The 57,671-nt window shown below is 32.6% G+C and carries 62 protein-coding genes and 6 pseudogenes (2 of these 68 cut by a window edge); 9 read left to right on the top strand and 59 right to left on the bottom strand.

Going from position 1 to position 57,671, the window contains the following annotated elements; genetic code table 11:
• The 17 genes and pseudogenes from ACZZZT_RS06560 to ACZZZT_RS06480 form a co-directional block, all read right to left on the bottom strand.
• Positions 1–71: the start of a hypothetical protein gene (locus tag ACZZZT_RS06560; protein ID WP_463459812.1), read on the bottom strand. Its footprint begins 352 nt before the window's first position; 71 of the gene's 423 nt are visible here — the first part of the coding sequence; it begins with the start codon at positions 69–71; the stop codon falls past the left edge of the window.
• A 243-nt stretch (positions 72–314) separates the two neighbouring features.
• The gene (locus ACZZZT_RS06555; protein WP_463462388.1) at positions 315–1,700 is read right to left on the bottom strand and encodes an AMP-binding protein; all 1,386 of its coding nucleotides are present in this window, start codon (positions 1,698–1,700) and stop codon (positions 315–317) included.
• 145 nt (positions 1,701–1,845) lie between these two features.
• A pseudogene (locus ACZZZT_RS06550) lies at positions 1,846–2,927 on the bottom strand (DegT/DnrJ/EryC1/StrS family aminotransferase).
• Positions 2,928–2,931: 4 nt separating this feature from the next.
• Positions 2,932–4,080: a lipopolysaccharide biosynthesis protein gene (locus ACZZZT_RS06545; protein ID WP_463459811.1), complete on the bottom strand. Its 1,149-nt coding sequence runs from the start codon at positions 4,078–4,080 to the stop codon at positions 2,932–2,934.
• A gap of 11 nt (positions 4,081–4,091) precedes the next feature.
• On the bottom strand, positions 4,092–4,352 hold the full coding sequence (locus ACZZZT_RS06540; protein WP_463459810.1) for an oligosaccharide flippase family protein: 261 nt from the start codon (positions 4,350–4,352) through the stop codon (positions 4,092–4,094).
• A gap of 218 nt (positions 4,353–4,570) precedes the next feature.
• The gene (locus ACZZZT_RS06535; RefSeq protein WP_463459809.1) at positions 4,571–5,635 is read right to left on the bottom strand and encodes a lipopolysaccharide biosynthesis protein; all 1,065 of its coding nucleotides are present in this window, start codon (positions 5,633–5,635) and stop codon (positions 4,571–4,573) included.
• Positions 5,636–5,642: 7 nt separating this feature from the next.
• Positions 5,643–8,173 (bottom strand): annotated as a pseudogene (locus ACZZZT_RS06530) (SLBB domain-containing protein).
• Positions 8,174–8,227: 54 nt separating this feature from the next.
• Positions 8,228–9,274, bottom strand: coding sequence for a dTDP-glucose 4,6-dehydratase (rfbB, locus tag ACZZZT_RS06525; RefSeq protein WP_463459808.1), 1,047 nt, complete (start codon positions 9,272–9,274; stop codon positions 8,228–8,230).
• Between the two features lie 9 nt (positions 9,275–9,283).
• Positions 9,284–10,291 (bottom strand): mannose-1-phosphate guanylyltransferase, encoded by a 1,008-nt coding sequence (locus ACZZZT_RS06520; RefSeq protein WP_463459807.1) that lies wholly within the window; start codon positions 10,289–10,291, stop codon positions 9,284–9,286.
• Between the two features lie 31 nt (positions 10,292–10,322).
• The gene (locus tag ACZZZT_RS06515) at positions 10,323–11,606 is read right to left on the bottom strand and encodes a nucleotide sugar dehydrogenase (RefSeq protein WP_463459806.1); all 1,284 of its coding nucleotides are present in this window, start codon (positions 11,604–11,606) and stop codon (positions 10,323–10,325) included.
• Positions 11,607–11,907: 301 nt separating this feature from the next.
• Positions 11,908–12,372, bottom strand: a complete 465-nt coding sequence (locus ACZZZT_RS06510; protein ID WP_042565893.1) for a UpxY family transcription antiterminator — start codon at positions 12,370–12,372, stop codon at positions 11,908–11,910.
• Positions 12,373–12,449: 77 nt separating this feature from the next.
• A pseudogene (locus tag ACZZZT_RS06505) lies at positions 12,450–13,839 on the bottom strand (UDP-glucose 6-dehydrogenase).
• Between the two features lie 26 nt (positions 13,840–13,865).
• Entirely contained in the window at positions 13,866–14,849 is a 984-nt protein-coding gene (locus ACZZZT_RS06500) for an SDR family oxidoreductase (RefSeq protein WP_463459805.1), read from the bottom strand.
• Positions 14,850–14,858: 9 nt separating this feature from the next.
• Entirely contained in the window at positions 14,859–17,300 is a 2,442-nt protein-coding gene (locus ACZZZT_RS06495) for an exopolysaccharide transport family protein (RefSeq protein WP_463459804.1), read from the bottom strand.
• Positions 17,301–17,314: 14 nt separating this feature from the next.
• Complete coding sequence (locus ACZZZT_RS06490) at positions 17,315–18,109, bottom strand: polysaccharide biosynthesis/export family protein (RefSeq protein ID WP_073395805.1); 795 nt, start codon at positions 18,107–18,109, stop codon at positions 17,315–17,317.
• 71 nt (positions 18,110–18,180) lie between these two features.
• Entirely contained in the window at positions 18,181–18,801 is a 621-nt protein-coding gene (recR, locus tag ACZZZT_RS06485; protein WP_463459803.1) for a recombination mediator RecR, read from the bottom strand.
• Between the two features lie 176 nt (positions 18,802–18,977).
• Positions 18,978–19,343, bottom strand: a complete 366-nt coding sequence (locus ACZZZT_RS06480) for a CoA-binding protein (RefSeq protein ID WP_073395799.1) — start codon at positions 19,341–19,343, stop codon at positions 18,978–18,980.
• Positions 19,344–19,496: 153 nt separating this feature from the next.
• Here ACZZZT_RS06480 and ACZZZT_RS06475 point away from each other — a divergent pair, with 153 nt between their 5' ends.
• Positions 19,497–20,126, top strand: a complete 630-nt coding sequence (locus ACZZZT_RS06475; RefSeq protein WP_042565886.1) for a MarC family NAAT transporter — start codon at positions 19,497–19,499, stop codon at positions 20,124–20,126.
• An 81-nt stretch (positions 20,127–20,207) separates the two neighbouring features.
• On the opposite strand, the gene ctlX is transcribed toward ACZZZT_RS06475, so the two are convergent.
• The 37 genes and pseudogenes from ctlX to rpsL all read right to left on the bottom strand — a co-directional run bounded on the left by ctlX (position 20,208) and on the right by rpsL (position 43,795).
• Positions 20,208–21,143, bottom strand: coding sequence for a citrulline utilization hydrolase CtlX (gene ctlX, locus ACZZZT_RS06470; RefSeq protein WP_042565885.1), 936 nt, complete (start codon positions 21,141–21,143; stop codon positions 20,208–20,210).
• Positions 21,144–21,218: 75 nt separating this feature from the next.
• A complete protein-coding gene (locus tag ACZZZT_RS06465) occupies positions 21,219–22,133 on the bottom strand; it encodes a dimethylarginine dimethylaminohydrolase family protein (protein WP_463459802.1) in 915 nt (304 codons plus the stop codon).
• Positions 22,134–22,197: 64 nt separating this feature from the next.
• Positions 22,198–23,475: a citrate synthase gene (locus tag ACZZZT_RS06460; protein WP_042565883.1), complete on the bottom strand. Its 1,278-nt coding sequence runs from the start codon at positions 23,473–23,475 to the stop codon at positions 22,198–22,200.
• A gap of 154 nt (positions 23,476–23,629) precedes the next feature.
• Positions 23,630–24,922, bottom strand: coding sequence for a phosphopyruvate hydratase (eno, locus tag ACZZZT_RS06455; RefSeq protein WP_042565882.1), 1,293 nt, complete (start codon positions 24,920–24,922; stop codon positions 23,630–23,632).
• Between the two features lie 103 nt (positions 24,923–25,025).
• Positions 25,026–26,143: pseudogene (carA, locus tag ACZZZT_RS06450) on the bottom strand (glutamine-hydrolyzing carbamoyl-phosphate synthase small subunit).
• 244 nt (positions 26,144–26,387) lie between these two features.
• Entirely contained in the window at positions 26,388–26,879 is a 492-nt protein-coding gene (rplQ, locus tag ACZZZT_RS06445) for a 50S ribosomal protein L17 (RefSeq protein WP_042565880.1), read from the bottom strand.
• Positions 26,880–26,915: 36 nt separating this feature from the next.
• A complete protein-coding gene (locus tag ACZZZT_RS06440; RefSeq protein ID WP_026109818.1) occupies positions 26,916–27,908 on the bottom strand; it encodes a DNA-directed RNA polymerase subunit alpha in 993 nt (330 codons plus the stop codon).
• Between the two features lie 21 nt (positions 27,909–27,929).
• Positions 27,930–28,534: pseudogene (gene rpsD, locus ACZZZT_RS06435) on the bottom strand (30S ribosomal protein S4).
• Between the two features lie 95 nt (positions 28,535–28,629).
• Positions 28,630–29,013, bottom strand: a complete 384-nt coding sequence (gene rpsK / locus ACZZZT_RS06430; protein WP_007803677.1) for a 30S ribosomal protein S11 — start codon at positions 29,011–29,013, stop codon at positions 28,630–28,632.
• An 8-nt stretch (positions 29,014–29,021) separates the two neighbouring features.
• Entirely contained in the window at positions 29,022–29,396 is a 375-nt protein-coding gene (rpsM, locus tag ACZZZT_RS06425; protein WP_007803675.1) for a 30S ribosomal protein S13, read from the bottom strand.
• A gap of 2 nt (positions 29,397–29,398) precedes the next feature.
• Complete coding sequence (gene ykgO / locus ACZZZT_RS06420) at positions 29,399–29,515, bottom strand: type B 50S ribosomal protein L36 (RefSeq protein ID WP_072945378.1); 117 nt, start codon at positions 29,513–29,515, stop codon at positions 29,399–29,401.
• A 12-nt stretch (positions 29,516–29,527) separates the two neighbouring features.
• The gene (infA, locus tag ACZZZT_RS06415) at positions 29,528–29,743 is read right to left on the bottom strand and encodes a translation initiation factor IF-1 (protein ID WP_007136545.1); all 216 of its coding nucleotides are present in this window, start codon (positions 29,741–29,743) and stop codon (positions 29,528–29,530) included.
• A 7-nt stretch (positions 29,744–29,750) separates the two neighbouring features.
• Positions 29,751–31,097: a preprotein translocase subunit SecY gene (secY, locus tag ACZZZT_RS06410; RefSeq protein WP_042565879.1), complete on the bottom strand. Its 1,347-nt coding sequence runs from the start codon at positions 31,095–31,097 to the stop codon at positions 29,751–29,753.
• 13 nt (positions 31,098–31,110) lie between these two features.
• Positions 31,111–31,563, bottom strand: coding sequence for a 50S ribosomal protein L15 (rplO, locus tag ACZZZT_RS06405; RefSeq protein ID WP_463459801.1), 453 nt, complete (start codon positions 31,561–31,563; stop codon positions 31,111–31,113).
• A gap of 11 nt (positions 31,564–31,574) precedes the next feature.
• Positions 31,575–31,757: a 50S ribosomal protein L30 gene (gene rpmD, locus ACZZZT_RS06400; protein ID WP_017495010.1), complete on the bottom strand. Its 183-nt coding sequence runs from the start codon at positions 31,755–31,757 to the stop codon at positions 31,575–31,577.
• Between the two features lie 12 nt (positions 31,758–31,769).
• Complete coding sequence (gene rpsE, locus ACZZZT_RS06395; RefSeq protein WP_085950926.1) at positions 31,770–32,294, bottom strand: 30S ribosomal protein S5; 525 nt, start codon at positions 32,292–32,294, stop codon at positions 31,770–31,772.
• Between the two features lie 3 nt (positions 32,295–32,297).
• The gene (gene rplR / locus ACZZZT_RS06390; RefSeq protein ID WP_042565878.1) at positions 32,298–32,648 is read right to left on the bottom strand and encodes a 50S ribosomal protein L18; all 351 of its coding nucleotides are present in this window, start codon (positions 32,646–32,648) and stop codon (positions 32,298–32,300) included.
• A gap of 11 nt (positions 32,649–32,659) precedes the next feature.
• Entirely contained in the window at positions 32,660–33,202 is a 543-nt protein-coding gene (rplF, locus tag ACZZZT_RS06385; protein ID WP_042565877.1) for a 50S ribosomal protein L6, read from the bottom strand.
• 18 nt (positions 33,203–33,220) lie between these two features.
• Positions 33,221–33,619, bottom strand: a complete 399-nt coding sequence (gene rpsH, locus ACZZZT_RS06380) for a 30S ribosomal protein S8 (protein ID WP_007803657.1) — start codon at positions 33,617–33,619, stop codon at positions 33,221–33,223.
• Between the two features lie 104 nt (positions 33,620–33,723).
• On the bottom strand, positions 33,724–33,993 hold the full coding sequence (rpsN, locus tag ACZZZT_RS06375) for a 30S ribosomal protein S14 (protein ID WP_007803655.1): 270 nt from the start codon (positions 33,991–33,993) through the stop codon (positions 33,724–33,726).
• Between the two features lie 3 nt (positions 33,994–33,996).
• A complete protein-coding gene (rplE, locus tag ACZZZT_RS06370) occupies positions 33,997–34,548 on the bottom strand; it encodes a 50S ribosomal protein L5 (protein ID WP_007803652.1) in 552 nt (183 codons plus the stop codon).
• Positions 34,549–34,550: 2 nt separating this feature from the next.
• Positions 34,551–34,865 (bottom strand): 50S ribosomal protein L24, encoded by a 315-nt coding sequence (gene rplX, locus ACZZZT_RS06365; protein WP_007803650.1) that lies wholly within the window; start codon positions 34,863–34,865, stop codon positions 34,551–34,553.
• Between the two features lie 11 nt (positions 34,866–34,876).
• Entirely contained in the window at positions 34,877–35,245 is a 369-nt protein-coding gene (rplN, locus tag ACZZZT_RS06360; RefSeq protein ID WP_007803649.1) for a 50S ribosomal protein L14, read from the bottom strand.
• A gap of 2 nt (positions 35,246–35,247) precedes the next feature.
• Complete coding sequence (gene rpsQ, locus ACZZZT_RS06355) at positions 35,248–35,508, bottom strand: 30S ribosomal protein S17 (protein ID WP_007803646.1); 261 nt, start codon at positions 35,506–35,508, stop codon at positions 35,248–35,250.
• Positions 35,509–35,525: 17 nt separating this feature from the next.
• Entirely contained in the window at positions 35,526–35,717 is a 192-nt protein-coding gene (rpmC, locus tag ACZZZT_RS06350; protein ID WP_007803639.1) for a 50S ribosomal protein L29, read from the bottom strand.
• Positions 35,718–35,730: 13 nt separating this feature from the next.
• Positions 35,731–36,156 (bottom strand): 50S ribosomal protein L16, encoded by a 426-nt coding sequence (gene rplP, locus ACZZZT_RS06345; RefSeq protein ID WP_007803637.1) that lies wholly within the window; start codon positions 36,154–36,156, stop codon positions 35,731–35,733.
• Between the two features lie 19 nt (positions 36,157–36,175).
• Positions 36,176–36,937 (bottom strand): 30S ribosomal protein S3, encoded by a 762-nt coding sequence (gene rpsC / locus ACZZZT_RS06340; RefSeq protein WP_007803635.1) that lies wholly within the window; start codon positions 36,935–36,937, stop codon positions 36,176–36,178.
• Between the two features lie 5 nt (positions 36,938–36,942).
• Positions 36,943–37,356: a 50S ribosomal protein L22 gene (rplV, locus tag ACZZZT_RS06335; RefSeq protein ID WP_007803631.1), complete on the bottom strand. Its 414-nt coding sequence runs from the start codon at positions 37,354–37,356 to the stop codon at positions 36,943–36,945.
• A gap of 6 nt (positions 37,357–37,362) precedes the next feature.
• Positions 37,363–37,641, bottom strand: coding sequence for a 30S ribosomal protein S19 (gene rpsS / locus ACZZZT_RS06330; protein ID WP_012022488.1), 279 nt, complete (start codon positions 37,639–37,641; stop codon positions 37,363–37,365).
• A gap of 6 nt (positions 37,642–37,647) precedes the next feature.
• Positions 37,648–38,472, bottom strand: a complete 825-nt coding sequence (gene rplB / locus ACZZZT_RS06325) for a 50S ribosomal protein L2 (RefSeq protein ID WP_007803623.1) — start codon at positions 38,470–38,472, stop codon at positions 37,648–37,650.
• A 9-nt stretch (positions 38,473–38,481) separates the two neighbouring features.
• Positions 38,482–38,772, bottom strand: a complete 291-nt coding sequence (gene rplW / locus ACZZZT_RS06320; protein WP_017495018.1) for a 50S ribosomal protein L23 — start codon at positions 38,770–38,772, stop codon at positions 38,482–38,484.
• A 7-nt stretch (positions 38,773–38,779) separates the two neighbouring features.
• A complete protein-coding gene (gene rplD / locus ACZZZT_RS06315; protein ID WP_041516263.1) occupies positions 38,780–39,409 on the bottom strand; it encodes a 50S ribosomal protein L4 in 630 nt (209 codons plus the stop codon).
• The gene (rplC, locus tag ACZZZT_RS06310) at positions 39,409–40,026 is read right to left on the bottom strand and encodes a 50S ribosomal protein L3 (RefSeq protein ID WP_007803612.1); all 618 of its coding nucleotides are present in this window, start codon (positions 40,024–40,026) and stop codon (positions 39,409–39,411) included. The genes rplD and rplC overlap by 1 nt, the downstream gene beginning before the upstream one ends.
• 402 nt (positions 40,027–40,428) lie before the next feature.
• Complete coding sequence (rpsJ, locus tag ACZZZT_RS06305; RefSeq protein ID WP_007803605.1) at positions 40,429–40,734, bottom strand: 30S ribosomal protein S10; 306 nt, start codon at positions 40,732–40,734, stop codon at positions 40,429–40,431.
• Positions 40,735–40,745: 11 nt separating this feature from the next.
• Positions 40,746–42,902 (bottom strand): elongation factor G, encoded by a 2,157-nt coding sequence (fusA, locus tag ACZZZT_RS06300; protein WP_042565875.1) that lies wholly within the window; start codon positions 42,900–42,902, stop codon positions 40,746–40,748.
• A 10-nt stretch (positions 42,903–42,912) separates the two neighbouring features.
• A complete protein-coding gene (gene rpsG / locus ACZZZT_RS06295; protein ID WP_007803600.1) occupies positions 42,913–43,389 on the bottom strand; it encodes a 30S ribosomal protein S7 in 477 nt (158 codons plus the stop codon).
• Between the two features lie 22 nt (positions 43,390–43,411).
• Entirely contained in the window at positions 43,412–43,795 is a 384-nt protein-coding gene (rpsL, locus tag ACZZZT_RS06290; RefSeq protein WP_007136570.1) for a 30S ribosomal protein S12, read from the bottom strand.
• A 471-nt stretch (positions 43,796–44,266) separates the two neighbouring features.
• Between rpsL and ACZZZT_RS06285 the strand changes: the two genes are divergently transcribed.
• From ACZZZT_RS06285 to ACZZZT_RS06255, 7 genes are all read left to right on the top strand, one after another.
• A complete protein-coding gene (locus ACZZZT_RS06285; RefSeq protein WP_463459800.1) occupies positions 44,267–45,172 on the top strand; it encodes a BamA/TamA family outer membrane protein in 906 nt (301 codons plus the stop codon).
• A complete protein-coding gene (locus tag ACZZZT_RS06280) occupies positions 45,151–45,681 on the top strand; it encodes a ShlB/FhaC/HecB family hemolysin secretion/activation protein (protein WP_463462387.1) in 531 nt (176 codons plus the stop codon). Before ACZZZT_RS06285 ends, ACZZZT_RS06280 begins: the two co-directional genes overlap by 22 nt.
• A gap of 84 nt (positions 45,682–45,765) precedes the next feature.
• Positions 45,766–49,020, top strand: a complete 3,255-nt coding sequence (locus ACZZZT_RS06275) for a SusC/RagA family TonB-linked outer membrane protein (protein WP_463459799.1) — start codon at positions 45,766–45,768, stop codon at positions 49,018–49,020.
• 42 nt (positions 49,021–49,062) lie between these two features.
• A complete protein-coding gene (locus ACZZZT_RS06270) occupies positions 49,063–50,469 on the top strand; it encodes a SusD/RagB family nutrient-binding outer membrane lipoprotein (protein ID WP_463459798.1) in 1,407 nt (468 codons plus the stop codon).
• Between the two features lie 17 nt (positions 50,470–50,486).
• Positions 50,487–51,770 (top strand): hypothetical protein, encoded by a 1,284-nt coding sequence (locus ACZZZT_RS06265; RefSeq protein WP_463459797.1) that lies wholly within the window; start codon positions 50,487–50,489, stop codon positions 51,768–51,770.
• A gap of 84 nt (positions 51,771–51,854) precedes the next feature.
• Complete coding sequence (rlmB, locus tag ACZZZT_RS06260) at positions 51,855–52,589, top strand: 23S rRNA (guanosine(2251)-2'-O)-methyltransferase RlmB (protein WP_042565870.1); 735 nt, start codon at positions 51,855–51,857, stop codon at positions 52,587–52,589.
• A gap of 119 nt (positions 52,590–52,708) precedes the next feature.
• Positions 52,709–53,443, top strand: coding sequence for a DUF2490 domain-containing protein (locus ACZZZT_RS06255; protein WP_463459796.1), 735 nt, complete (start codon positions 52,709–52,711; stop codon positions 53,441–53,443).
• Positions 53,444–53,445: 2 nt separating this feature from the next.
• Here the strand turns inward: ACZZZT_RS06255 and ACZZZT_RS06250 are convergent, their stop codons facing one another.
• Positions 53,446–53,955, bottom strand: coding sequence for a hypothetical protein (locus ACZZZT_RS06250; RefSeq protein WP_463459795.1), 510 nt, complete (start codon positions 53,953–53,955; stop codon positions 53,446–53,448).
• Between the two features lie 69 nt (positions 53,956–54,024).
• Positions 54,025–54,789 (bottom strand): rhomboid family intramembrane serine protease, encoded by a 765-nt coding sequence (locus ACZZZT_RS06245; protein WP_463459794.1) that lies wholly within the window; start codon positions 54,787–54,789, stop codon positions 54,025–54,027.
• Positions 54,790–54,931: 142 nt separating this feature from the next.
• Between ACZZZT_RS06245 and ACZZZT_RS06240 the strand changes: the two genes are divergently transcribed.
• Positions 54,932–56,209: a replication-associated recombination protein A gene (locus tag ACZZZT_RS06240; RefSeq protein ID WP_463459793.1), complete on the top strand. Its 1,278-nt coding sequence runs from the start codon at positions 54,932–54,934 to the stop codon at positions 56,207–56,209.
• A gap of 15 nt (positions 56,210–56,224) precedes the next feature.
• Here the strand turns inward: ACZZZT_RS06240 and ACZZZT_RS06235 are convergent, their stop codons facing one another.
• The 3 genes and pseudogenes from ACZZZT_RS06235 to radC form a co-directional block, all read right to left on the bottom strand.
• The gene (locus ACZZZT_RS06235) at positions 56,225–56,965 is read right to left on the bottom strand and encodes a hypothetical protein (protein ID WP_042565865.1); all 741 of its coding nucleotides are present in this window, start codon (positions 56,963–56,965) and stop codon (positions 56,225–56,227) included.
• Positions 56,966–56,967: 2 nt separating this feature from the next.
• Positions 56,968–57,653, bottom strand: a pseudogene (locus ACZZZT_RS06230) (YjjG family noncanonical pyrimidine nucleotidase).
• A 3-nt stretch (positions 57,654–57,656) separates the two neighbouring features.
• On the bottom strand, positions 57,657–57,671 hold the final stretch of the coding sequence (gene radC / locus ACZZZT_RS06225; RefSeq protein ID WP_302093571.1) for a RadC family protein. It continues 678 nt past the right edge of the window; the window shows 15 of its 693 coding nt (coding positions 679–693); its start codon lies off the right edge, out of view; its stop codon occupies positions 57,657–57,659.

Below are 57,671 nucleotides of genomic sequence, written 5' to 3'. Positions count from 1 at the left end.
TCTAATAATTCAGAAGTTTCTTCTCTTTGAACAATATCTAAGATTAAATTTTCCTCTCCAAATTCTTTCATTAATTTAGGGAGTGATTTCGCTAACTCTTCATTAGAAGATGCAATAAAAAACACTGTATAGAAGTTAGTCTTTTTTTTAAAAAATAAATTACTTCGCCAAGTTCTATTATATAAAATTGACCTTCAGCTATCCAAATTTTATTCTTTTCAGTATTTGGATAAAAATTGGTAACTAGTTTTTTTTATAATTTTTAATTCTAACTACGGCTTGATTAATTTCATTAAAATCAATTACTTTCCTCATTATAAATTAACCTTGTTTTTCAGAAAAAGACGATCTATTTTTCCGTTAGTATTTCTCGGCAATTCTTTCATAAAAATATAAACTGTAGGAATCATATATTTAGGGAGTACTTTAATAAGTTCTTTCCTAAAATCAGCAACAGGAATCTCTTGGTTTGCTTCATAAAAAAGAGTAATTTCTTTTTTATTTACATTGTAAACGATACAGCCATTTTTAGCAATTTTTAGTTTGTTAACAATCACATGCTCTATTTCCCCTAATTCTATTCTATATCCTAAATGTTTAATAAGACTATCTTTTCGGCCTTTAAAAATAATTTCATCTCTATTATTTATAGAGACAATATCCCCTGTTCTATAAATAATTTCCGGATAAGACTTATTAAGAGGGTTTTGAACAAATGCTAATGATGTTTTTTCAGGATTATTATAATAGCCCATTGCGAGTGAAGTTCCCCTCACACACAATTCCCCTTCTTCTCCTTTTACAACTAATACATCCTCATCATTAAGTATAAGAACATCAGTATTCCTACAAGCAAAACCTATTGGTAATGGTTCATTATCTGGAATATCTCTGTCTACAATGAAATAAGTACAATCTAATGTAATTTCAATAGGGCCATATAAATTAGCAAATAAACATTCCTTTAAATTATTTTTCCAATAATTAAACTGTTTTGTTGGAAATACCTCACCAGCAAACCAAACCGTTTTTAAAGAAGGCAAACTAATATTTTCTAATAAAGCCATATTGGCAATATTTACCATGATTGTTGGCACCCAAAAAAGGAATGTTATTCTCTCTCTCTCTAGGATCTCTAAAATTTTAATTGGAAATGCCGCCAAACCATCTGGTATCAATATTATAGTACTGGCTTTAGACATCAACAAACACAATTCATAACTATAAATATCAAAAACTAATGGAGACAAAGATCCTATAATTTCATTATTTGAAAATTTAAAAGTATCTATTGACCATTCTGTAAAATCGACAAAACTTTTATGGTTTAGAACTACACCTTTTGGTGTACCTGTAGAGCCCGAGGTATTTATAATACAATATGGATCCGTATCAATCAATCCAGCTAATCTTTTTATTAATTTATCATCAATAATACTATCAAAATTAATATTATCAATATTAAATATTTGCTGAGACAGCCCTAAGCTTTCCAATTGTTTTACATAAGTAGAATTTGTGATAACAAGTTGTGGCTCTATTAAAGAAATTATATTATTTATCCTTTCCATGGGTGTCTTAACATCTAAATTCATATAGATATTCCCACTGAAAGTAATAGCAATATTAGAAATTACACTCTCTATTGTTTTAGGAAGAAAAACTGCAATTGGTTTATTTACATCATTAACAGTTTTAATTATATATTGTGCTAAAATTTTCGACTTTAAACTTAAGTCTGCGAAAGTTATTTTTTTTCACCTTCAATTACAGCTGTTTTATTACTGTTATTTTCTACAGTTTCAATAAAATATTCTATTACATTCTTAATCATTTTATCCTAATTTAATTATTCTGAACTCTTAAAATTAATCTACAAATCAAATCTACTTCTTCTAATGTTAAATCATAGTACAATGGCAAACATAAAACTCGTTTTGATACATCATCAGTCACAATAAAATCTTTATTTTGAAGATATGGCAAAGCACTAGCTAAAGAGGGGTAAAAATAACGTCTTGTAAAGATTTCACTTCCATCTAAAGTTGATTTAATTTTTAACAACAATTCTTCATTATCAAGGACTACACAATAGTATGCAAAATTTTGTTCTGAATCTTTATGCCATATAGGTCGATAAGCCTTTAGAGTTTGCAACTTTTCATCATAACGCGAAACTAATAATTTTCTACTTTCATGTATTTTTTTAATATAATTTAGATTAACCAAACCCATAGCTGCATGAAATTCTGAATTTTTACCATTTATTCCTAATTCAGAAAAAGTATCGAAACCCGAAATTCCAAAATTACGGATATAGGCAAGTCTTTTAAGTAAGTCAGAGGATTTTGTTATAATTAACCCCCCTCAATTGAGTGATACAATTTGGTGGCATGAAGAGAACATGTCGTAATATCTCCATATTCAAAAATAGACTTATCATTAATTTGCACCCCAAAAGCATGAGCACCATCATAAATTACTTTTAAATTATGCTTTTTTGCAATACGTTCAATAGCAATCACATCACAAGGATTGCCATAAACGTGGGTAGCCAGAATTGCTTCCGTTTTTTCAGTTATTGCATTCTCGATCTTTGAAGAATCAATATTTAATGTTTTCTCATCTATATCGACAAAAACTGGCGTGCACCCTTCCCAAACAATACATGAAGTTGTTGCCACAAATGAGAAAGGAGTTGTAATTATCTCTCCTTTAATATCAAGAGCTTTAATGGCCATTTGTAATGCTACAGTTCCATTAGTAACAAATAGTAAATAATCTACCTTAAGATACTCTTTAAGGTTCATTTCAAGTTCGCTGGCTAGTGGCCCCATATTGGTCAACCACTGCCTCTTCCAAATCCCACTAACAAACTGCTGGTATTCTTCTTCTGGGGGTAAAAATGGTCTAGTAACTGGTATCATATTTTTAAATTATGTTGCGAATATCTTTTATAGTTTGAAATTTAAATATTAATGCTAAAAACACATATGTTATTATTCCTGTCATACTACTTAAAATAAGTCGTGAAATGTTATCATAATCAGTCAAATAATTATTAATTATAAAAACCAATAATCCCATACAACTTGAAATAACAAAGACAGGAAGAATATCTAATAATTGCTGCTTCATTGTATAATCAATAATAGAACCGGCATAGTAAGTATTAATAAAAAGTGCTATTATCGAAGCAATAACAGAGCCAACTAATAATCCGTTAAAGCCGAATAAAATTGAAATAACTATTATAAATATCAACACAATTTTTTTAATTATTTCCAATTTTAAAAATAAATCGCTCCTACCCTTAACCTGAAGGATCATCAAATTATAAAGATGGAGAGGGTATAAAATTCCAGATAGACAAATAATTCGAAATATTGGAACAATAGACAACCATTTTTCAGTAAATAAAAAAGCTACAAGTTCATTCGCTAACAAAGCCATAAGAACAATTATAGGAGTAATAATAAAAAGGACAATAAGCATTATCTTTTTATAAGCCGCTCTTAAAGCAGGAATATCATCTTGAACTTTTGCAAAAAGAGGAAAAACAACTTTATTCAGTGCAGCTGAAACATTCCCTACAGGCAACATCATCAATGAATTTGCTCTTGTATAATAACCAACTGTTACTGGATTATAAAGCCTTCCTATAATAATTTGATAAATATTTGTAAAAATGGTATCTAAAAGACCAGAAATTGTCATTTTATATCCAAAGTGAAAATGAAGTTTAAATCTATCAATATTAAAAATGAGCTGTGGGCGCCAATCTGAAGAAAACCACAAAAATATAGATGTTAATAAATTTGTCAATAGTATTGAATATACTAATGACCAAACACCATAATTATTATATGCAAAAAAAACACCCATTAAACTCCCGATTAACAAAGCTGGAAATGTTATGAATGCTTGTTTTCTGAACTTCATCTCTTTTGTTAATATAGTATTCTGAACAGTACCAAAAGCTAAAAAAACAAAAGAAAGACCATATACTCTTGCAATATCAGTAAGAACTGGTTGTTTGTAAAACTGAGCTATATAAGGTGCTAAAAAAAAACAAAACATATATCAACAAACTAACACCAAGATTGAAAAAAAACAGTTGAATAATCCTTAGAGTCTGTTTTTGATACCCTGATTAATGAAGTAGTCATTCCGCCTTCAAATAACGCCGTCCCTATTCCAATAAATACCGTCAACATTCCTATCAACCCAAATTCAGCCGGCAGAAGAATTCTTGCTAGAATAATCTGAACAAGAAAAGTAGTCAATTGTGTAGAAAATTGCTGTAAAAATGACCAAATAAAGCCTTTTAAAGCTTGTGTTTTTAATGACATATATTGTATATAAAGAATATTTTGTAACCATATTAAAATAAGTTTTCAAATTATTACTTTGTAAAATTTTTATTTTTATTATTTCTTAAACCTTTATTCGTTTTTATATTTCATATGTTAAAGTAAAAAAAATGTTCAAATAGGTCGTTACCAATTTAATCGTCAACTAATACTATCAAATTTCTAATTTTAACAATTGTTACACTATTGAAATTATCTTATGAAATTAACTGAAAAAAACGTTTCACTATCAAAATAAAAATAATTAAAAAACCACTAATTAAACCACCTATTATAATTCCCTTGGCTTTACCAATTTTGTCTTTTTTTAAAGGAAAAATAGGTTTATCAATTATCTGTATTAATGGTGTTTCTTTACGCAAATTAACTTTAGATAATTCAGATTGTTTCACTAGTTCAGTCAAAATTGCCGTATTTGCTTGAACATCTACTTGTTTTCGTGAAGAAGGAGTACGTCTAACATTTAAAGCTGGATTTAAATTAAATGTATTGTCATTTGCCACAGCTACACCTGTAATAGCCCCATTAAGTTCTCGCCTAATTGAATCAACTTGACGTTCTAAAATTGCCATATTAATTCTAGCTTTTTTACTTTTAGTATCTATATAAAAATCTGAAATCTCTTTAGCTAATGCTTCACAAAAGTATTTTGCAAAAAATTCATTTGTAGAATAAACATCAATATCAATAATCGATGCCTTTTTATCTTTTTGGGAAACTAAAAACCCTCCTTCTGTCAAATTTTTACCTATAACTCCTAAAATACTATCATTTTCCCTTGTAAAATTTTTTCTGTCTGTGTTAGGCAAAAACTCAATATTTGCTAATTTAGGTTTATCTTTCCAACTTTCTCTCCACTTATTATCTTGAATATACATTTCTGCAAATGAAATGATTTTGCCATTATTAGTCACTGGAGACAATAAGGTTTTCTCAACCATCAATCTTGATTTAAATAATTCCGTCAAGTTAGAGCTTGTAAACATTCCACCCCCACTTCCTCCTAAATCCAATCCTAACGAGCTAGCAAATCCTAAAGCTCCTCCCATACCCCCTGATTTATCTTCTTCTAAAACAAAAGATAAAGTTGCTGTATAAACTGGTTTTTTCACTATTGCAATACTTAGTCCTAAAACTGCTCCAACAATTCCAGCCAATACAATAACTTTCCACTGTGATAGTAAATAATCATACCATTCTCTTGCCTTTACTAATAATTCTTTTAATGAAATTTCATCATTTTTAATATCTTTATTTCCCATCAAATTATTATTTAAATGCAGTTACAATTAATAATGCTAAGCTTGCAAATGCAGTTCCAATACCGGCCCACTCACCGGCACTCATTTTCTTTGTCTCAGGTTTTTCGGGAACCACAATTTGAGAATCAGGTTCCACTTTTGGATAAGATCTAAAAAACAAAAATGAACCTGTTACAGAGGCCTTTCCATTTGGATATATAATATATGCCTTCTTTTTCCATCCTTTAATATTTACACCCCCAACAGCATTAATATAATATTTAAATCCTTTACCACTTCGATATGGAATTTCTGAAGTTAATAATACGTTACCTGTTACTTTTACTCCCTCATTATAAACTGCTACTTCAATTTCATCACCTGGAAACAAAGTAACGTTTGAATAATGATTTTTATCTTTTACAATTTTTTCCCAATTTACAGGAATTGTAGCGTATTTTAACTCGTCTCTAAGCTTTTTAGATAACTTATCTCTAAGTGTATCTTTTTGTTTAAAATTTAATTCTTTAGATTCTTTAGATTCTTTTAATTGTTTTTCTTCTTCGGTTATTTCTTTTTTATCAAGATTTACACTTTCTAATTGTTTAATTTGCTCGTCCTTAATTGGTCTTTTAATTTTCATGCCATCCAAATTAGCAATTGATGTTAATCCTCCTGCCCTCATTACAACATTGTAAACTGTTTCCCTTTTATTAGCAAGTACATACTTACCTGGATAAGTTACTGCCCCACTAATTTTAACCATTTCGGGCTTTTCATAAACTGCCATTTTTCTGATATTAATAACATCAAAAGGTTTCAAAACAAAATTTTTAATTTGTTCATTATTGTCAGCAGTGATTTCAAGTTCTACTAGTTCGATACGCTTTGGATCACTGTCGTCAATTGCATCAGATTTTACCATTCTTGCAATCTCCACTCTTTTTGAAGCTGAACCTGTTAATCCTCCAACTTGTACAACTAGGTCGTTTAAGGTTAAATTATCAAAATATTCATATTCTCCAGGTTTTTTTACTTCTCCATCTATAGTAATTTTATATTCTTCTCTAAAATCAAGTATTGAATAAACTGTAACAATATCTTCTCTTTTTAGCTCAATGTCAGAATTTAAATCCCCTGACAAAGCTCCACTTAAATCAACATTTACAATTTCTGTAGTTAAATCTGTTTTTAATCTAATAATTCTTGCTCGTTTCGTATAAGCATCTTCTTTCATCCCTTCAGCTCTTGTAATCAGATCTGAAATTCTCATTCCTTCACTATATGAATAATAATCTGGCCTAAAAACTGCTCCTTCTATCTTAATACGATTTTCAAATCGGTTTAAGATTTTTGTAACATTAAAGACATCTCCTGATTTAGGTAAGTAAGAACCAAATTCGCTTTCGTTTATATCATGAACCTTAAACTCTTTGCCTGTTTTTTGCAAGACATTTACAGATGCTGTGTAAGCAAATTCATTAAATCCAGAAGCGAAATTTAGTAAGTCAGAAAATGTTTCTCCTTTTTTATCTCGAAAATTCCCGGTCTTTTTACTTCTCCTTCAATTACTACTCTTTCAGTATAGGCAGGAATTCTAATTACATCATTATCTCTTAAATTTACATTCTCCGATTGATCTCCTTTAACTATAAACTTATAAATATCAACATTTTTATAAACTTTATTATTTCGGATTAATTCTATATTTCTATAACTACCATTTTTACCTGGTCCACCTGCGAGATGCAATGCGTTATAAACAGACGCAAGAGATGAAATAGAATAATTTCCAGGTTGCTTCCCTCCTACAATTGTCACTTTAATGGTTCTAATATCACTTAAACTTATACTAACTTGAGACTGCCCAGATCTAACGGTACTGTACACTCTTGCAATTGCAGCTCTTATTTTTTGTGTAGCAGCTTCAATTGACATTCCTGCTACTGCAATTTGACCAACATTTTGAATTGTAATTTTACCTTCAAAGTTCACAGGAACAGTATCCTCAAATTGCTGAACACCATACACACTAACTTCTAATTTATCACCTGGTCCCAGAACATAATTTACTGGCGTGGCCATTTTTAGATCTGGCTCAAAACTCAAAGTTGGATTATCAAATAATTCAGATCCAAAAATCAAAGCATTTAACGAATCTTTTATTTTTTCGTTTTTAATTTTTTCTTGCTTTCTTCCAAACTCTGAATCTTCGTCCGTATCTTCTAATTTATCCTTGTCTTTTTTATTCTTGTCTTTTTTATCCTTATCTTTCTTATCCTTGTCGCTGGAATTTTTCTTCTCATATTCTTTCACTCGAATTCTTAATTTATCGAATTCTTTTTGGCTCATTCCTTTTGACAAAACCAACGATTCGGCATCATCAATTGTCGCATCATTGCTTTTTAATTGATAAACTATTTTAGCAATTTCATCATCTGACAAATAATCTACTTTTACAGTACTTAAATCTTTAGACTTTATAATGTCCTGAGCATTTGCATTAAAAGACATTAGTAAAATAAAAAATAATGTAAGAACGTATATTAATTTTTTCATATTAAATTATAATTTAACCTTTAGATTGGTTGAAAAGAAAATTGTTTTTTGAATTTATGAATATTGTTTTTTATAATAATCCTTATAAAGACCTGAAGTTACATTCTGTAACCATTCTTCATTATTCAAATACCAATTAATAGTTCTTTCTAATCCTTCTTCAAAAGTTACAGATGGTTTCCATCCTAATTCTTTATTAATTTTAGAAGCATCAATTGCATATCGTAAATCATGACCTGGTCTGTCTTTTACATAAGTAATTAACTCTTGAGAAGTTCCTTCAATTCTTCCTAATTTTTGATCCATAATTTGGCATAATAATTTTACCAAATCAATATTTTTCCATTCATTAAATCCTCCTATATTATATGTTTCATGATTTTTTCCTTCATGAAAAACTAAATCAATTGCAATAGCGTGATCTTCTACGAAAAGCCAATCTCTAGTGTAATTTCCATCGCCATAAACAGGTAATGGTTTGTTATTGATTATATTGTTTATAAAAAGAGGAATCAACTTTTCAGGAAAATGATACGATCCATAATTATTAGAACAATTCGTTAAAACATATGGCAGGCCATAAGTTTCTCCGTAAGCTCTAACAAAATGATCTGAACTTGCTTTTGAAGCTGAATATGGAGAATTAGGGTCATACGAAGTCGTTTCGGTAAATAGACCTTCTGCACCCAGTGATCCATAAACTTCATCGGTACTAATATGATAGAAACGTTTGCCTTCAAAATTATCTTTCCATTGATCTTTAGCAGCGTTTAATAAATTCATAGTTCCAATAACATTTGTTTTTACAAATGCCAATGGATCTTCGATAGATCGATCAACATGGGACTCTGCTGCTAAATGTAGAACTCCATCAAAATTATGTTCTGAAAAAAGTTTATTTATAAAAGATTCATCCACAATATCTCCTTTTACAAAGGTATAGTTTGCATGATTTTCAATATCTTTAATATTCTCAAGATTTCCTGCATAAGTTAAAGCATCTAAATTGAAAATTTGGTATTCAGGATATTTATTTACAAAGCGACGAACCACGTGAGAACCAATAAAACCAGCACCACCTGTTATAAGAATTTTTTTCATTTTCATTAATTAATTTAGCAAATCAGAATTTATTTTCTCTAATTCGCTGTAGATATCTTTAACATCTTGTGAATTTTCTTTTTGCAGAATTAAATTTGCTGTATCAGTGTAAACAAAAATAGTATTTTTTAATCCTAAAAATGTAGTGTGCTTTCCGCTTCCAATAACCATATTTCCATTTTTATCAATATGATGCCCTTTTGAAACTAAATAATCGTAAACTGATTCAAAAGATCCTAAATCTGACCATGAAAATGATGCCGGAACTACTTTTATTTTTTTACTACGCTCCATTACAGCATAGTCGATACTTATTGATGGTATTTCTAAAGATAAATCTAAATCTAAAAAACCATCTTTACTTGCTTCCCAAACAGCTTTTGATTTATCATAAACTTCAGGTTGAAATTGCTTTAACTCTTCTAAAAGAACTCCGGCCTTAAAACAGAACATTCCGCTATTCCATAAAAAATTCCCTTTTGCTATAAACTCCTTTGCAGTAGTTTCGTTAGGTTTCTCTCTAAATGATAAAACTTTATCTCCTTTTGATTCAATATATCCATATCCCGTCTCGGGCTTGGTTGGAATAATTCCAAATGTTACTATATAACCATCTTGTGCTTTTGAAATTGCTTCATCAATCGCTTGATTGTAATTCTCCATTCGATCAATAATATGGTCAGAAGGCGTCACAATTAATATATCATCCGGATTTGATGCAAATGCAGCAAAAGCAATAGCAGCAGCTGTATTTCTTGGAGTAGCTTCAACAATATTCACATAAGCAGTATTGGTTTTATTCATAACTTTACCACTTAAATGATGATTGTCTACATTACCTACAACCATTACCTTACTTGCTAAATGACTATTCCTGTCAACCGTCATCTCAAATAATGATTTATTCTCAAATATCTCAAGATATTGTTTAGGTTGACTCTTACGGGAAAGTGGCCATAATCTACTACCAACCCCACCCGTCAAAATTACATGTATAATTGAATTATTTTTCTCCATTTTTCTTTTAGTATAAAAAAGGATTTCAGTTCTATAATCTATTATCGGCTATAGTACCTAAAACTCCTTTTACGTCATATAATAAACTATTTGATTTTTGTAACTCTGAAAAGTTTAATTCTAAAAACTCAGTATGGGCAACTCCTAAGACAATAGCATCAAATTTATCGGCTGGTAATGAATCTATTGTCGTTAATTTATATTCTTTTTTAACTTCTTGTATATTTGCTAATGGGTCATATATTGTAACAGATATACCATATTCTTTTAATGATTTTACTACGTCTACAATTTTAGTATTTCTAACATCGGGGCAATTTTCCTTAAAAGTAATGCCAAGCATCAAAAGATTTGCTCCATTAACTGAAATCCCTTTTTTAATCATTAATTTAACCACTTGCGATGCCACGTATTCGCCCATACTATCATTCAAACGTCGTCCTGCTAAAATTATTTCAGGATGATATCCAAATTCTTGTGCTCTTTGCGCTAAATAATAAGGATCTACACCAATGCAATGTCCTCCAACCAAACCAGGTTTAAAGGGCAAAAAATTCCATTTAGTTGCTGCCGCAGTTAGCACTTCTTGTGTATCAATATTCATCAAATTAAATATCTTGGCCAATTCATTTACAAAAGCAATGTTAATATCTCTTTGTGAGTTTTCAATAACTTTTGCGGCTTCGGCAACTTTTATACTTGGTGCTAAATGTGTACCTGCTGTAATGACAGATTTGTAAAGAGCATCAACTTTTAAACCAATTTCTTTTGTTGATCCAGACGTTACTTTTAAGATTTTCTCAACAGTATGTTCCTTATCTCCCGGGTTTATTCTTTCTGGTGAATATCCGGCAAAGAAATCAACATTAAATTCTAAACCTGAAACTCTTTCTAAAACTGGTATGCATTGTTCCTCTGTAACTCCTGGATACACAGTAGATTCATAAATTACAATATCCTCTTTTTTTAAGACTTTTCCAACAGATTCACTAGATTTATATAAGGGAGTTAAATCTGGACGATTATTTTTATCAACTGGCGTTGGAACTGTTATTATAAAATAATTACAATCTGCAATATCACTTAAAGTAGTAGTGCAATACAATCCATTTTCATTATTAGGATTAGCAACTAAGACTTTTTGTAAAGTCTCATCATCCACTTCTAAAGTTGTATCAGTACCTGATTTTAAAGTAGCTACTCTTGATTCATTTATATCAAAACCCACAACTGGATATTTAGTAGCAAATAGTCTCGCTAAAGGAAGACCAACATAACCCAAACCTATAATGGCAATTTTTATGTTTTCATCCATTTTTTCTTATCTTTTATCAATTTTGATCATTACAACTCATAGCTTCGCTACTCTGAGTCACAAATATTGGACACAGATACTCTAGAATCATTTTTTGGCAAATATAACACATTCACTCAATTTATTCAATGAGTTTCTTACAGAACTACAAAAGAAACAGAATAAAAAAAATAACGGGTTTTCAAATCTTTACAAATCAGATGTCAACGGTTTTTTTACAAGAAAAAAGAGAGCAAATATCACACAAAAAGTGATTTTTGCTCTCTTATTCTTATTATTTGATGCTGATTGTATCCTAAAATTATTTATATTTTATTTTTAGAACACATCCTAAAGATTCCAAAACTAAAATATAATGCGTATTAGAAACTTCTTTTACTATCGCATCCTGATTACTAAAAGCTCCTGTTTCTAACGTTATACGATCACCAACCTGAATTGAAGTTACTGAAACATCACTTAAATTAGGAGATGATAAACTTTTCTTTATAATATTAATCTCTTCATCTCTTACAATTGCAGGTTTTCCTAACCAAAACAAATATCGAACTACACCCGAAATTTGAAAAACAGAATTTCGCTCACTTTCCAACAACTTAACAAATACATAAGAATTAAAAAGCGGCACTTCAACTTTCTTTTTTCTGTCTGACCATTGCTTTATTTGAGTAATGACAGGACAATAAGATTCAATTCCAATTTCAAGCAGTCTTTCTGCAACCTTTTTCTCCCATTTGGGTTTAGTATAAATAACATACCAATTCATAATTTTTTCTATCTTGAAAATCCAGCCCTATTTGTTATTACTATTTATTTAAATTTCAGATTAACTTTAATCATCAATTAAGAACCTATTCCATTATAAATAAACCCAATTGCTTCCAATTCTTTACCATTTAATATATTTCTTCCATCAAAAACAAAAGCCGGTTTATGCATTGAATCGTAAATTTTCTTCCAATCATAAGCTGCAAATTCATCCCATTCAGTCAGAATTGCAATTGCATGTGATCCATTGCAAGCATTATAGGCATCATCGAACGTTAAAACTGCCGAATTATTTTCTTCAACTGGTCTTGTTTCTAAATAATTTAAATCATTTAGCATTTTATTTCTTGAAACTTTCGGATCATAAACTGAAATTTTCGCTTGTTCATTGATTAAATCGTCTGCTACATATATAGCGGCAGACTCACGTGTATCATTGGTGTCTTTTTTAAATGCCCAACCTAAAAAAGTAATTTTTTTATCTGCAACTGTGTTATATAACGTCTGAACAATTTTATTTGAAAATCTTCTTTTTTGATGATCATTCATAATAATTACTTGTTCCCAATAATCTGCAACCTCATGTAATCCATAAGATTTAGCGATATAAACCAGATTAAGAATATCTTTTTGAAAACATGAACCTCCAAATCCTACTGATGCTTTTAAAAACTTAGGACCGATTCTACTATCCATTCCAATCGCTCTGGCAACCTCGCTTACATCAGCTCCGGTTTTTTCACATAATTCAGACATTGCATTTATTGAAGATATACGCTGTGCTAAAAATGCATTTGCTGTAAGTTTTGACAATTCTGATGACCATACATTTGTAGTCAATATTTTATCTCTACTTACCCAATTAGCATAAACATCAACTAAGGAATTAATCGCAGCTTCACCTTCAGGTGTTGTATCTCCACCTATTAAAATTCTGTCTGGATTTAATAAATCTGAAACAGCTGTTCCTTCTGCTAAAAATTCAGGATTCGATAAAATCTGAAATTGAACTCCATTTCCAGTATTATCCAGAATACTTTTTATCGCTTCGGCAGTTCGAACAGGTAAAGTAGATTTCTCTACAACAATTTTATTTTGCTTAGCAACTTTTGCAATTTGCCTTGCACATAATTCAATATATTTAAGATCTGCAGCCATTCCTTTTCCTTTTCCATAGGTTTTGGTTGGCGTATTTACTGAAATAAAGATAACTTCAGCTTCATCGATTGCTTTTTCAACTTCTGTGGAGAAAAAGATTTCTTCCTCTAGCTTCAGCTACAATTTCTGAAAGTCCAGGTTCGTAAATAGGTATATTTTCTGTATTTGGATCATTCCAATCTTTAATTCTTTGTTCATTCAAATCAACAACAGTCACTTGAATATGAGGGCATTTTTGCGCAATTACTGCCATTGTTGGCCCTCCAACATAACCAGCTCCAATACAACAAATTTTTGTGATTTTCATTTATTTCTTATTATGTTATCCTTGATTTATTTCAAATTATTCCAATACCAATTTACTGCTTCTTTTAAACCATCCTGCAACGAATATTTTGGATTGTAACCTAATATATTTTTTGCTTTATCGATACTTGCTAATGAATGTGGAATATCACCCACTCTGTTGACTCCATAGACAACTTCAACATCTGCTATTTTTGAATCAAATTCAGCTAAATATTTTTTCAAATACCCAACTAAATCATTTAATGTATTTCGATCACCATATGCTGTATTATAAACAGTATTTACAGCTTCGGGATTTTGACTTGTCATAGCTAATTCATTCATCTGAATTACATTATCAATATAAGTAAAATCACGAGAATAATTTCCATCACCATTAATTATCGGGCTTTCATAATGCATGAATTGCATTACAAATTTAGGAATTACTGCAGCATAAGCACCATTTGGATCCTGTTTTCTTCCAAAAACATTAAAATAACGTAATCCAATAGTTTCTAAACCATACGTTTTACTAAAAATCTCTGCATATAATTCGTTTACATATTTCGTAATTGCATATGGAGATAAAGGCTTTCCTATAACATCTTCTACTTTTGGCAATCCTTGAGAATCTCCATAAGTTGAAGAACTTGCCGCATAAATAAAACGTTTAATTTTTGCATCGCGTGAAGCTACCAGCATATTAAGAAATCCTGAAACATTAACATCATTTGTAGTTATAGGATCATTTATAGATCTTGGCACAGAACCTAAAGCTGCCTGATGCAAAACATAATCAACATCTTTTACAGACAAAACACAATCTTCTATATTTCGTATATCCCCTTCAATCAATTTAAAATCAGGATGATTTAAAATATCTTTCAAATTATGACGGTGACCTGTCGAAAAATTATCTAAACAAATTACTTTATGACCTGATTTTAGAAAATACTCACATAAATTTGAACCAATAAAACCCGCTCCACCCGTAATCAAAATTTTATATTGAGTTGATGCTTCCATTTATTGAATTTATTTTTTATTGAATTTATTAGAAAGAGACTTTATAAAACCTGGCTTTACTTCTTCTTCGTGATAACCATTAGAATATACTCCATAACCGTACCCGTAAGCAGTTCCATATTTTGCTTTATTCTCATACCCATTCAAAACAATACTTGTATTATTTAGCTCTCCTCTTTTTACTCTAGTATTCAACAACGTGATCATATCTTTTTTAGTATAATTTTGTCTAACAATATACAATGTTACATCTGCATACTGAACCAATTCTAAAGCATCGGAAACAAGACCAACCGGCGGAGTGTCTAAAATAATATAATCATATTTTTGTTTTAACTCTTCTATCAACTCTTTCATTGCTTCACTTATGATAAGCTCAGACGGATTGGGTGGAATAGGGCCGGAAAGTATAACATCAAGATTAGGAATTTCTGTTGGATTAATAATTTCACTCAACGTTTTTTGTTTAATTAAATAATTTACAACCCCTATCTGATTACTCAAATTAAACTCATCTGCTAATCTGGGCTTTCTCAAATCTAAACCAATAATAACCGTTTTCTTTTCGCTTAAAGCGAAAATAGTAGCAATATTTATAGAGCAAAATGTTTTTCCTTCTCCACTTATAGATGAAGTGATCATTAACGTTTTTGAACCACTTACCTGCTGTTTTTTGTACAAAAATTGCAATGAAGAACGAATAGCTCTAAAAGACTCAGAAAGTGCCGATTTTGGCTTATCAAATACTGCTAAATTAACATTATCCTTATTTACACCAATTACTCCAATAAGTGGAATCTGGGTCAATTTATTAATGTCTTCAGTATTTTGAATTGAATTATTAATGAAGAAAATTCCAAAAACGAATAACAAAGGAACTAAGATACCCAAAAATAAAGCCAATACATAATTTACAGAAGTTTTTGGTCCAATTAAACCACCTCCAATATCTTTGGCCGGATCAATAAAATGTATATCTGATAAATTAGAAGCTTTTACAATTTCTGCTTCATTCCGTTTTTGAAGAAATTCAGTATAAATATTATCATTTAAATCATATTTTCTTTTGATCTTCAATAATTCCTGCTGTTCTTCCGGTAACTTTTTGACTGTACTTTCTGCCTCACCAATTTTGGCATTCACCATAGATAAATCATACAATAGTGAAGATTTTGCTGTAGCGATATTTTCTAATAAAACATCTTTAACAGCGTGCATTTGGTTATCAAAATCTTTAAAAATCTTATCACTTTTTACTGCATAAGCCATCTCTGATCTTTGAGTGGAAAGTGCTATTATTTTTGATACATTAACAACAATATTTGGATCTTCAATTCCAGCAACTGACGGAGCCGGAAGTCTGGAATAATCGACACTGTTATTCAAGTAAGTTTTTAATGAATTATAATATGCTATTTTTCTGGAAATTTCATCTCTCTGTACATCAAAATTCATTATTTGATCTGAAAACTTTGCACCTCCGGCTTCTATCTCATAAACATTCTTATCTTTTCTGAAGGTTTTTAATTCGTTTCCTGTTTGCTTCAATTGCCCTTCCATAGCCACAAGCGTGCTATCTATAAATCGTATTGTATTGTTTGCAAATTGATTTTTTCCGTCAAGCTGAATTTTTATTAACATTCTTACGGTAGCATTTAAGTATTCTACCATTCTGGCTTTGTTTGTACCCTGCATACTTAAAGTCAATATAGAACCTCCTTTATCATCAGAATCTACATTTACGCCTTTATAACGAGACACCGTTCCATTAAAATCATTGAATCTCACAAAGTATTCATTTCCTTTATAAAAACCGGGATTATCATTGATTTGTAATTTCCAATTTAAAAAAGGCAATATAACCTGTTCTCCCACTTTATACCTTTTTACAAATTCTACAGGCTGTACATTTGTATTCGAATAAGTATTGGTCGTGTAGTCTACTACTGAAACTGAAGAATTTTCAAACGGAATTCGAATTTCATATACATTTTCACTTAAAAACTTAATCCCAATTAAAGTATTTGCAAGCTGACCTTTTGATTTATCAATATTTAAATAAAAAGGAACTGCTCCGTATGCATCGGTCAAATTATATTTTCCTTGTTTCAGATAATCAATATAAAATTGCAACTTACTCACAACTAATTCATTATGTGATCTTGATTGTAATATAGTCGAAATCCCATTTACCTGATCAGATATTCCTCCCCAATTAAAAACCAAACTAGTATTTGAAGTAAAAAAAGGATTACTCTCTTCTTTAATAGAAATCATCGTTTGTATTGCGTAAATTTTCTCTTTTCGAATATTCACCTGATATGCAATTGTAAATGCAATTATTAAACTAGCGAGAAACCATTTCCAATAACTGGCTATTTTCAATAAAAACCCTTTAAAATCAAAATTTGAATGATTTTCAAAAATCGAGAAATCTTTTATATCTAACATTTTTTGAATTTAGTTTAATTTTTCAGAATCAAATAAACCGTCGTTGCTAATGACAACAAGGTTATAATTGTACCAATTGATTGTATTCCGGTTTGTCCCGTTCCCCATGTTTTTTGTCTTAGTGGTTTTACATAAATGTAATCATTAGGCTGTAGATAATAATATGGAGATTTCATCACATTTACATCAGTAAGATCAAGGTCGTTCATTTGAACTCCAGTTGGTGTTTGACGAATTACGGTTACAGCTCTTCTATTTCCAACAGTCGTAATATCTCCAGCGTTTGCAATAGCTTCCATAATATTTACATGTTGTTGAAATAGTGTTTTAGTTCCAGTACTTCCTACTTCTCCATTAATTGTATATCGAAAACCCGCTAATTTGACAGTCACAAAAATATTCGCATCACTTTTAAAATATTCTTCAAGTAACTTTTTTTCAATTTTAACTCTTACTTCCTCGATTGTAAATCCAATTACATTTATTTCACCCAAAATTGGCATACGGATATTTCCATGATCATCTACCGTAAAACCATTGAAATATAATGATGATTCTGATTTTGCTGTAGTTCCTGAAGCTGATTCGGTTGAATTAAAAATAGTAACAAGCTTAGGATCAATTGCTTTTATATCGATACTAATAATATCATTAACTTGCAATCTATAAGGTTTAGATTCGACTGCGGCAATTGTATTTTGTTCTGCTGAAGTATTTTTATCTTGTAAATACACCAAATCTTTTATTGGAATACAAGATGTAAAAAGTGTGCTAATTAACAGCAATATATAAAAGCTTTTTCTTGTCATTATTTAAAATTTAGTCGCAAATATAGCTTTTCCTTTAATCTTCAGGAAATCTAACTTTTGTTTGGTTTTATTTAGTTGTTTTTAAAAGTTTTTTCGAATGGCACTCTGTGTAAAATACTTCTGCCAAGTGTAATTTCATCAGCATATTCTAATTCGTCTCCAACAGATATTCCTCTTGCAATTGTCGAAATCACAATTTCAGATTCTGCAATTTGTTTATAGATATAAAAATTAGTTGTATCGCCTTCCATAGTAGAGCTTAGCGCAAAAATAATTTCAATTACTTTTCCGGCTTTCACTTTTTCTACTAAACTTGAAATATTTAATTGTCCAGGCCCAACACCTTCAATTGGAGAAATTTTCCCTCCGAGTACGTGATAAATTCCTTTATATTGTCCTGTATTTTCGATTGCCATCACATCTCTAATATCTTCTACGACACAAATCGTCTGATGGTTTCTGCCTGAATTTGCACAGATTTCGCAAACTGTTGTATCAGAAATATTATGACAGCTTCTACAAAACTTAATATCTTCACGCATATTTAGCAATGCCTGAGATAAAAAACCAGTTTGCTCCTTTGGTTGCTTTAGCAAATGCAAAACCAATCGTAATGCCGTACGCTTACCAATACCTGGTAATTGCGCCATTTCGTTAACTGCTTTTTCTATTAACTTTGATGAAAATTCCATAACGACAAAAGTAATACTTTTAATGGTTTAGTAGACTTGGGGACAACTAAATTCACTGTGTTTTAAAGAGCAAATATACTACTAAAGAGTTTTTTTACTTAAATTATAAATCAAATCCTTTCTTATTATTGAACAGAATAAAAAAGGATTTGAACTAAACTGGACAATCCGGAAAATCAATATTGATTTGTTGCCAATAAAACCAAAGTACAAGCAACTTCTGCCTTAATATCATTCAATTCAAGCAACTGATATAATTCAGGATTTTCAGTTCCTGGATTAAAAACTACTCTTTTTGGCTGAGCTTCGATTATGTAATTGTAATAATCACGCTGACGTGTAGGGTTTAAATATAAAGTTACTGTGTCTATATTTTTAACCGGAATGGCTTTGGTTTGAATTTTTACACCGGCTACTTCACCGGTATTTTGACCAATTGCTAAAACAGTATGTCCTTTTTGAACCAACATATTTATAGCTCTATATGCGTATCGATCTGGTTTTGTAGTAGCTCCCAGAACTAAAGTTTTCTTATTTTTCATCATTTTAAAATATTTTACAAAAGTAGTCAAAAAGAATGAGCTAATTTTAAGTTATTAATTTACTAATTAAAGCAATAAAAAACGAATAACCTTACATCAAATTGTTCTGTAATATTAAAATTTGACTATTTTTACTTCGTTAACCAAAACTCTATGGATTTATTTATTTACTTATTTGCTGCTCTTTTTTCGGTTTTAAACCCAATTGGCACTGTTCCTATTTTTGTTGGACTTACACAGGATGACTCTCAGAAAGAACGCTCGAGAATTTCACTTTGGACAGCGATAAATGTTTTTATAATTTTAATGGTTTCTTATTTTATAGGTCAATATGTTTTAACCTTTTTCGGGATCAGCATTGACGCTCTTAGAATTGCCGGCGGAATCGTAATTGTGAATTCGGGCTTTTCTTTACTTTCAGGGAAATTCAACAAAAAACGAGGCATCAACAAAAAAATTGAAAATGAAGCACACCATCGAAACGATATTGCGCTTACTCCATTAGCAATACCAATGTTAGCTGGCCCTGGATCGATGTCATTATTAATTGCTTTTTATCAGGAACACCATAAAATGAATGAAATCATTATTTCTAGTTTAGCCATTTTTGCGATTGCCGTTGCCATTTTTGCCATACTTAAAAGCGCACATTACTTAGCCCGTATATTAGGAGCTTCAGGAATTGTAGCAATATCAAGAATAGTTGGTTTTATTGTAATTTCTATTGGGATTCAATATATAGTAAGCTCAATCGTAAATATTATCAAAGGAAATTTGATGTAATTCATTCTATATTTATATTAAAAAACAAAAGGGATAAAACTTACGTTCTATCCCTTTTTTATGCTCTAAAATTATTATTTTTTAATTTCTTGGCAAAAACACTTCAGCCATCATGCATCTTGCACTCCCGCCGCCACAAGCTTCAATTGTATCCAAACTTGAACTTAAAATTTCTGCATGATTTTCTAATTGTGCAATTTGTTTTGGAGTTAAACTCTGATGTGCCGATGCGCTCATAACAATATATTTTTTGTCATTTGCTCCTCGAACTTCAAGCATATTTCCGGCAAAATTATTTACCTGAGCTTCAGTAATTAAAATAATTTCTTTTTTATCAGTTTTTAAATTATCCAGCACCATTTTGCGTTCTTTTTTGTCATCAATGCAATCTGCACAAATAACAGCAAAAGTTTCACCCAAACACATCATTACATTAGTGTGATAAATTAATTTACGCTCTCCATCAACAGTCTGAAATGCTTCAAAAATAACCGGAGCATAATCAAAATCTTCACAAAATTCTATAAACAATTCCTCATCAGCTCGAGGAGATAACGCACAATATGCTTTTGCATTAGCTCTATCCAAAAGCAAACTTCCTGTTCCTTCCAGAAAAAAACCATCTTCTTCTGCAGATGTATAATCCATTATATTAGAAATCTCAAAACCTTTTTCTTCAAGAGTATCTAAAATATCTTCACGACGTTCATGACGACGATTTTCGGCAAACATTGGATATAAAGCTACATCTCCATTTTCATGAAATGAAACCCAGTTGTTTGGAAAAATACTATCCGGAGTATCTGTATCTAAAGTATCTTCGATCACCGTCACATCTACTCCAACGGCCCTTAACTTCTCAACGAAAGTATCAAATTCCTGCTGGGCTTTTGCATTTACAGTACTTGGTAAAAGTCCGTCTAACACTTTTTGGTAATAATTATTTACAGCCGTTTGCTCATTCATTCTAAAAGCAACCGGCCGAATCATTACGATTGCATTTGTAGTTTGTTTCATAATCTATATTTTTCGCTTCAGGTTTTAAAGTTTCAAGTTGCTGGAACCGGAAACATAAAACTTAAAACTATTTTTTTAATCTCTAATTAATGGTAACGTTGAACATCTCAACAATCCTTCTTGTTTTGCAATTTCTGCATACGGAATTTCTTCAACTGTAAAACCATTTGCACGAAGCCAATTGTTCAAACGAGTAAAATTCTTCTCTGAAACTACAACATTTTCATCAATTGAAAATACGTTTGAAAACATATTATACATTTCGTTTCTCTCAATGTGAAATAAATTTTCTTTCCCAAAAAGATTTACTAAATATAAATAATCAGCTTCCTCACGAAAACCTCTTTTATAAATGATCCCTTTATTTTTTCCAACTGGCTGAAAGCAACAATCAAGATGCAAAGCATTATCCCGAGCTTCTAACTTCGATTTAACCAAATCAAATTCTTTGACAATTTTATTCGGGAATAATTCCTTGATAAAATTAACACCATGCATATTTGTTCTTGCTGTGATGTAATCCTTATAATCACTGCCTTTATATGTTCCAATAAAAATATGATTATTCCAAAGCATAACATCTCCGCCTTCAATATGTACTTCCTCCGGTGGGCGAACCACTTTAGTTGCATCCATTTGATCAATTACATATTGAATTGCATCTAATTCACGTTCTCGATCTGGCAAAATATTCGATTTCACAAAAGTGTCATCAATAACAAAACCTATATCTCTGGCAAAAATTTGATTATAATTCTCAATCATTTCCGGACGATAAACTTTTACATCATATTTTTGAAAAACAGCATTAAAAGCATCCATTTCAGTAACCATGTCCTTTTCAATTGGATATGTTCCTGCTTTAATATGTTCCAATGATTTAGGATCGTAGGCTTCTTCCAAAGATGGAGTTGGCCCATTATGAACGGCTGAACCCAAAACTACAGCACGCAATCTTGACGTTTCGTTCTTTACATTTAATTGCAACATAATAGTATTATATTTTGAGCAAATATAAAAAAAGCTTCACAGTTAAGTGAAGCTTTAAAGTTTTTTATTTGTTAGACTTAAAGTCTCTCAAAGGATGTCCAGTGTAAATTTGTCTTGGCCTTCCAATTGGCTCTTTGTTTTCACGCATTTCTTTCCATTGTGCGATCCAGCCTGGTAATCTACCAATAGCAAACATTACTGTAAACATATCTGTTGGAATTCCTAACGCTCTGTAAATAATTCCAGAGTAGAAGTCAACATTAGGATATAAATTTCTTGACTTGAAATAATCATCTTCAAGAGCAGCTGATTCTAATTTTTTAGCAATTTCTAAAATAGGATCTTCAACTCCTAAAGTCTCTAATACTTCTTTAGCCGCTTTTTTAATAATTTTAGCTCTCGGATCAAAGTTTTTGTAAACTCTATGACCAAATCCCATTAAACGGAATGGATCATTTTTGTCTTTTGCTTTCGCTAAAAACTTATCTGTATCCCCACCATCTTTATTGATTTCTTCCAGCATTTCAAGCACTGCCTGGTTTGCGCCACCATGAAGTGGACCCCAAAGAGCAGAAACTCCTGCAGAAATTGAGGCAAACAAACCAGCATGAGATGAACCTACCATTCTTACTGTAGAAGTAGAACAGTTTTGTTCGTGATCTGCATGAAGAATAAATAATTTATCTAATGCATCAACAATAACCGGATTAGCAGAATAAGGTCCTGTAGGCAATTTAAACATTAATTGCATAAAGTTATCTACATAACCTGTTGTGTTGTCATAATAATTTAAAGGATAACCCATAGATTTTCTGTAGGTCCATGTAGCAATTACAAGAAATTTACCCATTGTTTTACAAATGGCTTCGTACATTTCTTTTTCATTGTCAACATTCACTGCTTTTGGATTAAATGCCGTTAAAGCACTTGTCAAAGCAGATAGTACACCCATTGGATGTGCTGTTTTTGGAAAACCATCAATGATATTTTTCATCTCTTCGTTTACCAAAGTATGTTTTTTAATACCATTTTCAAACTGCTCTAATTCCTGAGCTGTTGGCAATTCACCAAAAATTAAAAGATATGATACTTCCAAAAAGCTAGCTTTCTCAGCTAAATCTTCGATTGAATATCCTCTGTAACGCAAAATTCCTAATTCTCCGTCTAAGAATGTGATCTCACTTTTACAAGATCCAGAATTTTTATATCCTGGGTCTATAGTAATAATACCAGTTAAATCACGTAATTTGTTAATATCGATAGCTGATTCATTTTCGCTTCCTGTGATTACCGGAAGTTCAATTTTTTGACCATCTACTTCTAATGTAGCTATTTTTGACATAATATATCGGAAATAAATCTTTAAAATAATAATTTATCAAATCTAAGGAATTTAAGACTAATTAAAAAAAGAATACTGCTATGAATTTGTTAAAACTCCAAAAAAAACCACCCATTAAGAAATGGATGGTTTAAATCTATCTATAACCTTACAATTATTTAATCTTGAAAGCGTTTAATCCAGGGAAATAAGCTGTTGCTCCTAATTCTTCTTCAATTCTTAATAATTGATTGTATTTTGCCATACGATCAGAACGAGAAGCAGAACCAGTTTTAATTTGACCACAGTTTAAAGCTACCGCTAAATCAGCAATTGTATTATCTTCAGTTTCTCCAGAACGGTGAGACATTACAGAAGTATAACCAGCATTTTTGGCCATATTTACTGCAGCAATAGTTTCAGTTAAAGTACCAATTTGGTTCACTTTTACCAAAATTGAATTTGCAATTCCTTTTTCAATACCTGTAGATAAACGTTCAACATTAGTAACAAATAAATCGTCACCAACTAATTGAACTTTATGTCCAATTTTTTCAGTTAAATATTTCCATCCATTCCAGTCATCTTCATACATACCATCTTCGATAGAAATAATTGGATATTTAGCAGCAAGTTCAGCTAAATAATCAGCTTGTTCTTCAGAAGTTCTGATCTTTCCAGTTTCACCTTCAAATTTAGTATAATCGTATTTACCGTTTACATAAAATTCAGAAGCGGCACAGTCAAGAGCAATCATAATTTCGTCTCCAAAAGTATATCCTGCTTTTTCAACTGCTAATTTGATTGTATCTAAAGCATCTTCAGTACCACCAGCTAAGTTTGGTGCAAAACCACCTTCGTCACCAACTGCAGTGCTTAATCCTCTATCGTGCAATACCTTTTTCAAGCTATGGAAGATTTCAGTTCCCATTTGCATTGCATGAGTAAATGAAGTTGCCTTTACAGGAAAAATCATAAACTCTTGAAAAGCAATCGGAGCATCAGAGTGAGAACCACCATTGATGATATTCATCATTGGAACAGGTAATGTATTAGCAGAAACCCCACCTACATATCTGTATAATGGCAAACCTAATTCATTTGCAGCAGCTTTTGCAGCAGCTAAAGAAACTCCTAAAATAGCATTAGCTCCTAATTTAGATTTATTTGGAGTTCCGTCTAAATCAATCATTAATTGATCAATTGTGTTTTGTTCAAAAACAGAAGTTCCAACTAATTCCTCAGCAATAACAGTATTAACATTATTCACTGCATTTAAAACTCCTTTTCCTAAGAACGCTTTTCCTCCGTCACGTAATTCAACAGCCTCGTGTTCTCCAGTTGAAGCTCCAGATGGAACTGCTGCTCTTCCTAAAACTCCATTCTCAGTTACTACATCAACCTCAATAGTAGGATTACCTCTGGAATCAAAAATTTGTCTTGCGTGAACTTTAATTATAATACTCATTATTTCTGTTTTTTTATTAATAAATTATATATTTTTTTCCGAAATTATAAAATTATTTAATAGTAAAAACGTATTCTTACTATTAAACACCTTTATTTATTAACTACATCGTTTTAGCGGTAGCCAGTTTTATATTCTCAACGAACTGATCAAATAAATAAGATGAATCGTGTGGTCCTGGACTTGCTTCAGGATGATATTGTACTGAAAAACAATTCTTATTTTTCATTCTCATTCCGGCAACTGTATCATCATTTAAATGTACATGCGTAATTTCTAATTCCGGATGACCGTCTAAAGCTTCTCTTTTTACAGCGAAACCGTGATTCTGAGAAGTTATTTCTCCTTTTCCTGTAATAATATTTTTTACCGGATGATTAATTCCGCGGTGACCTCCAAACATCTTATAGGTCTTAACACCATTTGCCAAAGCTATAATCTGATGACCTAAGCAAATTCCAAACAAAGGCTTATCATCCGCTATAATTTCTTTTGCAACTTGTATGGCACCAAATAATGGGTCTGGATCTCCAGGACCGTTCGATAAGAAATAACCATCAGGATTAAATTCAGTTAAATCCTGATAAGTTGAATCATAAGGAAACACTTTGATATAACAATCTCTTTTCGCAAGGTTTCTCAAGATATTTTTTTAATTCCAAGATCTAAAGCTGAAATTTTATAAGTAGCATTTTCATCTCCAAAAAAATAAGGCTCAGTAGTTGAAACTTTTGACGCCAACTCTAAACCTTCCATGTTTGGCACATTTGCCAATTCTTTTTTCAATTCTTCTACCGAAGTTCCATCTGTACAAATAACAGCATTCATTGCTCCGTTATCACGAATATAACTCACAAGAGCTCTCGTATCAACATCAGAAATACAAATCAGGTTTTGTTTAGTGAAATAATCTTCCAAACTTCCAGATGCATCTTCTCTTGAATAATTAAAGCTAAAGTTTTTACAAACTAAACCAGCAATCTTAACGCTATCAGATTCAATTTCCTGATCATTAACACCATAGTTTCCAATGTGTGCATTTGTAGCCACTAATATCTGACCAAAATAAGAAGGATCAGTAAAAATCTCCTGATATCCTGTCATTCCCGTATTAAAACAAACTTCACCAAAAGTTTTACCGCTAATTCCGATAGATTTTCCGTGAAAAATAGTTCCGTCGCTTAGTAATAAAATGGCGCTTTGTCGTGTCGTGTATTTCATTCTTTAATTTGTGTTGTTTTTTTAATTGTACATGAAACTTGCCAAGCTCATTTCATTTGTAATTATAAGTTTTGCAAATTTACTTCTTTAAAAGAGTGTCTCCAAGATTTTTTAAAAAATTCATTCATAAAAATAATACCTTCGAATTGAAATAAGTTAAATTTCTCATTTTAAAAAAATCAAAAAAAAGGATAAACTAAAAATTAGCTTATCCTTGATTTCTATAGAATCATTACTTTCATAATTATTCAGAAGCTTCAGTAGTCGATTCTGACTCAGCAGCAGGAGCTTCAGAAGTAGTTTCCTCAGCTTTTTTTGCTTTACCACCACGACGGCTTTTAGCTTTTTTAACTTCTTTTTTACCTCCATTGTAAAGTTCATTGAAATCTACAAGTTCGATCATTGCCATATCAGCATTATCTCCCAAACGATTTCCAACTTTAATGATACGAGTGTATCCACCTGGACGGTCACCAACTTTAGCAGCTACGTCTCTGAACAAGTCAGTTACAGCATATTTACTACGTAAGTAAGCAAAAACAATACGACGATTGTGAGTCGTATCTTCTTTTGATTTTGTGATTAAAGGCTCAACGAATTGTTTAAGCGCTTTAGCCTTAGCAACAGTAGTGTTAATACGTTTGTGCTCAATAAGAGAACAAGCCATATTAGCTAACATAGCTTTTCTATGTCCAGTCTGTCTGCTTAAGTGATTGAATTTTTTTCCGTGTCTCATTGCTATTTTAAATTTAATCCGCCGTGGCGGATTGAATTATTCTTTATCTAGTTTGTATTTAGCTAAATCCATTCCGAAAGTTAAATTTTTAACTGCAACAAGTTCATCAAGTTCAGTTAAAGATTTTTTACCAAAATTACGGAATTTCATCAGGTCATTTTTATTGAACGATACTAAATCACCAAGTGTATCAACTTCAGCCGCTTTCAAGCAATTTAATGCTCTCACAGATAAATCCATATCAACAAGCTTAGTTTTAAGCAATTGTCTCATATGCAATGACTCTTCATCATACGATTCTGTTTGTGCAATTTCGTCAGCCTCGAGTGTAATTCTTTCGTCAGAAAATAACATGAAGTGGTGAATTAAAACTTTAGCAGCTTCAGTAAGAGCATCTTTTGGATTAATAGAGCCATCAGTTTTAATTTCAAAAACTAATTTTTCATAATCTGTTTTTTGTTCTACACGGAAGTTTTCAATTGCATATTTTACATTTTTTACCGGAGTAAAAATAGAATCTGTAAAAATGGTTCCAATTGCAGCGTTCTGTTTTTTGTTCTCCTCAGCAGGTACATATCCTCTACCTTTTTCGATTGTTAAATCGAAGTTCAATTTGATTTTAGAATCTAAATTACAGATAACAAGGTCTGGATTCAAAACTTGAAAACCTGAGATAAATTTTTGAAAATCACCTGCTGTTAATTGATCTTTACCAGAAACAGAAATTGTAACTGCTTCATTATCGATATCTTCAATTTGACGTTTGAAACGTACTTGTTTTAGATTAAGGATAATTTCGGTAACATCTTCAACAACACCTGAAATAGTAGAAAACTCATGATCTACACCTTCGATACGAACAGATGTAATTGCATAACCTTCTAATGCTGAAAGCAAAACTCTTCTAAGTGCATTACCAACTGTCAATCCATAACCAGGTTCTAAAGGTCTAAATTCGAATTTACCTTCAAAATCGGTTGAATCGATCATGATAACTTTATCGGGCTTTTGAAAATTAAATATTGCCATAAATTTCGACTAAGTCAATTATTATTTGTTGTACAACTCTACGATTAATTGTTCTTTAATGTTTTCTGGGATTTGAAGTCTTGCAGGTACAGAAACGAAAGTTCCTTCTTTAAGATCATTGTTCCAAGTAATCCATTCATAAACATGACTTGAATTTGATAAAGAACGTTCGATAGCTTCTAAAGACTTAGATTTTTCACGAACTGCAACTTTATCACCTGGTTTAAGGTGATAAGAAGCGATATTTACAACCTCACCATTTACAGTAACGTGTCTGTGAGAAACTAATTGTCTAGCACCTCTTCTAGAAGGAGCAATACCCATTCTAAAAACAACGTTATCTAATCTTGCCTCACATAATTGTAAAAGAACTTCACCAGTAACACCTTTAGTTGCTGATGCTTTTTTAAATAAATTTCTGAATTGTTTTTCTAAAATTCCATAAGAATATTTAGCTTTTTGCTTTTCCATTAACTGAACAGCATACTCAGATTTTTTACCTCTTTTTTTAGCCATCCCGTGTTGTCCAGGTGGGTAATTTCTTTTTCGAAAGATTTATCATCTCCGAAGATTGCTTCGCCAAATTTACGAGCAATTCTAGTTTTTGGACCAGTATATCTTGCCATTTCTAAAAAATTAAATTTAAGGTAGAGATTATGAATTCAGGTCAAATCCTTCGATAATCTATATTCTACCTTGTTTATACTATGAATAAATAAAATTAAACTCTACGTCTTTTTGGAGGACGACATCCGTTGTGAGGCATTGGAGTAACATCGATAATCTCTGTAACTTCAATTCCACCGTTATGAATAGAACGAATAGCAGACTCACGTCCGTTTCCTGGTCCTTTTACATAAACTTTTACTTTTTTAAGTCCTGCCTCAAGAGCTACTTTACTACAATCTTCTGCTGCCATTTGAGCTGCGTACGGAGTGTTCTTTTTAGAACCTCTGAAACCCATCTTACCAGCTGAAGACCAAGAAATAACTTCACCTTTCTTATTAGTCAAAGAAATGATAATGTTGTTGAAAGTGGCAGAAATATGAGCTTCACCCGTTGATTCAACGATAACTTTACGTTTTTTTGCAGTTGCTTTAGCCATATTACTTATTATTTAGTTGCTTTTTTCTTGTTAGCAACAGTTTTTCTTTTACCTTTTCTTGTTCTAGAGTTGTTTTTAGTTCTTTGTCCTCTTAAAGGAAGACCAGATCTATGACGGATACCTCTATAACAACCAATATCCATTAAACGTTTGATGTTCAAAGAAACTTCAGAACGTAATTCTCCTTCAATTTTGTAAAATGAAACAGCATCACGAATCGCTCCGATCTCATCATCATTCCAATCTTGAACTTTTTTGTCTTGGCTAACTTGAGCTTTTTCTAAAATCTCAATAGCTCTACTTCTTCCTAATCCAAAGATATAGGTAAGTGCTATAACACCTCTTTTATTTTTTGGGATATCTACCCCTGCTATTCTTGCCATAATTATCCTTGTCTTTGTTTAAATCTAGGATTCTTTTTGTTTATTACGTACAATCTCCCTTTTCTACGCACAATGATGCACTCGGGACTTCTCTTTTTTACTGATGCTCTAACTTTCATAGTGAATATCCTTTAATATCGATAAGTAATTCTTGCTTTTGACAAATCATAAGGACTCATTTCTAGTTTCACTTTATCACCAGGTAATAACTTGATGTAATGCATACGCATTTTACCAGAAATATGAGCAATTACAATATGTCCATTTTCTAACTCTACACGGAACATCGCATTTGATAATGCTTCAATGATTGATCCGTCTTGTTCTATTGCTGATTGTTTTGCCATAAATATATTAAGCTACCGCTTTTCTATTTTTACCAGTCTTCATTAAACCATCATAATGTTTGTTTAACAAGTATGAATTGATTTGTTGAATAGTATCTATTGCAACTCCAACCATAATTATTAATGAGGTACCTCCAAAAAACATTGCCCAAGATTGTTGTACATCCATAATACTTACAACAATAGCTGGGAACACAGCAATCAAAGCAAGGAATAAAGATCCTGGGAAAGTTATTAAAGACATCACTTTATCAAGGAAGTCTGAGGTTTCAGCTCCAGGACGAACTCCAGGAATAAAACCACCGCTTCTTTTTAAATCATCGGCCATTTTGTTAGTAGGAACCGTGATCGCAGTATAGAAAAATGTAAATACAATAATTAAAGTTGCAAAAACAAAATTATACCAAAATCCAAAGATATTACTAAATGCTCCAACAATAGATTGTGATGTGTCTGATTTAGACAATCCGGCTACAGCTGCAGGTATAAACATAATTGCCTGAGCAAAAATGATTGGCATAACTCCAGAAGCATTAAGCTTAAGAGGAATCCATTGTCTATTACCACCTGCTAAATCTTGCTCATAATCTCCAGTTGTTGTACGACGAGCATACTGAACCGGAATTCTGCGTACTGCCATTGTAAGCAATACACAAGCAATAATTACTAATAACCACACAATAATTTCAATAACTAACAACATTGGACCTCCATTGTTATTGGTAACTCTGGTTGTAAATTCTTGTATAAAAGCTTGCGGTAAGCGAGCTAAAATACCAACCATAATCAATAATGAAATTCCATTTCCAATACCTTTATCTGTAATTTTCTCACCAAGCCACATAGCAAAAATTGTACCAGTGACTAAGATGATAACAGACGAGAACAAAAATTCAGGTGAATTAAAGCCTAGTAAGAATGCACTACCAGGCAATGTTCTGTACAAATTATAGATATAAGTTGGACCTTGAACCAGTGTAATAGCTATAGTCAACCAACGAGTGATTTGATTAATCTTTTTTCTACCACTCTCTCCATCGTTTTGAAGTTTTTGTAAATAAGGAATAGCAATTCCCATCAACTGAACAACAATAGATGCAGAAATATAAGGCATAATACCTAAAGCAAAAACTGAAGCTTTAGAGAAAGCACCTCCTGTAAACATGTCTAGGATAGATCCTAAACCATTTTTAGTTTGTCCCGCTAAACCTGTTAATTGAGTTGCGTCAATTCCAGGAAGCGTAACGTGTGCACCAAAACGATATACTAAAAGCAATCCTAATGTAATTAGGATTCTGTTTTTCAGTTCTTCGATTTTCCAAACATTACTTATTGATTCAATAAATTTCTTCATCTTAATAGATAAGTTATATAGTTACAGCTTCTCCTCCAGCAGCTTCAATAGCAGCTTTAGCAGTAGCAGTAAATTTGTGGGCAGTTACTTTTAATTTTGCTTTCAATTCTCCTCTACCTAAAATCTTAACGATTTCATTTTTGGTAGCAAGACGATTTGCTACGAAATCTGTCATTGAAACAGAATCAGTAATCACACCATTGTCTACTAATAATTGAAGCGTATCTAAATTAACACTTTCGTATTCTTTACGATTGATGTTTGTGAAACCAAACTTAGGTACACGTCTTTGAAGTGGCATTTGCCCTCCCTCAAAACCAATCTTTTTAGAATAACCAGAACGAGATTTTGCTCCTTTGTGACCTCTTGCAGAAGTACCACCTTTTCCAGAACCTTCTCCTCTACCTAATCTTTTATTTTGATTGTGTGTTGACCCTTCAGCTGGTTGTAAGTTACTTAAATTCATAACAGTATTTGTTATTTAGCTTCTTCGACAGAAACTAAGTGTTTAACTTTGTTTATCATCCCAAGGATAGCAGGGTTTGAATCATGCTCTACAACTTGTCCCATTTTACGTAGACCTAAAGCTTCCAAACCTCTTTTTTGAGAAAGAGGACAGTTGATTTTGCTTCTTACTTGTTTTACTAATAATTTAGCCATAATTTCCTTGAATTAACCTTTAAAAACTTTTTCTAAAGAAACACCTCTTTGTTTTGCAACAGTATGAGCGCTTCTCATTTGTAATAAAGCATCAAAAGTTGCTTTCACTACGTTATGAGGATTTGATGATCCTTGAGATTTAGATAATACATCGTGAATACCTACTGATTCAAGAACTGAACGAACAGCTCCACCAGCAATAACTCCTGTACCATGAGAAGCAGGAATTAAGAATACACGTGCACCACCAAATTTACCTTTTTGTTCGTGAGGAACAGATTGTCCATTCAAAGGAATTTTTACTAAATTTTTCTTAGCATCTTCTACTGCTTTCGCAATTGCTTCAGAAACGTCTTTAGATTTTCCTAATCCGTGACCAACTACTCCGTTTTCATCACCTACAACTACAATAGCAGAAAAACCGAAAGCTCTACCACCCTTTGTAACTTTAGTAACACGATTAACACTTACCAGACGATCTTTAAGTTCAAGACCACTTGGTTTTACCAATTCTACATTTTTGTATTTAGACATAATATATTAGAATTTAAGTCCAGCCGCTCTTGCGCCTTCTGCTAATGATTTAATACGACCGTGATATAAATAACCACCTCTATCAAAAGTGATTGTATCAATCCCAGCTTTTAACGCTTTCTCTGCAACTAATTTTCCAACAGCAGCAGCGATTTCAACGTTAGTACCTTTTCCTATTTCTTTTTCTCTTGAAGATGCAGCTAATAAAGTAACTCCATTTACGTCATCAATAAGTTGAGCGTAAATTTCTTTGTTACTTCTAAATACAGATAGTCTTGGGTTAGTAGCAGTACCACTAATCGATTTTCTAATTCTGAATCTAATTCTCTGTCTTCTATCAGATTTTGTTAATGACATAATCTTATTTTTTAAGCTGATTTACCTGCTTTTCTTCTTAATACTTCACCCACAAATTTAACTCCTTTTCCTTTGTACGGCTCAGGCTTACGGAAACCTCTGATTTTCGCAGCAACCTGTCCTAAAAGTTGTTTATCAAATGATGTTAATTTTACGATAGGGTTTTTACCTTTTTCAGATATTGTTTCTAATGCAACTTCCGGAGCAATTTCCAAAACAATATTGTGAGAATATCCAAGAGCTAAATCTAACTTTTGACCTTGGTTTGAAGCTCTATATCCAACTCCAACTAATTCAAGTTCTTTTGTAAAACCTTCAGATACACCAATTATCATATTATTGATTAATGATCTGTATAATCCGTGTTTTGCTCTTTGGTCTTTATGATCAGACGATCTTTCTAATAGAACTTGATCGCCTTCAACTTTTACAGTAATGTCCGAAAACTCCTGAGTTAGTTGACCTTTTTTTCCTTTTACCGTAACGATACCGTCTTTAACTTCAACAGTTACACCAGCAGCGATTACAATTGGGCTTTTACCTATTCTTGACATCTTATTTAGTCTTTAAAATTAGTATACGTAACAAATTACTTCACCACCTACATTTAATTGCTTAGCTTGTTTTCCAGTCATCAAACCTTTTGATGTAGAAACAATCGCAATTCCTAATCCGTTAAGGATTCTTGGTAATTTGGCAGCACCTGCGTATTTACGTAAACCAGGTTTACTAATTCTTTGGATATCTTTAATTACAGGCTCTTTAGTATCTTTATCATACTTCAAAGCGATTTTGATTGAACCCTGAACAGTGTTGTCCTCAAATTTGTAACTCAAGATATAACCTTGATCAAATAAGATCTTAGTTATTTCTTTTTTTAGATTAGAAGCTGGAATTTCAACAACTTTGTGGTTTGCAGCCACAGCGTTACGAACTCTAGTCAAATAATCTGCAATAGGATCTGTATACATATGTATTTGATTGCGATTATGGTTTTCGGGAGATACCCATCTCCCGAACCTTTAATCAATTAAAATTATTTTTTGGTTTGCAAAAGTACTAACTTATTGCGAGATTACCAAGACGCTTTTTTAACTCCAGGAATTAACCCATTATTAGCCATCTCACGGAAAGTTACACGTGAAATACCGAATTGACGGATATAACCTCTTGGTCTACCTGTTAACTTACAACGATTGTGTAAACGAACTGGTGAAGCATTTTTAGGTAATTTTTGTAAACCTTCAAAATCTCCAGCTTCTTTCAAAGCTTTTCTTTTCTCAGCATACTTTGCTACCGTTTTTTCTCTCTTAACCTCACGGGCTTTCATTGATTCTTTAGCCATGTCTTAATTCTTTTTAAAAGGTAATCCTAATTCAGCCAATAATGACTTTGCTTCCTTGTCTGTTTTTGCAGTAGTAACAAATGTAATATCCATTCCTGAAATTTTGTTTACTTTGTCAATATCAATTTCAGGGAAAATGATTTGCTCTAAAACTCCAAGATTGTAATTACCTCTTCCGTCGAAACCAGTAGCTTTGATACCACTAAAATCTCTAACGCGTGGTAAAGCAGAAGTAACAAGTCTATCTAAAAACTCATACATTCTTTCACCACGTAAAGTAACTTTTGCTCCAATAGGCATCCCTTTTCTCAATTTAAAAGACGCAACGTCTTTCTTTGAAATTGTAGATACTGCTTTTTGTCCAGTGATCTTTGTTAACTCATCAACTGCATAGTCAATAAGTTTTTTATCAGATACAGCTGCACCAACTCCACGGCTCAAAACGATTTTTTCAAGTTTTGGAACTTGCATCACGTTTGTATATCCGAATTCCTCTTTAAGAGCAGAGATTACTCTACTCTTATATTCTTCTTTTAGTCTAGGTGTATATGCCATTACTATAGTACTTGATTAGATTTTTTTGAAAATCTTACTTTCTTATCTCCTTCTACTCTAATACCAACTCTAGTTGTTTCCTTAGTTTTAGGATCAATTAGTGAAATGTTAGATATTTGTATAGAAGCTTCTTTCTTAACGATACCACCTTGAGGGTTTTTAGCACTTGGTTTTGTATGTTTCGAAACCATGTTTACACCTTCAACTATCGCTTTATTTTTCTCACGGTAAACACGTAAAACTTTACCTTCAGCACCTTTATGGTCTCCAGCAATAACTCTTACGATATCTCCTGATTTTATTTTTAGCTTTATCATCTTAAAACGAATTAAAGCACTTCTGGTGCTAATGATACAATTTTCATGAATTGTTTTTCACGAAGTTCTCTTGCTACCGGACCAAAAACACGAGTTCCTCTCATTTCCCCTGCAGCGTTCAAAAGAACACATGCATTATCATCGAAACGGATATAAGAACCATCAGCTCTTCTCACTTCTTTTTTGGTACGTACAACAACTGCAGTTGAAACAGCTCCTTTTTTAACGTTACCGTTAGGAGTTGCATCTTTAATAGATACTACAATCTTGTCACCAACAGAGGCATACCTTCTTTTGGTACCTCCTAAAACACGGATAGTTAAAACTTCTTTTGCTCCCGTGTTATCTGCTACTTTTAGTCTTGATTCCTGTTGTACCATAATTATTTAGCTCTTTCTAAGATTTCAACTAATCTCCAACATTTTGTTTTACTTAAAGGACGCGTTTCGCTAATTCTTACAGTATCTCCAATGTTACAGTCGTTTGTTTCGTCGTGTGCAACGTATTTCTTTGTTTTCAACACGAACTTACCGTATAATGGGTGTTTTACTTTTCTTACTTCAGCAATAACAATAGACTTATCCATTTTATTTGAAGTAACAACACCTATTCTTTCTTTTCTTAAATTTCTTTTTTCTTCCATCTTTCAGCAGAATACAATTATTGTAACTCTCTTTTAGTTAACTCTGTAGCTAATCTTGCAACTGTTCTTCTTACACTTCTAATCTGAAGTGGGTTCTCAATTGGAGAAATAGCGTGAGCCATTTTTAGGTCAGCATATATTTTCTTAGTTTGACTAAGTTTTTCTTGCAACTCCGCTGCAGAAAGATCTTTTATTTCTGATTGTTTCATAATATAAATTTAATTATGCTTCGAAATCTCTAGCAACGACGAATTTAGTTTTCACTGGAAGCTTTTGAGCTGCAAGACGTAAAGCCTCTTTTGCAACTGATAAAGGAACTCCTCCAACTTCAAACATAATTCTTCCGGGTTTAACAACGGCAGCCCAATATTCAACGGCACCTTTACCTTTACCCATACGTACCTCAAGAGGCTTCTTAGTAATTGGTTTGTCTGGAAATATTTTGATCCATAATTGTCCTTCTCTCTTCATGAAACGAGTTGCAGCAATACGTGCAGCTTCGATTTGACGAGACGTTAAGAACATTCCATCTTCATGTACAGATTTAATACCAAACATTCCATTAGAAAGTTCATGCCCTCTTTGAGAGTTACCTTTCATTTTACCTTTCTGTACCTTACGGTATTTTGTTCTTTTAGGCTGTAACATTTTTCTTTAGTTTAAAAATTTACTTTCTTTTACGAGCGTCTGGTTTACCACCTTTATTAAAGGGCTTTCTGTCTCCTCTAGGAGAATCACCACCTTTACCACCACCAGTTCCAGATTGTTTTTTATCCATTCCTGCAAGTGGAGAAAGATCTCTCTTTCCATAAACTTCACCTTTCATGATCCATACTTTGATACCCATTCTACCATAAGTAGTATGAGCTTCAGCCAAAGCATAGTCAATATCAGCTCTGAAAGTTGATAGAGGAATTCTACCTTCTTTGAAACCTTCTGAACGTGCCATCTCAGCACCATTCAAACGACCAGAAATCAAAACTTTGATACCTTCAGCGTTCATACGCATAGAAGCAGCAATAGCCATTTTGATTGCACGTCTGTAAGAAATACGGCTTTCGATTTGACGAGCGATGCTTGTCGCCACAAGATAAGCATCTAATTCAGGTCTTTTAATTTCAAAGATGTTGATTTGAACCTCTTTGTCAGTAACTTTCTTAAGTTCTTCTTTTAACTTGTCTACCTCTTGTCCGCCTTTTCCGATAATGATACCAGGTCTTGCAGTAGTGATAGTAACGGTTACAAGTTTCAAAGTTCTCTCGATGATTACTTTTGATACACTAGCTTTTGATAAACGAGCGTGGATATACTTTCTGATTTTGTGATCTTCGGCAAGTTTATCACCGTAATCATTTCCACCATACCAGTTTGAGTCCCACCCTCTGATGATACCAAGTCTATTTCCAATTGGATTTGTCTTTTGTCCCATGCTGCTTAAGAATTGCTTTGTGTGTTATTGATAGCTCCAAGCACGATTGTTACGTGGTTAGAACGTTTTCTTATTCTGTGTGCACGACCTTGTGGAGCTGGACGAAGTCTTTTCAACATCATTCCACCATCTACTCTGATCTCTTTAACAAATAATCCAGCTTCTTCTAAATTACCTTCACTATTTTTTTGCTCCCAGTTGTTGATTGCTGATAATAATAGTTTTTCTAATTTTCTTGAAGCCTCTTTAGAACTAAATCTTAAGATGTTAAGTGCTCTTTCTACCTTCTGACCTCTTACCAAGTCCGCTACTAAGCGCATTTTTCTAGGTGAAGTAGGGCAGTTATTCAATTTTGCGAAAGCAATAGACTTATTAGCCTCTTTTCTCGCATCTGCTGTTTCTCTTTTACGAACTCCCATTGCTTCTTATTTTTTACCTTTATTTTTTGCTCCAGCATGACCTCTAAAAGATCTAGTTGGTGAAAACTCTCCTAATTTGTGACCTACCATGTTTTCTGTTACGTAAACTGGTACAAATTGACGACCGTTATGAACTGCGATAGTTTGTCCAACGAAATCTGGAGTAATCATAGAAGCTCTAGACCAAGTCTTTACTACACTATTTTTACCACTTTCTACGTTTTCCTGAACTTTCTTGTCTAACTTATAATGAACGAAAGGTCCTTTTTTTAATGAACGTGCCATATCTTATTATTTCTTTCTACGTTCTACGATATACTTGTTACTCGGGTTTTTCTTAGAACGAGTTCTATAACCTTTTGCTGGTATTCCATTTCTTGAACGTGGATGTCCACCAGAAGAACGTCCTTCTCCACCACCCATTGGGTGATCAACAGGGTTCATTGCAACAGGTCTTGTTCTAGGTCTTCTTCCTAACCATCTTGTTCTACCTGCTTTACCAGATACAACTAATTGGTGGTCTGAATTAGAAACAGCTCCAATTGTAGCCGAACAAGTTAACAAGATTAATCTTGTTTCACCAGATGGCATTTTAATTGTAGCATATTTTCCATCTCTTGCCATTAATTGAGCAAATGTACCAGCTGAACGAGCGATTACCGCACCTTGACCTGGACGTAACTCAATACAAGAGATAACAGTTCCTAAAGGAATTCTGCTTAAAGGCAATGTATTACCAATTTCAGGTTGAGATTCCGGACCAGAAACTAATTTCTGACCAACTTTCAATCCGTTTTGAGCAATAACGTATGTTTTCTCTCCATCAGCATAAGCTAATAAAGCGATAAATGCAGTACGATTTGGATCATATTCGATTGATTTCACTGTAGCCGGAATTCCGTCTTTAGTTCTTTTGAAATCAATAATACGATATCTCTGCTTGTGACCACCACCCGTATAACGCATGGTCATCTTTCCTTGACTATTTCTACCTCCAGAGTTTTTTATCGGCGCTATCAAAGAGCGTTCCGGCTTATCAGTTGTAATGGCGTCATAACCATTCACAACTCTAAATCGCTGACCTGGGGTAATAGGTTTTAATTTTCTTACTGACATTTTTCTATCTTAGATATTGTTGTAAAAATCAATTGTTTCTCCTTCTTGTACTTGAACAATCGCTTTTTTAATTGCATTTGTCTTTCCACTGATTAAACCACTTTTAGTGTATTTTGTAGTTCTATCCGGTCTTACGTTCATCGTGTTAACTGAAACGATAGTTACTCCATAAGCAGCTTCAACAGCTTTCTTAATTTGAACTTTGTTTGCTTTTTTGTCAACAACGAATCCGAAGCGGTTTAAAACTTCACTTTCTTTGGTTACTTTTTCCGTTACTATAGGTCTAATTATGATGCTCATATTCCTATTATTTACTTAAATTTTCTTCGATTAACTCCAAAGAACCTTCTAAAAGCACTAAATTATTAGTGTTTAAAATAGCGTAAGTGCTTAATTCTGAGCTAGTTACGACATTAGAAGCCTTTAAATTGCGTGACGACAAATATACATTTTTATTTGACTCTCCCAACACAAATAGAGATTTTTTGTTATCTAACCCTAAAGCTTTCAAAACGTTAATGAAATTTTTAGTGTTTGGAGTTTCAAAATTAAAGTCCTCAAGAACGATAATATTTGACTCTTTTGCTTTGATTGAGAAAGCTGATTTTCTTGCCAATCTTTTCAAGCTTTTATTCAATTTAAATGAATAACTTCTTGGTCTTGGTCCGAAAATTGTTCCACCACCTTTAAACAATGGATTTTTGATACTTCCCGCACGAGCTGTACCAGTTCCTTTTTGTTTTTTAATCTTACGTGTACTTCCAGTCACTTCAGCTCTTTCTTTAGCTTTGTGAGTTCCTTGTCTTTGATTAGCAAGATATTGCTTAACATCAAGGTATACAGCGTGATTGTTTGGTTCAATTGCGAATACTGAATCAGAAAGTTGAACTTTTCTTCCAGTATCTTTTCCGTTGAAATCTAATACTTTTACTTCCATTACTTCTGAATGATTACATAAGAGTTTTTATGTCCAGGAACACATCCTTTAATAACAAGCAGGTTCTTTTCAGCAACCACTTTTAAAACTCTAAGGTTTTGAACTTTTACATTGTCTCCTCCCATTCTTCCAGCCATACGCATTCCTTTGAATACTCTAGATGGATAAGAAGAAGCTCCCACAGAACCTGGCGCTCTTAAACGGTTGTGTTGACCATGAGTTGCTTGTCCAACACCACCAAATCCGTGACGTTTAACAACCCCTTGAAAACCTTTACCTTTAGATACACCTTGTACATCTACAAATTCTCCTTCAGCAAAAATAGAAACATCAATAAGATCTCCTAATTTTTGTTCAGTTGCAAAATCTTGAAATTCAACGACTTTTTTCTTAGCAACAGTTCCAGCTTTTTTAAAGTGACCTAAAGCCGCTTTAGTGGAATGTTTCTCGTTTTTGTCATCGAAACCAAGTTGCAACGCTTCGTACCCGTCAACACCTTTGGTTCTGACTTGGGTAACAACACACGGCCCAGCCTCGATTACTGTACAAGGAATATTTTTCCCGTTTTCGTCGAAAATACTAGTCATGCCGATTTTTTTACCAATTAACCCAGACATAAATATTAATTATTAATTACTAAAATTCCCTTCAATTTGAAAATAACAGAAATTTCCAAACAGGGAGTGCAAAAGTATACATTAAAATTGAATATACCAAACGGTTATAAAAATTAAATAGCTCATAATCAAAATCAAAGCATCAATCTGGTCATCACCTATATTTTATTTCATTAAAAAAACAAAACCCACCTTTTTAACCCACAACAACATTTAACTTAACAATTACTTAATCAGCTAAACAAAAAACATCGCTAACGCCCTAAATTCAAGACACTTCAACAAAAACAGAAATAATTCACCAAAATAAACATCTCGAAAAAATTACCCATGAAAACTTTTGTCCACAAAAAAAGCGAGACATTTCTGTCTCGCTTTTTATATGTAAAATATAATAAAAAATTATACTTTTATTTCTACTTCAACTCCACTTGGCAATTCAAGTTTCATTAATGCATCAATAGTTTTAGATGAAGATGAATAAATATCAATCAATCTCTTGTATGACATTACTTCAAATTGCTCTCTCGCTTTTTTGTTAACGTGCGGAGAACGTAACACAGTGAAAAGTTTTTTGTGAGTTGGCAACGGAATTGGACCTGTTACAACTGCTCCAGTAGTTTTTACTGTTTTTACGATCTTTTCAGCAGACTTATCCACCAACATGTGATCGTAAGATTTTAGTTTTATTCTGATTTTTTGACTCATTTTCTTAAGAATTAAGCGTTACCTTTTGCTTTTTTAATTACAGCTTCTGAAATATTAGAAGGTGTCTCTGCATAGTGAGAAAACTCCATTGTTGAAGTTGCTCTACCAGAAGATAATGTTCTTAATGTTGTTACATATCCAAACATTTCTGATAAAGGCACATCAGCTTTAATAGTCTTAGCACCGTTTCTGTCACCCATGTCATTAACCTGACCTCTACGACGGTTGATATCACCTACGATATCCCCCATGTTTTCTTCAGGAGTAATAACCTCCATTTTCATGATTGGTTCCAAAATAATCGCACCAGCAGCTTTAGCCACTTCTCTATAACCCATTCTAGCAGCTAATTCAAAAGAAAGAGCATCAGAATCGACAGGGTGGAAAGATCCATCCGTCAAAGTTACTTTTAAACTATCCACTTGATAACCTGCCAATGGACCAGTTTTCATAGCTTCACGGAAACCTTTTTCTACAGAAGGGATATATTCCTTAGGAACGTTACCACCTTTTACTGCATTAATAAACTGTAATCCTACAGGAACCTTACCATCAACTTCGTCAGCTGGCTCAAGTGTAAATACGATATCACCGAATTTACCACGACCTCCTGATTGTTTCTTATAAGTTTCTCTATGTGTAGCAGTTCTTGTAAACGCTTCTTTATATTCAACTTGAGGCTCACCTTGGTTAACTTCAACTTTAAATTCACGTTTCATACGATCTACCAAGATATCTAAGTGAAGCTCACCCATACCAGAGATAATAGTTTGCCCTGAAGCCTCATCCGTTCTAACAGTAAATGTTGGATCTTCTTCAGCTAATTTAGCCAAAGCCATACCCATTTTATCAACGTCAGCTTTAGTTTTAGGCTCAATTGCAATACCAATTACCGGCGCAGGGAATTTCATAGACTCAAGAATGATTGGGTGTTTTTCATCACACAATGTATCTCCAGTTTTAATATCTTTAAATCCAACAGCAGCTCCAATATCTCCAGCCTCAATATATTCGATTGGATTTTGTTTGTTAGCGTGCATTTGGTAAATACGAGAAATTCTTTCTTTGTTTCCTGAACGAGTGTTCAAAACATAAGAACCAGCATCTAAACGACCAGAGTAAGCACGGAAGAAAGCTAAACGACCTACGAATGGGTCAGTAGCAATTTTAAATGCTAAAGCAGCGAACGGCTCTTTCACATCTGGCTTACGCAAGATTTTAGTTTGATCTTCTTCTAACAACTCAGCATCATCAGGATGAATTCCTTCTATACCTTCTTTATCCATTGGAGAAGGCAAGTATTTACATACCGCATCCAACATGAATTGAACTCCTTTGTTTTTGAAAGAAGAACCAGCAATCATAGGAATGATAGCCATGTCCATAGTTGCAGCTCTAAGAGCGTTGTTGATTTCTTCTTCTGTGATAGAATCTGGATTCTCCATATACTTATCAAGCAAGTTTTCATCATAGTCAGCAACTGCTTCAATAAGGATATCTCTGTACTCTTTAACTTCAGCAACCATATCAGCAGGAATTTCAACAATATCAAAAGTCGCCCCTTGAGTTGCATCATGCCAAATGATAGCTTGGTTTTTTACTAAATCCACAACACCTTTGAAATCATTTTCTTCACCAATTGGCAAAGTGATCGCAACAGCATTTGACTTCAACATATCACGAACTTGTTGACAAACTGCCAAAAAGTTAGATCCTTGACGGTCCATTTTATTAACGAATCCCATACGTGGAACTCTATATTGATCTGCAAGTCTCCAGTTAGTTTCTGATTGCGGCTCAACACCATCAACAGCACTAAACAAGAAAACCAATCCATCAAGAACACGCAAAGAACGATTTACCTCTACAGTAAAATCAACGTGTCCAGGAGTATCAATAATATTAAAGTGATAAGGCAATGAGTTTGGTAAAATTTTACCTTGCTCAGTTGGAAAATTCCACTCACAAGTTGTAGCAGCAGAAGTAATTGTAATACCTCTTTCTTGCTCTTGTGCCATCCAGTCCATTGTTGCAGCACCATCATGTACTTCACCAATTTTATGTGACTTTCCAGTATAAAAAAGGATACGCTCAGTTGTTGTTGTTTTACCAGCATCAATGTGAGCAGCAATTCCGATATTTCTTGTATATTTTAAATCTCTAGCCATTTCTTACGAATTAAAATCTAAAGTGAGAGAAAGCTTTATTAGCCTCTGCCATCTTGTGAGTATCCATTCTTTTCTTAACCGCAGCACCTTCTTCTTTAGCAGCAGCTAAACATTCTGACGCTAAACGTTGTGCCATAGATTTTTCATTTCTTCTTCTAGAATAAAGTATCAACCACTTCATTGCCATAGAAATTTTTCTGTCTGGTCTAATTTGCATTGGAATTTGAAATGTAGCTCCACCTACTCTACGACTACGTACTTCTACGTGAGGCATAACGTTTGTTAAGGCATCTTTCCAAATTTCTAATGAAGATTTTTCTGAATCTTGCTTTTTAGACTCAATGATGTCAATTGCATCATAAAATACTTTGAAAGCTGTAGATTTCTTACCGTCCCACATTAAGTTATTCACAAAACGTGTTACCAATTGGTCGTTAAACCTCGGATCTGGTAAAAGTGGTCTTTTCTTTGCCGCTCTTTTTCTCATGTCTTTTTCTTAAAAGTTTAAATTACTTTTTTGCTTCTTTTGGGCGTTTAGCACCGTACTTAGATCTTCTTTGCGTTCTTCCTGCAACTCCTGACGTGTCAAGCGCTCCACGAACGATATGATATCTAACACCTGGTAAATCTTTTACCCTTCCGCCTCTAACTAATACTATCGAGTGCTCTTGTAAATTGTGTCCTTCTCCAGGGATGTAAGCATTTACCTCATTACCATTTGTCAAACGTACACGCGCAACTTTACGCATTGCAGAGTTTGGTTTTTTTGGTGTAGTAGTGTAAACACGCGTACAAACCCCTCTTCTTTGAGGACAAGAATCTAAAGCAACCGATTTACTCTTCTTAGTTATCTGAGTTCTTCCTGTTCTTACTAATTGTTGAATTGTTGGCATAATTAATACTAAAAATTTATTATGTATATTAAATTCCCGCTTTTTACGGGGTTGCAAATGTATAAAATAATTTTCACTATACAAACGTTAATTCATTAATTTTCAATAACATTATTTAAGCTTAAACTTTTACAAACAAATAATAGATATTTGCAATACTTTTAATAAATGAAACAATTGCCCTTGAAACAGTTATTCCAAATATTTATTTTTTACCTTATAAGCATCCCAAGTTATGCACAAAACTTTAATTTAAAAATAAACGGCACAAATACAGTTGAAAATAAAATTATAGATTCATTAAACTATTCTGCAAAACATCCAAATTTAAAATCCTTATTAAACGAGATAAAAAACACCTCAGAAAAGCTCGCGAAAAAAGGTTTTCTTGACAATAAAATACTAGAAACCAAAAACATAAATGATAGCTCTTACACCTCAATTATTGAACTAAAAAAACGAATAAAAGAGATGCATATATATATAGGTATAAATAATTCGTTTTTTAATTTTCAAAAAACAGGAAACGACACCATAATTCTTCCTTATGAAGAAGTAGAAAACTACCTCAATCAAAAAATAAATGATGCGGAAAAAGCCGGTTATGCACTAACAAAAATTAATCTTGAAAATATTCGAAGAAAGAATTTAATAATTTATGCTGACTTAAATTTTAAATCCGAAAAAAAACGCGAACTAAATTCCATTATTCTAAATTATACAAATAACACAGGTAAGGATATTTTTCCCAAAGGTCATCTAAAACAACTTAATAAAAAATACATCAACAGGACTTTTAATCAGGAAACGGTAAAAGAACTTTACATTGAAATAAATAATTTTGAATTCATAACTCAGACAAAATATCCCGAAATTCTATTCACTCAGGACTCAACCAAAATCTACGCATATATTCAAAAAAGAAAAGCAAACACATTTGATGGATATATCGGTTTTTCGAATGATGAAAACAAAAAGCTAAATCTCAATGGTTATGTTGATATTACTTTACAAAACATACTTCATTCAGGAGAAAAGTTCTCATTGTACTGGAAAAGTGATGGCAACCAACAAAAAACATTCAATACAAAATTAGAAATCCCATACATCTTTAATTCTTCACTTGGAATTAAAGCTCAATTAAACATCTTTAAGCAAGACAGTACTTTTCAAAATACAAAAACCGCTATTGATTTAGGATACTTTATAAATTACAATTCCAGAATATATATTGGTTATCAATCAACAGAATCAAGCGATATTCAAAACACAAACAACACGACAATTAGCGACTATAAAAATTCATATATCACTACTTCTTTCGATTATAAAAAAACAGATATATCCAATAATTTATTTCCAAAAAAGCAGTTCTAAATCTCATTTTTGGATATGGGAAAAGAGACACAAACAACAATCCGGAAACCGCTGAATCAAGCAAACAATTTTACACAAACATAAACTTATCATACAATTTTGAACTAAACGAAAAGAATTTCATTAACATAAATTCACAAAATTTTTATCTTAACAGTAAAAATTACATTTCAAACGAATTATTTCGTTTTGGAGGAATGAATTCAATTCGAGGTTTTTTAGAAAATAGTTTGCAAGCAAATTTCAACGCTTTAATTCTTACAGAATACAGATATATTCCCTCAAAAAGTCTATATGTTAATTCTATTATTGATTATGGTCTATATCAAGACCTCACAACTAATACAAATCAAAATAAAGTAAAAAAATTAATAGGAATCGGAATTGGGACCGGAATACAAACGGCAAATGGTTTATTAAAAATTACTCTTACAAATGGAGCAGAAAACGCAAGTGAACTACAATTATATAACACTATCATAAACATATGTTATAATGTTAAATTTTAATGTTTAACAAAAAAAGATTTTTATTTATTAGGAAAGTTAACAAATTATTAAGAGTTTTGCGATACTAATTCAAAATATTTAAAAATGAAACTAAAGTTCAATGGATTCTTAGTGCTTTTATTAGTACTAGTGGCGCAACTAACTTTTGCGCAAGAAAGAGCTGTTTCAGGAATTGTTACTGATAATGCAGGTATGCCTTTGCCAGGTGTAAGTGTATTAGTGAAAGGAACAAAATCCGGAACGCAAACTGATTTTGATGGTAAATATTCTATCAAAGCATCAACAAGCCAAATTTTGGTATTTAGCTACATCGGGATGAAAACTCAAGAAGTAGCTGCAAGTTCATCAAGCGTTAATGTAAAATTAGCAGGAGATGCACAAGAACTTGAAGGTGTTGTAGTAACAACAGCTTTAGGTGTTAAAAGAGAGAAAAAATCTCTTGGTTATGCAACTCAGGAATTAAAAGGAGGAGATTTAAAATCTGGAACTTCAAGTGGAAACTTCTTAAATGAACTTTCTGGTAAAGTTGCGGGTGTTAACGTTAGAAGAAACACCAACTTTGGTGGATCTACAAGTGCTATCTCTCGTGGTGTTAAAGCTATCAACCAAAGTAATGAGATGCTTATCGTTATTGATGGTATGCCAATTAACAATGCAAACAATACTAATGACGGTACTACAGCTCAATCTAGAGGAGCTCAAGGTTATGACTACGGAAATAATGGTATGGATATTAACCCAGAAGATATCGAAAGTGTGAACGTATTGAAAGGTGCTGCTGCATCTGCATTATACGGATACTTAGCTGGTAACGGGGTATTAATGATTACTACTAAAAAAGGTAGAGCTAAAAAAGGTCTTGGAATCACTGTTTCTTCTGAAGTAGTTTCTGGTTCACCAGACAAAGATACTTTCGTTAAATACCAAAAACAATATGGTGCTGGTTACGGAGGTTCTTTCGGAGAGCAAGATATTGATGGAGACGGAATCGATGATTTAGTAGTTGCTATGGGAGACGATGCTTCTGTAGGAGATGCTTTTGATCCAAGTTTAAACGTTTACCAATGGGATGCTTTCTCAAACTATCCTGGAAACAATAACTATGGAAAACAAACTCCATGGACAGGTGCTAAAAACGATCCAAACGCATTCTTTAAAAATTCTTTATCATTAGTAAACAGTATCTCATTCGAAGATGCTAACGAAAAAACTAATTTAGTTTTCAACTATTCAAATACTAATCAAACAGGTATTTTACCAAATAGTGAATTAAAGAAAAACAACTTCAGTTTAAAATTAAATCACCAATTTACTGACAGATTATCTCTTAGTACTTTTGCTAACTTCTCTAATCAGGCTACTACAGGTAGAAACATGACTGGATATAGCGACAACTTAGTATCTGGTTTCCGTCAATGGTGGCAAACAAACGTAGACTTGAAACAATTAGAGCAAGCCTACAATGCTTCAGGTGGACAAAACATTACATGGAACAGACTTTCTGCTTCTAATGGTTTCCCTGCATACTGGAACAACCCTTATTTTGACCGTTACAAAAACTATCAAAATGATAGCAGAAACCGTTTCGTAGGTTATGCTAACTTTACTTACAAAATTGCTGAATGGGTTTCTGCAACTGCAAAAATCTCTACAGATTCATATTCTGAAATTCGTGAAGAAAGATTAGCTGTTGGTTCAGTTGGTAAAACTTTCGGTATTAACGCATTCAACGAAACTTCAGGTTACCAACGTTACAACGGTAACTATTCTGAACAAAACTATGATTTGTTATTGAACTTCAAAAAGAACTTCGGTGAAAACTGGAACTTAACTGGAGTTGCCGGTGGAACTGTAAGAAGAAACTATTTCAATCAAATTACTGCTTCAACTGAAGGTGGACTTATCATCCCAGGACTTTATAGCTTAGATAATTCAGTTTCTGGTAGCCCTTTCCCTTACGAAAGAGAAACTAAAACTGGAGTAAACAGTTACTTCGTTTCTGCTTCTGTTGGATTTATGGATCAATTTTTCGTTGATGCTACATCAAGAAGAGATGCTTTCTCTCAATTACCAGAAGGAAACAACTCATTATTCAGTAACTCTGTTTCAGGTAGCTGGGTTTTCACTAAAAACATTAATGCTAGCTGGTTAACATTTGGTAAATTAAGAGGAGGTTACTCTGAAAGCCCACTTGGAACTCCAACATTGGCTTTAGTTGATACATATGAAAAAATCAACTCTTTCAATGGACAACAACAATACTCTGTAAACATTACAAAAAACAATCCAGACTTAGAGCCAATTAAAACTAAAACACAGGAGATTGGTCTTGAGATGCAATTCTTAAACAAAAGAGTTGGATTTGACGTGAGTTTATACAAAAACGTGAATGATGGTGAGGCTATTCCTGTACCTTATTCTACAGCTACTGGTAACTCAACTCGTTACGTAAATGCTGCAACAATTGAAAACAAAGGTATCGAGGTTCAATTTAATGCTACTCCAATCAAAACAAATAACTTTGCTTGGGATATTACTGTAAACTGGTCTAAAAATGACAATACTGTAACGGCATTAGCTGATGGTGTATCTAACTTACAAGTTGGTGGTTCATACCCTGGAGGTGTAACATTAAATGCTGTAGTTGGACAACCTTTTGGAATCTTAAAAGGAACAGATTACACTTACACTGCTGATGGTCAAAAAGTGATCAACCCAGCAACAGGAAGATACGTAATCAACACATCTACAAACAACATTATTGGAGATATTAACCCTGATTGGATTGGTGGTCTTCGTAATAAATTCACATACAAAAGTCTTTCTTTCAGTTTCTTAATTGACATGAAAAAAGGAGGAGATATTTTCTCTACTGACCAATGGTACGGTGTAGGAACAGGTTTATCTGAGTCTACAGTTGGTAACAACGATTTAGGCCTTCCTAAAAGAAATAGTTTAGCTAATGGTGGTGGTGTGATCCTTCCTGGTGTTTATGCTGATGGAACTCCAAACACTACTAGAACTGCTTACTCTTCTGGTGGAGCAATTGTAAATAGTTATTCTGGTGGACCAAGAAGTCAATATGTTTACGATGCTGGTTTTATTAAATTAAGAGAAGTACAAATTACTTATACTTTACCATCTTCATTAGTACAAAAAATAAAATTAGTTGATGCAAAAATCTCACTTGTTGGATCTAACTTATGGATAATAGACAAAGATCTTCCAGAAGCTGACCCGGAAAGTGGATTAGGATCTAACATTGGATCTTCAGGTTTATCTATCGGATCTTTACCAACCACTAGAAACATTGGTTGCAACTTAACAATAAAATTCTAAGCTATGAAAAATAGACTTCTTATATTAATACCGCTTTTATCTTTGTTTGCATCATGTACTGATGACATTACAGGATTAAACACGGACACAAAACGTCCAACTTACACCGAAGCTAATTACTTATTTACTAATGCAGAACATGCAATGGTAGACCAGGTAACAAGTACTTCTGTTAACTTTAATGTTTTCAGATTACTTGCTCAACAATGGACTGAAGTTCAGTACCCACAAGAAAGCCAGTATGACCTTACAGGACGCACTATTCCAGATACCCATTGGACAACTTATTACCGTGATGTTTTAAGAGATTTCAAAGAAGCAAAAAGTATTTTAGTTGAGCAACAAGCTAGTGCTACACCGGAAGATTTAGCTATTATCAACAATAAAATTGCGATCATTGATATCTTAACTGCATATTCATATGGTATTTTAGTTGATACTTTTGGAGATATTCCTTATACTGAAGCTTTAGATATTGTTGCTTTTCCTCAACCTAAATATGATGATGCTCAAACAATCTACAAAGATCTTATCTCAAAATTAACTACTGCATCACATGCATTAGATACTGACGCAGATAGCTTTGGTGATGCTGATTTAATTTATCACGGAGACGCAGCATCATGGGTAAGATTCGCTAATTCATTACGTTTAAGAATGGCAATTAATATGGATGATGTTGATCATGCATATGCTACTACAGAAGCTGCAGCTGCTATTGCTGATGGTTTAATTTCTTCAAGTGCACAAGGAACTTATATGACTTACGCTGCTACTCAACCAAATGCTAACCCATTATATGTTGATTTAGTTGCATCTGGACGTTTTGACTTTATACCTGCTGATACATTTGTAAATAGATTAAATGCACTTGCTGATCCTAGAAGATCTAAATACTTCACAGAGTACCCAGCTGGTTCAGGATTATACAAAGGTGGAGAATATGGAGCAATTAATGTTTATGATAATTTCTCTCATCTTACTACTACAATACAAGACCCTACTTATCCAGGAGTTTTATTTACTTATTCAGAAGTTCAATTTCTATTAGCTGAAGCTGTCGAAAGAGGTCTTACCACTGGAAGTGCATCAACATACTACAATGCTGGTATTACAGCATCTATGCAGGATTGGGGTGTTGCATCTGCTGATATTTCAGCTTATTTAGTAACAGTACCTTATGATAGTACTACCTGGAAACAAAAAATTGGAGAACAATCATGGATTGCTTTATACAATAGAGGTTTTGAAGCTTGGACAGTATATAGAAGATTAGATTATCCAGCTTTACAAGTACCTACTATAACTTATGGTGATATCACTTCTGTTCCAAAACGTTATTCATATCCTAACAGAGAACAAACGCTTAATGCTGCTAGTTTAGAAGCTGCAGTTGCTAAATTGGGTAACAATGCAATTACTTCTAAAGTTTTCTGGGATAAATTCTAATACTTAATAATACAAATATGAAAAAATATATAAAACAAATTGCTACGTTCGCATTAATTGCAGCTATGGCATCTTGTTCATCAGATGATGATGTAGATTACACATCTGTGGGAGGTAATGCAGTCCCAAAGGCTTCAATTACACGTTTGGACAGAAATTTCGATTTACCTATTACAATTTACACAAAAGAAGGTGTAACGGCTACTAAAATTGAAATTTACAAAAATGCAGCTGAAACTACTTCTGACCCAACTGTACTTGGAGCTAAAGTTTCTGATGCTACTATAAAAGCTGATGGAACTGCTACATTTAACACTTCTACACTAGGAAGTTTTGATGTATTCCCTGTAACCGTTGATGGTGAGATAGTTTTACAAGGTAAAACTGGAACATTTCCATTAGTTGTCGTTTCAACTTATTCTGATGGATCAACTACAAGAGCAATATACACACTTACTGTAGGAAAAGGAATTGTTTGGAAAGTACTTGATGCTGATGGTTTACCTAAAACAACTAGCGCTTCAAGCGGAGTTAGTAGTGTAAAATATTTAGACCCTACACCTGTTAACATTTATTATGCAACTGCAAAAAATGGTAGCACTGTAATTGATAAAGTAGAAGCTGAATGGTCTTTTGATGATGGTGAAACTTTTTCTACAATTCCAGGATTGACACCTTCAACAACTACTCAAACTATTAACTTAGCTGGTTTAGATTATGTTGGCGCAGGAGTAGAAGCTAATGATGAAGTAGTTTTCAGATTCACTGTAACTGCTGGAACACAAACTGACGTAATTACTACAAAAATCACATATGCTGATCAAGTATTTGACGCTTCTAAAGGTGGTACTCTTTCTAATTCTGATACTACAAGTCAATTTAGTTTTGCAGATGGATTAAACTACGATAGTGCTGGTACAGCAAATGCTGAAATTACTTTTGTAGCACCATTTGGATTCAAAAGAACTAGTGATGATGTTAGAGTAGAGTTTGTTAGAACTCCACTAGATTTTAATACCACTAATTTATTTGAAGCTGAAGCTGCATATAAAAGTGGTACTAAATTGTCACAAGTAACTAATTTAGATACTAATGACACTGTTCTATACAAAATCACTAGAAATGTAAATTTAGGAACTACAGCAAAACCTAATTGGCAAGATGTAACATACTACGGATTAATAAAAATCACAGATGATGTTGCTGGTGCTACTAGTCAAAAATTATCATTCTCTTACCAAGAGGGAGTATTATATCAAAAACCGGCAACAACTCCTGTCGTTATTGAAACTGCTCCTTAAATAAAAAACATTCTTCACAGAACTAAAACCACCGGCATATGCTGGTGGTTTTTTTTATATAAACATTATACCTATATTTGCTTCATGGAAAAAGAACATCAAATATTTGGAATTAGAGCCATTATAGAAGCAATTCAGGCGGGAAAAGAGGTAGACAAAGTATTCATCCAAAAAGAAATTTCTGGAGAATTAATGAAAGATTTAATGAAAGTGATGAAACGCGCCAACATTAATTTCTCTTATGTTCCTGTAGAAAAATTAAACAGATTAACTCCAAATAACCATCAAGGTGCGGTTGCAACAATCTCGCCAATAGGTTTTATTGATTTAGAACATCTTGTAGAATCGACTATCGAATCTGGTGCAAAACCATTATTTTTAATATTAGATCAAATTTCTGATGCGCGTAATTTCGGTGCTATCATCAGAACTGCTGAATGTACTGGTGTAAATGGAATCATTGTTCAAAAAGCAGGTTCTGCTCCTGTAAACGGAGACACAGTTAAAACCTCTGCGGGTGCAGTTTTCAATGTTCCGATTTGTAAAGTTGAACATATTAAAGATGCCATATTCTATTTACAAGGTTCCGGAATCAAAACTATAGCAGCCACTGAAAAAACAGATCAAAACATCTATGATTTATCTTTGAACGAACCATTAGCAATTATTATGGGATCAGAAGACAGAGGTATAAATCCTTCTGTACTAAAAATTGTTGATGAAAAAGCAAAGCTGCCAATGTTTGGCACAATTGGATCATTAAATGTATCAGTTGCTTGTGGAGCATTTTTATATGAAACTGTACGTCAAAGAAGTTAAAATTGATTTAGAATTTAAGATGCCAAAATAAATATTTAAACTATTACTTGATGTCTTCCAAATCTGCTCAGAACATATCAATAAAAAAACTTTGCTGCACAATTGCAACATTTTTGATCATGAGCATTGGTTACTCTCAAACAAAAACTTATGACCAGTCGTGGAATGAAATTCAATTCAACAGAACTATAAATGACAAATGGTCTACTGAAATAAATTTAGGAAGCTCATATAGTAGTACAGAAACATCATCCAATATCTTTCAAAACAACATTCAACGATCTTTTAGAGGATGGGGGCATTATTATCTGTCTCCACGTTGGAAACTTTCAACATTTTTGGCTTATTACGACAACAAAGATGTACCGGAAATAGGGCAATTTAAATCTCCTGAATGGAGATTTGCTCTACAAGGAATATACTATTTCCATAAAACGGGATATACGCTAAGCACAAGAATGAGAATAGAACTTCGTCATATGAAAAATGGAGATGACGATTATGAAAATGTCCTCAGATACCGCCAACAGATAAAATACATTCAACCCATCAATAGTAAGATTCTTCGGGAAGGTGTTATTTATGCTGTTGCTTCTGACGAGTTATTCTTTAAATCCGGAACTAAAGTTACAGGTCTTAGTTTTTTTGATCGTAACAGACTGATTTTAGGTGCGGGATATTTATTTACAGATGATATACAAATAGAATTGGCGTATGCAAATGATTATCTTCCGAGAGATGATGAAAATCAGATTGTAAATGCAGCATCACTAACACTTACTTTTAATAATCTTTTTAAAAAGCTAAATAAAAAATTATTACATAAAAACGAATCCAATTCAAATGAAGATTAGCACTACTTCTCCCTTTCTTTCTTTAGGAAGCAATTCAATTGTTCAATTATAGCATTCTTATGTAATTTAAATTTATAGCTTCTAACAAATTCTGTTCCTTCCATATTAATTTCTGCCACCAAGGCCTGCAGCTTAGAAAAAGCCTCAATATCTTTGTCATCTATTAAATATAAAACCTGCATTATTGAGTCATTTTCCCTGTATTGCGTATCATAATGCGCAACCTTGTACGGCTTATTATCTGCCAGGTGAATAATGAGGTCTTTTTTAATTTTTTTGCCTTCTTTCTTAGGAGGAAAAGGTGTTGGTTGCAAAGCAATAAAATAATGTTCTTTATCAGTTACGATATTAATTTTTAATGATTTTGATTTAGTAAAGTAAAATACTGAAGGTTCAAAATAATACAACATTGTTCCATCAGCCAATACCTTATTTTTTACATCGCATTGCGCAATCATTTTTGTACTAATTAGAACGACTAAAAAAACTATTGCAAAATTTATCTTTTTCATAATCTGGCAAATAAAATTAAAAATCATCTGAACAAAAATAATCATTTAATTTAAACCAGACATTTCTATTTAATTTTTATCATCTGATTCTGTTCTAGTTACAGTATAATTAACTAAAACATCTGAATTAAAATAGGTAGAAATAATTTCAGATTCTTCTTCAATCTTTTCAGTATTAACAAAATTTCCATTTTCATCAAAATGCTTCATGAAAGGATCATCTTCCGGGTTAAAATCTGGTTTTTGCCAATCATAAACAATCGACTTTGTATATTCCGGGGCTTTATAAAATAATGTTAGCACAAATCCTGTAATAAAACCAGCCAAGTGTCCTTCCCATGAAATAGACGCATCAACATCCGGGAAAACATACCAGATCATTCCGCCATAAAGCAATACTACTGCAAAAGAAAGAGCAACTAATCTATAATATTTTGTTTGTATACCTTTAAAAAAAATAAAAGAGACCAAAACATAAATTAATCCGCTGGCTCCAATATGATAATTGGTTCGACCAATAATCCAGGTAATTAAACCTGAAAACAAAATCCCATAAGCAATTACCGAAAAAGATTGTTTTGGATAAAAAAATTGCAAAGCCGCAAGTAATACAAAAAGCGGAATTGAGTTATTATATAAATGGCCTAAGTTTTCATGGATAAAAGGGCTAAACAAAATGCCTTGTAAACCTGAAACATCACGAGGATAAATTCCATACTGATAAAAATCAAAATCAAACCGAATCTGAATCCAATAAATAATCCATAAGAAAAGCACAAACAAAACAGGCAATCCAACAACGGCAGTAGAAAAGTTAAAATGATTGTCTTTCATATATATCAAACAATTGGTTTTATGTTGCAACATCAAAAAACTATCCAAATACAATTTACTGATAATTTGTCAGCTAGCCTTTGTTATGATTTGTAACCCTTTAAAACTATAAAATTTAAATTGAAAATAGTAATTTTACAAAATGGAAGCACCTTTAGCAGAGCGTATTCGCCCACAGAAATTAGAAGATTACATTAGTCAGAGTCATTTGGTTGGACCAAACGGATCATTGACGCAACAAATTTCAAAAGGAATTATTCCCTCTTTAATATTTTGGGGACCACCCGGGACAGGAAAAACGACTTTAGCACAAATTATTGCTCAGGAATCAAAACGTCCGTTTTATATTTTGAGCGCAATAAATTCTGGCGTAAAAGACATTCGCGATGTTATCGAAAAAGCAAAACAAAGCGGTGGACTATTTACTGCTAAAAACCCTATTTTATTTATCGATGAGATTCACAGATTTAGCAAATCTCAACAAGATTCACTTTTGGCAGCAGTCGAAAAAGGCTGGATAACACTTATTGGCGCTACCACAGAAAACCCAAGTTTTGAAGTAATTCCCGCATTATTATCACGCTGTCAGGTTTATATTCTAAATGCTTTTACAAAACAAGACTTAGAAGCACTATTGCATCGTGCCATGAAAACGGATGTAGAATTAGCCTCAAAAAACATTATTTTAAAAGAAACCGAAGCCCTACTTCGTCTTTCTGGTGGTGACGGTCGTAAACTATTAAATATTTTCGAGCTCGTAGTTAATGCATCTGCAAGTGAAGAAATTATTATAACAAATGATCGTGTTTTTGAATTGGTTCAGCAAAATACCGTTCTGTATGACAAAACCGGAGAACAGCACTATGACATTGTTTCTGCATTTATAAAATCAATTCGCGGAAGCGACCCAAACGGAGCAGTATATTGGTTGGCACGAATGATTGAAGGTGGCGAGGATGTTAAATTTATCGCCAGAAGAATGCTTATTTTATCCAGCGAAGATATTGGAAACGCAAATCCGACCGCTTTTATAATGGCAAATAATACTTTTCAGGCTGTTTCTACTATTGGATATCCTGAAAGCCGAATTATATTAAGTCAATGCGCAATTTACCTTGCAACTTCTCCAAAAAGTAATGCTTCATATATGGCAATTGGAAATGCACAACAGTTAGTAAAACAAACCGGGGATTTACCTGTTCCTATTCACTTACGCAATGCTCCAACAAAATTAATGAAAGAATTAGGATATGGCGAAGATTATAAATACTCACATGATTATGCCAACAATTTTGCCGAACAGGAATTTTTGCCAGATGCTATAAAAGAAACGGTTCTTTACAATCCGGGAAGCAATTCAAGAGAGAATAGCAACCGCGAATTTTTAAAGAACCGCTGGAAAGATAAATATGGTTATTAAACCAAATTTTATATTTTAAAACTTAACTGATATTTTTTCAGAAACTAATTTGTCATTTTGATAAAACTCAAAATACCATTGATTATCTTTTGCATTTAATGTTCCCTGCACCCCATCTTTTATAGCAATAAAAGAATCTGGTCTGGATGTTTTTAGCAGCTTCATAACCACTTTTGGTGTTTTATCAATTAATTGATAACCATTTTCTGTTGGTTGTGCGTAAAGTAAATTCGGATCAGAAGTATCTGCCACAGGAGTTGTTGCAACAGCGACAGTTTCAACTGGAACCGAAGCTACTGCAGGAGTCCCTTTAGAAGAACTTGTAATTGTTTTACCGCTATATTTATAATGTAATTTATTTACAGATAAAAAAGCCTGATCAAGACTTTCTTTGTAAGCTACCTCATATTCTTTTTCCTTGCTTTTCCCAATTTCAGAAGTATAAATTACTTTTCCGTAACAATCTTTAAATTCTAAGTAAAGCTTTGTTACTAAAAAACCATTGTCTTTTTTTACATCAATATATAAAAGCTGACAGCGATCACCATATTCAGCAGGAACATCCTCGTTTGTATAATAAGCAGGAAAACCTGCTTTAAGCAAATTAGACTTAGTCATTGTTGACAATCTGTATTGATTTTCTGTTCTAAGGAAATCATATTTCAATGGCACAATTACAGCTTTATAATCGTTAACTGATTGCGAAAATCCAACGACAGAAATTAAGAGAGTAACCAGCAAAAATTTAATTTTCATAGTTATAAATATTTTTTTAGTTCTAATAAATGATTTACTTGTTTAATATTTTGGGGAGCTTCTATTTTTTTATCATTAAAAAAATAGCATCAAGTCCCGCATTTAGCGCTCCGTTAACATCTGCATCCAGACAGTCACCAATCATAATACAATTTTCTTTTGAAGCCTGAGCCACATTAACTGCATAATCAAAGATAATACTATTTGGCTTTTTAACACCAGCTAATTCAGAATTTGTAATTGTCATGAAATAGCCAGATAATAATGCATTATTGATTTTTTTATCCTGAACATTTGCGAAACCATTTGTAATGATATGCAATTTGTATTTAGGTTTTAAGTATTCCAAAACCTCAATTGCTCCGTCAAATAAGTGATTGTTATCTGTGAGAGTCTCGATATAATCATTTGCAATTTGATCTATATCTTTGTCTGACACTTCAATATTTAAGGCATCAAAAGAAAATTTTAATCTATTATAACGTAATTCCTGATGCGTAATTTTATCATGTTGATACAATTTCCAGCACGCCTGATTTATTGGCATATACTTTTCGATAAAATCCGCAATTTTTACATTTGAAAATCGCTCCTTAAAAATTCGATCAAAAGCTAATTCAGAATTCTTATCAAAATCCCAAAGTGTATGATCTAAATCAAAAAAAATGTCAGTTATATGCGTATTCATAATTTAAAAGATTCCTTC

Source organism: Flavobacterium sp. AC274 (assembly GCF_979258275.1).
The sequence above is the reverse complement of the archived record's forward strand: the minus strand, read 5'-3'. Positions and strand labels throughout refer to the sequence as shown.

Coding starts and splice junctions, on each gene's coding strand:
- ACZZZT_RS06545 (WP_463459811.1), bottom strand. CDS start 4,080: ATGTTTTGTTTTTTTTTAGCACCTTATATAGCTCAGTTTTACAAACAA.
- ACZZZT_RS06540 (WP_463459810.1), bottom strand. CDS start 4,352: ATGTCATTAAAAACACAAGCTTTAAAAGGCTTTATTTGGTCATTTTTA.
- ACZZZT_RS06535 (WP_463459809.1), bottom strand. CDS start 5,635: ATGGGAAATAAAGATATTAAAAATGATGAAATTTCATTAAAAGAATTA.
- rfbB (WP_463459808.1), bottom strand. CDS start 9,274: ATGAAAAAAATTCTTATAACAGGTGGTGCTGGTTTTATTGGTTCTCAC.
- ACZZZT_RS06520 (WP_463459807.1), bottom strand. CDS start 10,291: ATGGAGAAAAATAATTCAATTATACATGTAATTTTGACGGGTGGGGTT.
- ACZZZT_RS06515 (WP_463459806.1), bottom strand. CDS start 11,606: ATGGATGAAAACATAAAAATTGCCATTATAGGTTTGGGTTATGTTGGT.
- ACZZZT_RS06510 (WP_042565893.1), bottom strand. CDS start 12,372: ATGAATTGGTATGTTATTTATACTAAACCCAAATGGGAGAAAAAGGTT.
- ACZZZT_RS06500 (WP_463459805.1), bottom strand. CDS start 14,849: ATGGAAGCATCAACTCAATATAAAATTTTGATTACGGGTGGAGCGGGT.
- ACZZZT_RS06495 (WP_463459804.1), bottom strand. CDS start 17,300: ATGTTAGATATAAAAGATTTCTCGATTTTTGAAAATCATTCAAATTTT.
- ACZZZT_RS06490 (WP_073395805.1), bottom strand. CDS start 18,109: ATGACAAGAAAAAGCTTTTATATATTGCTGTTAATTAGCACACTTTTT.
- recR (WP_463459803.1), bottom strand. CDS start 18,801: ATGGAATTTTCATCAAAGTTAATAGAAAAAGCAGTTAACGAAATGGCG.
- ACZZZT_RS06480 (WP_073395799.1), bottom strand. CDS start 19,343: ATGAAAAATAAGAAAACTTTAGTTCTGGGAGCTACTACAAAACCAGAT.
- ACZZZT_RS06475 (WP_042565886.1), top strand. CDS start 19,497: ATGGATTTATTTATTTACTTATTTGCTGCTCTTTTTTCGGTTTTAAAC.
- ctlX (WP_042565885.1), bottom strand. CDS start 21,143: ATGAAACAAACTACAAATGCAATCGTAATGATTCGGCCGGTTGCTTTT.
- ACZZZT_RS06465 (WP_463459802.1), bottom strand. CDS start 22,133: ATGTTGCAATTAAATGTAAAGAACGAAACGTCAAGATTGCGTGCTGTA.
- ACZZZT_RS06460 (WP_042565883.1), bottom strand. CDS start 23,475: ATGTCAAAAATAGCTACATTAGAAGTAGATGGTCAAAAAATTGAACTT.
- eno (WP_042565882.1), bottom strand. CDS start 24,922: ATGAGTATTATAATTAAAGTTCACGCAAGACAAATTTTTGATTCCAGA.
- rplQ (WP_042565880.1), bottom strand. CDS start 26,879: ATGAGACACGGAAAAAAATTCAATCACTTAAGCAGACAGACTGGACAT.
- ACZZZT_RS06440 (WP_026109818.1), bottom strand. CDS start 27,908: ATGGCAATATTTAATTTTCAAAAGCCCGATAAAGTTATCATGATCGAT.
- rpsK (WP_007803677.1), bottom strand. CDS start 29,013: ATGGCTAAAGCAACTGCAAAAAAACGTAAAGTTATCGTTGAATCAACG.
- rpsM (WP_007803675.1), bottom strand. CDS start 29,396: ATGGCAAGAATAGCAGGGGTAGATATCCCAAAAAATAAAAGAGGTGTT.
- ykgO (WP_072945378.1), bottom strand. CDS start 29,515: ATGAAAGTTAGAGCATCAGTAAAAAAGAGAAGTCCCGAGTGCATCATT.
- infA (WP_007136545.1), bottom strand. CDS start 29,743: ATGGCAAAACAATCAGCAATAGAACAAGACGGATCAATCATTGAAGCA.
- secY (WP_042565879.1), bottom strand. CDS start 31,097: ATGAAGAAATTTATTGAATCAATAAGTAATGTTTGGAAAATCGAAGAA.
- rplO (WP_463459801.1), bottom strand. CDS start 31,563: ATGAATTTAAGTAACTTACAACCAGCTGAAGGGTCAACACACAATCAA.
- rpmD (WP_017495010.1), bottom strand. CDS start 31,757: ATGGCTAAATTATTAGTAAAACAAGTAAGAAGCAAAATCAACTGTCCT.
- rplR (WP_042565878.1), bottom strand. CDS start 32,648: ATGTCATTAACAAAATCTGATAGAAGACAGAGAATTAGATTCAGAATT.
- rplF (WP_042565877.1), bottom strand. CDS start 33,202: ATGTCAAGAATAGGTAAAAGCCCAATTGTAATCGCTGCTGGTGTAACT.
- rpsH (WP_007803657.1), bottom strand. CDS start 33,619: ATGTATACAGATCCTATTGCAGATTATTTGACTAGAGTTCGTAACGCT.
- rpsN (WP_007803655.1), bottom strand. CDS start 33,993: ATGGCTAAAGAATCAATGAAAGCCCGTGAGGTTAAGAGAGAAAAAACG.
- rplE (WP_007803652.1), bottom strand. CDS start 34,548: ATGGCATATACACCTAGACTAAAAGAAGAATATAAGAGTAGAGTAATC.
- rplX (WP_007803650.1), bottom strand. CDS start 34,865: ATGATAAAGCTAAAAATAAAATCAGGAGATATCGTAAGAGTTATTGCT.
- rplN (WP_007803649.1), bottom strand. CDS start 35,245: ATGGTACAACAGGAATCAAGACTAAAAGTAGCAGATAACACGGGAGCA.
- rpsQ (WP_007803646.1), bottom strand. CDS start 35,508: ATGGAAGAAAAAAGAAATTTAAGAAAAGAAAGAATAGGTGTTGTTACT.
- rpmC (WP_007803639.1), bottom strand. CDS start 35,717: ATGAAACAATCAGAAATAAAAGATCTTTCTGCAGCGGAGTTGCAAGAA.
- rplP (WP_007803637.1), bottom strand. CDS start 36,156: ATGTTACAGCCTAAAAGAACAAAATACCGTAAGGTACAGAAAGGTAAA.
- rpsC (WP_007803635.1), bottom strand. CDS start 36,937: ATGGGACAAAAGACAAATCCAATTGGAAATAGACTTGGTATCATCAGA.
- rplV (WP_007803631.1), bottom strand. CDS start 37,356: ATGGGAGTTCGTAAAAGAGAAACAGCAGATGCGAGAAAAGAGGCTAAT.
- rpsS (WP_012022488.1), bottom strand. CDS start 37,641: ATGGCACGTTCATTAAAAAAAGGACCTTTCGTTCATTATAAGTTAGAC.
- rplB (WP_007803623.1), bottom strand. CDS start 38,472: ATGTCAGTAAGAAAATTAAAACCTATTACCCCAGGTCAGCGATTTAGA.
- rplW (WP_017495018.1), bottom strand. CDS start 38,772: ATGAGCATCATAATTAGACCTATAGTAACGGAAAAAGTAACCAAAGAA.
- rplD (WP_041516263.1), bottom strand. CDS start 39,409: ATGGAAGTAAAAGTATTAGATTTCAACGGAAAAGATACTGGAAGAAAA.
- rplC (WP_007803612.1), bottom strand. CDS start 40,026: ATGTCTGGGTTAATTGGTAAAAAAATCGGCATGACTAGTATTTTCGAC.
- rpsJ (WP_007803605.1), bottom strand. CDS start 40,734: ATGAGTCAAAAAATCAGAATAAAACTAAAATCTTACGATCACATGTTG.
- fusA (WP_042565875.1), bottom strand. CDS start 42,902: ATGGCTAGAGATTTAAAATATACAAGAAATATCGGAATTGCTGCTCAC.
- rpsG (WP_007803600.1), bottom strand. CDS start 43,389: ATGAGAAAAAGAGCGGCAAAGAAAAGACCACTTTTACCAGATCCGAGG.
- rpsL (WP_007136570.1), bottom strand. CDS start 43,795: ATGCCAACAATTCAACAATTAGTAAGAACAGGAAGAACTCAGATAACT.
- ACZZZT_RS06285 (WP_463459800.1), top strand. CDS start 44,267: ATGCATATATATATAGGTATAAATAATTCGTTTTTTAATTTTCAAAAA.
- ACZZZT_RS06275 (WP_463459799.1), top strand. CDS start 45,766: ATGAAACTAAAGTTCAATGGATTCTTAGTGCTTTTATTAGTACTAGTG.
- ACZZZT_RS06265 (WP_463459797.1), top strand. CDS start 50,487: ATGAAAAAATATATAAAACAAATTGCTACGTTCGCATTAATTGCAGCT.
- rlmB (WP_042565870.1), top strand. CDS start 51,855: ATGGAAAAAGAACATCAAATATTTGGAATTAGAGCCATTATAGAAGCA.
- ACZZZT_RS06255 (WP_463459796.1), top strand. CDS start 52,709: ATGAGCATTGGTTACTCTCAAACAAAAACTTATGACCAGTCGTGGAAT.
- ACZZZT_RS06250 (WP_463459795.1), bottom strand. CDS start 53,955: ATGAAAAAGATAAATTTTGCAATAGTTTTTTTAGTCGTTCTAATTAGT.
- ACZZZT_RS06245 (WP_463459794.1), bottom strand. CDS start 54,789: ATGAAAGACAATCATTTTAACTTTTCTACTGCCGTTGTTGGATTGCCT.
- ACZZZT_RS06240 (WP_463459793.1), top strand. CDS start 54,932: ATGGAAGCACCTTTAGCAGAGCGTATTCGCCCACAGAAATTAGAAGAT.
- ACZZZT_RS06235 (WP_042565865.1), bottom strand. CDS start 56,965: ATGAAAATTAAATTTTTGCTGGTTACTCTCTTAATTTCTGTCGTTGGA.